Annotated in this window: 43 protein-coding genes and 1 pseudogene; 25 read left to right on the plus strand and 19 right to left on the minus strand. The window is 69.8% G+C overall.

Annotated features, from left to right (window positions below; genetic code table 11):
* Positions 1-281 (plus strand): annotated as a pseudogene (locus tag ABT130_RS28505) (chitinase); the annotation flags it as partial.
* 116 nt (positions 282-397) lie between these two features.
* Positions 398-1,726 (plus strand): RICIN domain-containing protein, encoded by a 1,329-nt coding sequence (locus ABT130_RS28510; protein ID WP_350960309.1) that lies wholly within the window; start codon positions 398-400, stop codon positions 1,724-1,726.
* Between the two features lie 73 nt (positions 1,727-1,799).
* On the opposite strand, the gene ABT130_RS28515 is transcribed toward ABT130_RS28510, so the two are convergent.
* The 3 genes from ABT130_RS28515 to ABT130_RS28525 all read right to left on the minus strand — a co-directional run bounded on the left by ABT130_RS28515 (position 1,800) and on the right by ABT130_RS28525 (position 4,978).
* Positions 1,800-3,242, minus strand: coding sequence for a WGR domain-containing protein (locus ABT130_RS28515; RefSeq protein ID WP_350960312.1), 1,443 nt, complete (start codon positions 3,240-3,242; stop codon positions 1,800-1,802).
* 175 nt (positions 3,243-3,417) lie between these two features.
* The gene (locus tag ABT130_RS28520; protein ID WP_350960314.1) at positions 3,418-4,044 is read right to left on the minus strand and encodes a DUF998 domain-containing protein; all 627 of its coding nucleotides are present in this window, start codon (positions 4,042-4,044) and stop codon (positions 3,418-3,420) included.
* Positions 4,045-4,303: 259 nt separating this feature from the next.
* Complete coding sequence (locus tag ABT130_RS28525) at positions 4,304-4,978, minus strand: hypothetical protein (protein WP_350960317.1); 675 nt, start codon at positions 4,976-4,978, stop codon at positions 4,304-4,306.
* Positions 4,979-5,113: 135 nt separating this feature from the next.
* Between ABT130_RS28525 and ABT130_RS28530 the strand changes: the two genes are divergently transcribed.
* Together ABT130_RS28530 and ABT130_RS28535 are read left to right on the plus strand one after the other, a co-directional pair.
* Complete coding sequence (locus ABT130_RS28530; protein ID WP_350960319.1) at positions 5,114-6,277, plus strand: sensor histidine kinase; 1,164 nt, start codon at positions 5,114-5,116, stop codon at positions 6,275-6,277.
* Between the two features lie 25 nt (positions 6,278-6,302).
* Positions 6,303-6,944 carry a response regulator gene (locus ABT130_RS28535; RefSeq protein WP_350960322.1) on the plus strand — a complete coding sequence of 214 codons (642 nt, stop codon included), beginning with the start codon at positions 6,303-6,305 and terminating at the stop codon, positions 6,942-6,944.
* 2 nt (positions 6,945-6,946) lie between these two features.
* On the opposite strand, the gene ABT130_RS28540 is transcribed toward ABT130_RS28535, so the two are convergent.
* The 7 genes from ABT130_RS28540 to ABT130_RS28570 all read right to left on the minus strand — a co-directional run bounded on the left by ABT130_RS28540 (position 6,947) and on the right by ABT130_RS28570 (position 12,896).
* The gene (locus ABT130_RS28540; protein ID WP_350960324.1) at positions 6,947-7,390 is read right to left on the minus strand and encodes a peptidase associated/transthyretin-like domain-containing protein; all 444 of its coding nucleotides are present in this window, start codon (positions 7,388-7,390) and stop codon (positions 6,947-6,949) included.
* Entirely contained in the window at positions 7,390-8,070 is a 681-nt protein-coding gene (gene pcaH, locus ABT130_RS28545) for a protocatechuate 3,4-dioxygenase subunit beta (RefSeq protein ID WP_350960327.1), read from the minus strand. The genes ABT130_RS28540 and pcaH overlap by 1 nt, the downstream gene beginning before the upstream one ends.
* Entirely contained in the window at positions 8,067-9,242 is a 1,176-nt protein-coding gene (locus ABT130_RS28550; RefSeq protein ID WP_350960329.1) for a 4-hydroxybenzoate 3-monooxygenase, read from the minus strand. The genes pcaH and ABT130_RS28550 overlap by 4 nt, the downstream gene beginning before the upstream one ends.
* A 62-nt stretch (positions 9,243-9,304) precedes the next feature.
* Positions 9,305-10,051 carry an IclR family transcriptional regulator gene (locus ABT130_RS28555; protein ID WP_350960332.1) on the minus strand — a complete coding sequence of 249 codons (747 nt, stop codon included), beginning with the start codon at positions 10,049-10,051 and terminating at the stop codon, positions 9,305-9,307.
* Positions 10,052-10,075: 24 nt separating this feature from the next.
* Positions 10,076-10,519, minus strand: coding sequence for an SRPBCC family protein (locus tag ABT130_RS28560; RefSeq protein WP_350921241.1), 444 nt, complete (start codon positions 10,517-10,519; stop codon positions 10,076-10,078).
* A gap of 23 nt (positions 10,520-10,542) precedes the next feature.
* Entirely contained in the window at positions 10,543-11,448 is a 906-nt protein-coding gene (locus tag ABT130_RS28565) for a phosphotransferase enzyme family protein (RefSeq protein WP_350921239.1), read from the minus strand.
* The gene (locus ABT130_RS28570; protein ID WP_350921237.1) at positions 11,448-12,896 is read right to left on the minus strand and encodes a helix-turn-helix domain-containing protein; all 1,449 of its coding nucleotides are present in this window, start codon (positions 12,894-12,896) and stop codon (positions 11,448-11,450) included. The genes ABT130_RS28565 and ABT130_RS28570 overlap by 1 nt, the downstream gene beginning before the upstream one ends.
* A 232-nt stretch (positions 12,897-13,128) precedes the next feature.
* Between ABT130_RS28570 and ABT130_RS28575 the strand changes: the two genes are divergently transcribed.
* Entirely contained in the window at positions 13,129-13,413 is a 285-nt protein-coding gene (locus ABT130_RS28575) for a hypothetical protein (protein ID WP_350921234.1), read from the plus strand.
* 279 nt (positions 13,414-13,692) lie between these two features.
* The gene (locus ABT130_RS28580) at positions 13,693-14,421 is read left to right on the plus strand and encodes a glycosyltransferase family 2 protein (protein ID WP_350921232.1); all 729 of its coding nucleotides are present in this window, start codon (positions 13,693-13,695) and stop codon (positions 14,419-14,421) included.
* A 214-nt stretch (positions 14,422-14,635) separates the two neighbouring features.
* Here the strand turns inward: ABT130_RS28580 and ABT130_RS28585 are convergent, their stop codons facing one another.
* Positions 14,636-15,220: an HD domain-containing protein gene (locus ABT130_RS28585; RefSeq protein WP_350921227.1), complete on the minus strand. Its 585-nt coding sequence runs from the start codon at positions 15,218-15,220 to the stop codon at positions 14,636-14,638.
* Positions 15,221-15,567: 347 nt separating this feature from the next.
* Complete coding sequence (locus tag ABT130_RS28590; protein ID WP_350960335.1) at positions 15,568-19,131, minus strand: protein kinase domain-containing protein; 3,564 nt, start codon at positions 19,129-19,131, stop codon at positions 15,568-15,570.
* Between the two features lie 167 nt (positions 19,132-19,298).
* On the opposite strand from ABT130_RS28590, the gene ABT130_RS28595 reads away from it, so the two are divergent.
* Positions 19,299-20,189, plus strand: a complete 891-nt coding sequence (locus ABT130_RS28595) for a nucleoside hydrolase (protein ID WP_350960337.1) — start codon at positions 19,299-19,301, stop codon at positions 20,187-20,189.
* 37 nt (positions 20,190-20,226) lie between these two features.
* Here ABT130_RS28595 and ABT130_RS28600 read toward each other — a convergent pair whose 3' ends face one another.
* Complete coding sequence (locus ABT130_RS28600; protein ID WP_350960340.1) at positions 20,227-20,592, minus strand: STAS domain-containing protein; 366 nt, start codon at positions 20,590-20,592, stop codon at positions 20,227-20,229.
* A gap of 99 nt (positions 20,593-20,691) precedes the next feature.
* Entirely contained in the window at positions 20,692-21,066 is a 375-nt protein-coding gene (locus tag ABT130_RS28605) for an STAS domain-containing protein (protein WP_350960343.1), read from the minus strand.
* A 143-nt stretch (positions 21,067-21,209) separates the two neighbouring features.
* Here ABT130_RS28605 and ABT130_RS28610 point away from each other — a divergent pair, with 143 nt between their 5' ends.
* Entirely contained in the window at positions 21,210-21,413 is a 204-nt protein-coding gene (locus ABT130_RS28610) for a hypothetical protein (protein WP_350960345.1), read from the plus strand.
* Positions 21,414-21,737: 324 nt separating this feature from the next.
* On the opposite strand, the gene ABT130_RS28615 is transcribed toward ABT130_RS28610, so the two are convergent.
* Complete coding sequence (locus ABT130_RS28615) at positions 21,738-23,078, minus strand: APC family permease (protein ID WP_350960348.1); 1,341 nt, start codon at positions 23,076-23,078, stop codon at positions 21,738-21,740.
* 196 nt (positions 23,079-23,274) lie between these two features.
* Between ABT130_RS28615 and ABT130_RS28620 the strand changes: the two genes are divergently transcribed.
* Positions 23,275-23,607, plus strand: a complete 333-nt coding sequence (locus tag ABT130_RS28620; protein ID WP_350921210.1) for a DUF8711 family protein — start codon at positions 23,275-23,277, stop codon at positions 23,605-23,607.
* 233 nt (positions 23,608-23,840) lie between these two features.
* Here the strand turns inward: ABT130_RS28620 and ABT130_RS28625 are convergent, their stop codons facing one another.
* Positions 23,841-24,965, minus strand: coding sequence for a glycosyltransferase family 4 protein (locus ABT130_RS28625; RefSeq protein WP_350960351.1), 1,125 nt, complete (start codon positions 24,963-24,965; stop codon positions 23,841-23,843).
* Positions 24,966-25,000: 35 nt separating this feature from the next.
* Here ABT130_RS28625 and ABT130_RS28630 point away from each other — a divergent pair, with 35 nt between their 5' ends.
* From ABT130_RS28630 to ABT130_RS28640, 3 genes are read left to right on the plus strand one after another with little or no spacing between them, the layout of a single operon-like run.
* Positions 25,001-25,858 carry a PIG-L deacetylase family protein gene (locus ABT130_RS28630; protein ID WP_350921206.1) on the plus strand — a complete coding sequence of 286 codons (858 nt, stop codon included), beginning with the start codon at positions 25,001-25,003 and terminating at the stop codon, positions 25,856-25,858.
* 34 nt (positions 25,859-25,892) lie between these two features.
* Complete coding sequence (locus ABT130_RS28635; protein WP_350960354.1) at positions 25,893-26,954, plus strand: lysylphosphatidylglycerol synthase transmembrane domain-containing protein; 1,062 nt, start codon at positions 25,893-25,895, stop codon at positions 26,952-26,954.
* Positions 26,955-27,007: 53 nt separating this feature from the next.
* Positions 27,008-30,379 carry an ATP-binding protein gene (locus tag ABT130_RS28640; protein ID WP_350960357.1) on the plus strand — a complete coding sequence of 1,124 codons (3,372 nt, stop codon included), beginning with the start codon at positions 27,008-27,010 and terminating at the stop codon, positions 30,377-30,379.
* 6 nt (positions 30,380-30,385) lie between these two features.
* Here the strand turns inward: ABT130_RS28640 and ABT130_RS28645 are convergent, their stop codons facing one another.
* Positions 30,386-30,931 (minus strand): hypothetical protein, encoded by a 546-nt coding sequence (locus tag ABT130_RS28645; protein WP_350960358.1) that lies wholly within the window; start codon positions 30,929-30,931, stop codon positions 30,386-30,388.
* A gap of 222 nt (positions 30,932-31,153) precedes the next feature.
* Between ABT130_RS28645 and ABT130_RS28650 the strand changes: the two genes are divergently transcribed.
* From ABT130_RS28650 to ABT130_RS28660, 3 genes are all read left to right on the plus strand, one after another.
* On the plus strand, positions 31,154-31,633 hold the full coding sequence (locus tag ABT130_RS28650) for a DedA family protein (RefSeq protein ID WP_350960361.1): 480 nt from the start codon (positions 31,154-31,156) through the stop codon (positions 31,631-31,633).
* Between the two features lie 139 nt (positions 31,634-31,772).
* Positions 31,773-32,693 (plus strand): D-alanyl-D-alanine carboxypeptidase family protein, encoded by a 921-nt coding sequence (locus tag ABT130_RS28655; RefSeq protein ID WP_350960364.1) that lies wholly within the window; start codon positions 31,773-31,775, stop codon positions 32,691-32,693.
* A 613-nt stretch (positions 32,694-33,306) separates the two neighbouring features.
* A complete protein-coding gene (locus tag ABT130_RS28660) occupies positions 33,307-34,170 on the plus strand; it encodes a hypothetical protein (protein WP_350960366.1) in 864 nt (287 codons plus the stop codon).
* 52 nt (positions 34,171-34,222) lie between these two features.
* Here ABT130_RS28660 and ABT130_RS28665 read toward each other — a convergent pair whose 3' ends face one another.
* Together ABT130_RS28665 and ABT130_RS28670 are read right to left on the minus strand one after the other, a co-directional pair.
* Positions 34,223-35,131 (minus strand): TrmH family RNA methyltransferase, encoded by a 909-nt coding sequence (locus tag ABT130_RS28665; RefSeq protein ID WP_350960368.1) that lies wholly within the window; start codon positions 35,129-35,131, stop codon positions 34,223-34,225.
* On the minus strand, positions 35,124-35,933 hold the full coding sequence (locus tag ABT130_RS28670; protein WP_350960370.1) for a DUF4184 family protein: 810 nt from the start codon (positions 35,931-35,933) through the stop codon (positions 35,124-35,126). Before ABT130_RS28670 ends, ABT130_RS28665 begins: the two co-directional genes overlap by 8 nt.
* 188 nt (positions 35,934-36,121) lie before the next feature.
* Here ABT130_RS28670 and ABT130_RS28675 point away from each other — a divergent pair, with 188 nt between their 5' ends.
* The 10 genes from ABT130_RS28675 to ABT130_RS28720 all read left to right on the plus strand — a co-directional run bounded on the left by ABT130_RS28675 (position 36,122) and on the right by ABT130_RS28720 (position 49,525).
* Positions 36,122-36,748 (plus strand): cation diffusion facilitator family transporter, encoded by a 627-nt coding sequence (locus ABT130_RS28675; protein ID WP_350960372.1) that lies wholly within the window; start codon positions 36,122-36,124, stop codon positions 36,746-36,748.
* 210 nt (positions 36,749-36,958) lie between these two features.
* Positions 36,959-38,740 (plus strand): substrate-binding and VWA domain-containing protein, encoded by a 1,782-nt coding sequence (locus tag ABT130_RS28680; RefSeq protein WP_350960375.1) that lies wholly within the window; start codon positions 36,959-36,961, stop codon positions 38,738-38,740.
* 190 nt (positions 38,741-38,930) lie between these two features.
* On the plus strand, positions 38,931-40,676 hold the full coding sequence (locus ABT130_RS28685) for a sigma factor (protein ID WP_350960377.1): 1,746 nt from the start codon (positions 38,931-38,933) through the stop codon (positions 40,674-40,676).
* 153 nt (positions 40,677-40,829) lie between these two features.
* Complete coding sequence (locus ABT130_RS28690) at positions 40,830-41,201, plus strand: hypothetical protein (protein ID WP_350921177.1); 372 nt, start codon at positions 40,830-40,832, stop codon at positions 41,199-41,201.
* Positions 41,198-42,325 carry a GNAT family N-acetyltransferase gene (locus ABT130_RS28695; RefSeq protein ID WP_350960379.1) on the plus strand — a complete coding sequence of 376 codons (1,128 nt, stop codon included), beginning with the start codon at positions 41,198-41,200 and terminating at the stop codon, positions 42,323-42,325. Before ABT130_RS28690 ends, ABT130_RS28695 begins: the two co-directional genes overlap by 4 nt.
* 153 nt (positions 42,326-42,478) lie before the next feature.
* Complete coding sequence (locus ABT130_RS28700; protein WP_350960380.1) at positions 42,479-43,309, plus strand: glycosyltransferase family 2 protein; 831 nt, start codon at positions 42,479-42,481, stop codon at positions 43,307-43,309.
* A 2-nt stretch (positions 43,310-43,311) separates the two neighbouring features.
* Entirely contained in the window at positions 43,312-44,253 is a 942-nt protein-coding gene (locus ABT130_RS28705; protein WP_350960383.1) for a glycosyltransferase family 2 protein, read from the plus strand.
* Positions 44,250-45,053, plus strand: coding sequence for a polysaccharide deacetylase family protein (locus ABT130_RS28710; protein WP_350921168.1), 804 nt, complete (start codon positions 44,250-44,252; stop codon positions 45,051-45,053). The genes ABT130_RS28705 and ABT130_RS28710 overlap by 4 nt, the downstream gene beginning before the upstream one ends.
* A gap of 264 nt (positions 45,054-45,317) precedes the next feature.
* A complete protein-coding gene (locus tag ABT130_RS28715) occupies positions 45,318-48,212 on the plus strand; it encodes a hypothetical protein (RefSeq protein ID WP_350960385.1) in 2,895 nt (964 codons plus the stop codon).
* A gap of 95 nt (positions 48,213-48,307) precedes the next feature.
* Positions 48,308-49,525, plus strand: coding sequence for a DUF418 domain-containing protein (locus tag ABT130_RS28720; protein ID WP_350960388.1), 1,218 nt, complete (start codon positions 48,308-48,310; stop codon positions 49,523-49,525).
* The last annotated feature ends 96 nt before the right edge of the window (positions 49,526-49,621 follow it).

Raw genomic sequence — 49,621 nt, forward strand, 5'->3', positions numbered from 1 at the left:
GCCTGAAGAACGCGCTGAAGGCGGCCAACGGCTGGACCGACGCGCAGGCGTACGCCCGGATGGGCATCTCCGGCATGAACGGCCTGTCCGACCAGAACGAGCTGACCACGGTGGCGGCCTGGACCCAGATCCGAGACTGGGCCAAGTCCAAGGGCCTGACCCGTCTCGCCTACTGGGCGGTCAACCGCGACCGCCCCTGCCCCGGCGGCAACGCGAGCTCCGAGTGCAGCGGCATCGCCCAGCCCAACTGGGAGTTCACCCGCGTCACGGCCGGCTTCTGAGCCCCGACCGGTCCGCCCCGACCGGGAAGCGGTGACTTTCCGGTCACCGTCCGGTACGGGGCCACCGGACCATGCCATCTCCCCTCCAGCGGACATCGGCTCGAAAGGAAGCACCGATGATCTCCACCAGCCCGCCCCCCTGCCCGCGCCGCACGCGAACCCCGCTCGCGCGAATCGGCGGCCTCCTCGCGGCGATGCTCCTCACCTCCGCCGCCCTCGTCCCCTCCGCCGCGGGCGCCCAGACCGCCACCGTCCAGACCACCGCCCAGACCACCGCCGCCCAGGTCGCCGCGGCTCCCGGCCCCCTCGTCTGGTCCGACGAGTTCAACGCCGCCGCGGGCACCGGCCCCGACGCCGCCAAGTGGCGCCGCGAGGTCGGTGGCGGCGGCTTCGGGAACAACGAGCGGCAGTACTACACGGCCGGCAACGAGAACATCGCCCACGACGGCGCCGGCAACCTGGTCATCACCGCGCGCAAGGGCAACCCCGCCGGGTACGGCTGCTGGTACGGCTCCTGCGAGTACACCTCCGGGAAGCTGACCACCGCCGCGACCTTCACCCGCGCCTACGGCCGCTTCGAGGCGCGGATGAAGCTTCCCCGCGGCAAGGGCATGTGGCCGGCGTTCTGGATGCTGGGTGACAACATCGGATCGGTCGGCTGGCCCGCGAGCGGCGAGATCGACATCATGGAGAACGTCGGCAGCGTGCCGGGGCAGGTGCTCGGCAGCCTGCACGGCCCCGGCTACTCGGGGGGCAGCCCGCTGAGCGGCAGCTACACCCTCCCCGGCGGTCAGGCCTTCGCCGACGCCTTCCACACCTTCACCATCGACTGGGAGCCCGGCTCGGTGACCTGGTACGTCGACGGCATCCAGTACTCCAGGAAGACCTCCGCCGACACCCGGGGCAACCCCTGGGTCTACAACCACCCGTTCTTCATGATCCTCAACCTGGCCGTCGGCGGCAACTGGCCCGGCTCGCCCGACGCCTCCACGACCTTCCCCCAGCAGCTGACCATCGACTACGTCCGCGTCTACGCCCAGGGCGGCGGCAACGGCGGCCGTACCGGGCAGATCACCGGCATCGGCGGCAAGTGCGTCGACGTCGCCGGGGCGAACAGCGCCAACGGCACCGCCGTCCAGCTCTACGACTGCAACGGCACCGCCGCCCAGCAGTGGACCCTCGGCACCGACGGCACCATCCGCGCCCTCGGCAAGTGCATGGACGTCACCGCCGCCGGCACCGCCAACGGAACGCAGATCCAGCTCTACGACTGCAACGGCACCGCGGCCCAGCAGTGGACCTACAGCGGGACCCGCGACATCGTGAACCCCGCCTCCAACAAGTGCCTGGACGCCACCGGCCAGTCCAGCGCCAACGGCACCCGCCTGCAGATCTGGGAGTGCAGCGGCAACGCCAACCAGAAGTGGACCGCCCCGGCGGCCTGACCACCCCCGTCATGGGCCGAGCGGTCTCGGCCCATGACGGGCTCCCGGCCGGGGAGCCGGCTTCGCCGCACGGTCAGAGCAGGCGCCTGATGTCGCCGTAGGCCCGGTAGAAACCGCCCCGCTCGGAGAAGCGGACGCCCTCGACGAGATAGCGTGCCCCGGCCTCGCGCACGCCCTTGGGGAACTGCACGTTCCGCCGCGTGTCGTAGCCCTCGCTGACCACCCGGACCCGGAGCCGCTCGCCCTCGCGGAAGCACTCCACCACCACGCCCTCGCCGGTGTGCGAGACCGTGTCGAGCACCACGGTCTCCAGCGCGGTGGTGGGCTCCACCACCGCCAGCCCGGCGGACGCCTTGACGTCGACAGACTCGGGGACGCTGCCCCCCTGGGCCGCCCTGATCGCCTCCTCGGCCACGTCGATGCAGGCCAGGGTGCCGTCGGTGGTCACGATGTAGAGGCGGTCGTCGAGATACTGCATGGAGAAGGCGGAGCCGCAACCGGTGGCCAGCTTCCACAGTCGCTCGCCGCCCTGGTCGAAGCAGTAGATCGAGGAGTGATTGTCACCGGCGAAGACGTAGCGGCCTTCGGGGGCGGTGGCGCAGGAGAAGACCGTGGCGTCGCAGCGGTAGACCGCCTGGCTGACGCCGTCCGACTTGCGCAGCCGGTGCACGGCGCCGCGCGAGGTGCCTGCGTAGACCGAACCGGCCTCCTGCCAGCCGAACAGCACCGCGCCGTTGATGGGCGTCTCCCACACCGGTGCCCCGTCCGCGGCGTCATAGCGGGCCACCCCGGTGGAGTGTCCGTGGTAGACGGCCTCGTCGTCGCAGCGGACCATCCAGGCCGAGTCGCCCCTGCCCTTGCGCGCCCACTGGAACTCGTCCTCGTGGTCGATCGTGGTGATCCGCCCAGCGCGGTCGGAGACGCCCAGCACGCCGTCGTGGATGTCCAGCCAGTAGATGTCGACATCCTCGGCGATCTCGTACGCGACCCTCGGGACCTTGCCGCCGAGGTCGTAGACCTTGCCGTCGTCGGCGCCCGCGTAGATCCAGAAGTCGTCGCCGACGATGCACTTGACCCCGTCGGGGAGCCGGAAACGGCCGGTGACGGTGCCGCCGTGGGTGACGGTGTAGACGTCACCGCGCTGGTTGCCGACCCAGCAGCGCTCGGAGTCGACGAAGATGCCGAACGCCGCCGCACCGCTGGCGAAGCGCCAGAGCACCGGTGCCTGGGTGGCGGTGGAACGGGCGCTCTCCACGCTGCGCCTGGTGACCGCGCGGCGCTGGCGCACCCCCTGCACAGCGGGGGCGTAACCCCTGCGGATCTTCTCGTTGATCTTCTTCGCGGCGGCCGCCTCGGCCTTCGCCACGCTGGCGAAGGCCGACGCCTTGGACTGGCCGGACTCGCCGATGCGGCCGTACCTGATCGTCACCTGGGTCCCGTCGAGCACCACCTCGTAGAACTTGTGCGAGCTCCCACCGTCCTCGGACAGCTCCAGGTACGTGCTCCGCGCGGTCATGCTCCACCCTCTCCGTTGATCGACGCTTCCGGAGCGTAGGGCAGCCGTACGACAAATAATGAAAAGTCAGGAAAAGTAGCGGCGAGGGTTGCCGATCGGCAGCCGGACCCGTCCGTGTTTCGCGCGCTCCGGCCTCCCCCGGACCGGGAGTAGGTCACCCCGGAGCGCGAGGGTGTCAGCCGCGAGCGGCCGCTGGGAGCGGGCGGCGGGTACGGCCGCACCCGGTTCCGGCCATCAGGCCCAGCATGGCCAGCACCGCCACCTCGAAACCCACCACCAGCCGCTGCGTCACCCCGGCGGGGATGTCCTCGCCCGCCAGGTCCACGCCGACCATCCGCACCACGTACGGGAGGACCACCAGGACCAGCACGCCCAGGGAGGCCAGGCTGAGCAGCCGGATCGTGCGAGCGTACGGGCCGGCCGCGTGCCGCCTGGCCAGGAGCAGTCCGGCGACCGGCATCGTCAGGAAGGCCACGAACGCCGCGTACCTGTGGATGCCACCGGACATCGACAGCGGCACGCCCGGCTCGTCGGTGGGGAAGGCGCCGATCAGCAACATGCACAGGCCCCAGACTCCGACCAGCAGGGCCGCCGCGCGGTCCTCGTCCCGCCGGGCCAGCATGGCCCCGATGATCGTCGCGGCGGCGGCGAAGAGCGTGAGCGACAGGGGAAGCAACCAGCCGTCCGCCTCGAACGCGTACTCGCTGATCACCGTGTGCACCGGGTCGAGACCGGTGACCACGTGCAGCCCGAGCATCGTGGCCGCCCCGGCGCCGATCGCCGCGTAACCGCCAAAGATCATCGCAGATCCCGTGAACGCCTGACTTCCCATGCCTCAACGATGGCGGCGATCAAGATTCCGGAATATCGGAGAGAGCCCCCTGACGTCCCTGAACGGTCCCGTAAGGATCTCGGGGACAGATGCTGCCGTCCTCCCGGGGACGGTTCCCGCGCCACCTCCCTGACCTGCGCGAAGACCCGCGATGGTAGGGCAGCCCTCATCAGGGTCGCCCTCGGGGTGAGGCCTGCTTCCCGCGGGCACGCCGCCCGTCGAGAAGCGGTCACGCACCGACCGGCGCGCGGGCCGGGTTCCACTCCTCGTCGCTCATCCGGATCATCGCCACGCCCACGGCGCCGAAGACGACCAGCAGGAGAAGCGGGCCCGAGTAGCCGAGCAGCGGGTTCCACAGCCGCGCGCCGACCAGCCAGACCACCAGCCCGACGAACACGCCGGCCGGGAACCACCACCCGGCCCGCCCCGCGCGGGCGTACGCCACGGCCACCAGGACCAGGCCAAGGAAGGAGCCGACCATGCCCGGGATCTGCCAGGCGACGATCAGCGCGGGCTGGGCGGCGTCCTGCAGGATCTTCGTCGCCGTCTCCACGGGGAGCTGCTGGTAGAGCACGATGTCGAAGAAGTCGGAGATCATCAGCGAGGAGAAGTTGATCAGGCCGAGCACGGTGACCGCCCCGGCCAGGTGGGCGAGGACGACCCCTCTGCGCCGGACGAGGTGAACCATGCCGATCACGCCGGGCACCCAGAGCACCCAGGCGTAGTGCAGGAGCGTCGCACTGACCCCGGCGGCCCCGGGGTTGTCGGCATAGCCGAGGGTGTCCTCGACTCCGAACTCCAGGGGATCGACGATCATGCCCAGCAGCAGGCAGAGGGGGGCGAGGATCAGGCTGACGCCCGCGGCCCCGCGACGGAACGCGTCAGGATTGGTAAGAGTGAACATGGCTCGAAAACTACGTACCGTGCCCCTCACCGTCATCAAGGCCTGCCTTGACCCGCAATCCCCCCGAAGATGGATGTCAACCTCCCTTCCCGCCCCTTAGCCTCACGTCATGCCGCACCCCCTCCTCCCCGCGTCATGAGCCGCCGTTTCCCGCCCACCGCCGTCGACTGGCTGATCGCGGCGGTCACGGCCGTGTTCGGGCTCGCCGAGGAACTCAGCGGGCGCACGTCGGCCTTCGACCACGAGCAGTCCCCGTTGTGGCTGGTCGCGGTGATGGCCGCGGCGGCCCTGGTGCTCGTACGGCGCCGTGCCCCGTTCACGGTCCTGACCGTCTACTCGCTGGCGAGCGCGGTGAGCTTCGCGTACTTCGGCGACCTCGCCGCCGCCTGGCAGTTCTACACCCAGCTCATCCTGCTGTTCACCCTGGTCAGCGAGACTTCCCCGCGAGACCCCAGGACCGTGTTCGGGCTCGTGGTCACCGGACTCTTCATCGGGTCGATGATGCTGGCCGTCGACCACCCCTTCGGCCCGGGGGACATGGCGGTGGCCGCGGTGATGGCCTCGATCGCCGGCGGCACGGGCTTCGCCGTGTGGCGGCACCGGCAGGTCGCGGTCCAGGCGCGAGAACGCGGCGAGTTGCTCGCCCGCAAGGCCGTGGCCGAGGAGCGCACCCGGATCGCCCGCGAGCTGCACGACGTGGTCGCCCACAGCGTCAGCGTCATGGTCATGCAGGCCGGCGCGGCCAGGCTGATGCTCCGCCCCGACCAGGTGGTCGAGCGCGAGACGCTGACCGTGGTGGAGGAGGCCGGCCGCGAGGCGGTCGAGGAGCTGCGCCGCATGCTCGGCCTGCTGCGCACCGACTCCGGCGAGGACGGGCTGGCCCCGCAGCCCAGCCTGGCCCGGCTGGAGGACCTGGTGGAGCAGGTACGCGCCGCCGGGCTGGAGGTGGAGCTGACCGTGCAGGGCGAGGCCCGGCCGCTCCCGGCCGGGCTGGAGCTGTCGGCCTACCGGATCATCCAGGAGGCGCTGACCAACACGCTCAAGCACGCGGGCCCGGCACGCGTCACGGTCACCGTCTCCCACCTGCCGCGTACGCTCAGCCTGGAGATCGTCGACGACGGCCCCAGAAACGGCCACACCGGCCCCCAGGGCGCCGGGCACGGCCTGATCGGCATGCGGGAGCGGGTCGCGCTCTTCCACGGGCGGCTCGCCACCGGGCCGCTGCAAGACGGCGGTTACGGCGTCAGTGCCTCGTTCCCGCTGGCGGTGCGGGCCACCGGGGAGGAACCCGCCGGTTGAGCGGGAGACCGTGAAGGAGAGCCGAATGACCATCACCGTCGTACTGGCCGACGACCAGGCCATGATCCGCCGCGGGCTCCGGCTCATCATCGGCACCCAGCCGGACATCCGGGTGATCGGCGAGGCCGTGGACGGGCGCGAGGCTGTGGAGACGGCCAGGCGTCTCGGGCCCGACCTGGTGCTGCTCGACATCGCGATGCCCCGCATGTCCGGCATCGCCGCGGCCCGCGAGCTCCTGGCCGACCAGGACCCGCCCAAGGTCCTCATCCTGACAACGTACGACACCGACGAGAACCTCGACGAGGCCCTGCGCACGGGGGTGAGCGGCTTCCTGCTCAAGACCTCGCCGCCCGAGCAGCTGTTCACCGCGATCCGCACGGCGGCGCGCGGCCTGGGCACCCTGGACCCCGCCGTCACCGCCCGGGTCATGGCGGGCTACGTGGGCACCTCCCCCCTCCCGCCGACCGTCACCCAGCGGGAGCGGGAGGTCCTCACCCTGATCGGCCGCGGCCTGAACAACTCGGAGATCGCCGCCACCCTCTTCGTCGCCGAGTCCACGGTCGGCACCCACATCAACCGTCTGCTGGCCAAACTCGCCCTGCGCGACCGCGCCGAGGCGGTCAGGTACGCCTACGAGCACGGTCTGGTCCGCCCCGGCGAACGCTGAGCTCAGTAGGCGAAGAACACCGTCTCGCCGTCACCCTGGAGGCGGACGTCGAACCGGTGGGACCGCTCCCCCTCCGGCGTCGCGACGAGCGTGCTCCGGCGCGACGGGTCCACCTCTGCGGGGAACCGCGCCTCCGCGCTGAGATAGACCCGGGTCCAGACCGGCTTGAGCAGGCCGCGCGCGAAGATCAGCAGGGGGATGTAGCCGTCGGGCCTGGCCGTGCGGAAGCGGTAGGAGCCGTCGGCCCCGGTCTCGCAACGACCGAACAGCCCCGGCTGACAGATCTCCAGCAGCGCGTCGGCCACCGGCTCACCCGCACCGTCCAGCACCCGGCCACGCAGCTCGATCGCGTCCGGATGACCCTCCGGCACGACGAGGGGCCCCTCGGCGTACGGCAGCGCGTACCCGAAGAACGGGCCCACGGTCTGCGACGGGGTCTGCGACATCACTCCTCCTCAAACGGGGTCGCGCCCAGCACGACGTCCCAGCGGTAGCCGAGCGCCCACTCGGGCTCGGTGACACCCAGGTCGAAGGCGGAGATGAGCCGTTCGCGGTCCTTGGGCTCCGGGACCGACTGGAAGATCGGGTCGTAGGCGAACAGCGGATCGCCGGGGAAGTACATCTGGGTGATCAGACGCTGGGTGAAGGCGGTGCCGAACACCGAGAAGTGGATGTGCGCCGGGCGCCAGGCGTTGGGGTGGTTACGCCAGGGGTAGGACCCCGGCTTGATCGTGACGAACCGGTAGCGGCCCTCGGCGTCGGTCAGGCAGCGGCCGAACCCGGTGAAGTTGGGATCGAGCGGGGCCGGGTGCTGATCCACCGGATGGGCGTACCTGCCGGTGGCGTTCGCCTGCCAGACCTCCAGCAGCGTGTTCGGCACCGCCCGGCCCCGGCTGTCGAGGACCCGGCCCGTGACGATGATGCGCTCGCCGATCGGCTCGCCCGCGTGCTGCCTGGTCAGGTCGTGGTCCAGCGGCCCGACCGGCCGGTGGCCGTAGACCGGGTCGAGCAGCTCCGCCGCCTCGGGATCGAGGGCGGGTCGCACCGGCGGGTACGAGGGGGCGCGGAGCAGGGTGCTGAGATAGCCGGGGGTGAGGTGGTGCGGGTGCGGATCTGTGCGGGTCACGGGCGGGCTCCGAAATCGAAGGGCAGGCCGACGTAGTTCTCCGCGAGCGTGGTCGCGGCGGCCTCTGAGGAGGTGACGTAGTCGAGATGTGAGGTCTGCAGGCGCCGCCCGTAGGGGTCGTCGGCGTCGAAGGTGTGCAGCAGCGTGGTCATCCACCAGGAGAAGTGCTGGGCGCGCCAGACCCGCTTCAGGCAGCTGTCGGAGTAGGCGTCCAGCAGGTCGCTGGAACCCGTCGCGTAGAACTCGGCCAGGGCCGCGGTCAGCAGCCGGACGTCCGCGACCGCCAGGTTGAGCCCCTTGGCTCCGGTGGGCGGCACGATGTGGGCGGCGTCCCCGGCGAGGTAGAGGTTGCCGTGGCGCATGGGCTCGGCGACGAACGAGCGCATCGCCGACATGTCCCTGGAGATGATCGGCCCCTCGGCCAGCGTGAACCCGGGGACCGTCTCCAGGCGTGCCCGCAGCTCGGCCCAGATCCGCTCGTCCGGCCAGTCGTCGAGCGAGGCGTCCGGGGGAACCTGGAGGTAGAAGCGGCTGATCTCCTCAGAACGCATGCTGTGCAGCGCGAAGCCCCGCTCGGTATGGGAGTAGATCAGCTCCTTGGCCGACGGAGGGACCCGCGCGAGGATGCCGAGCCAGGCGAAGGGATAGTCCCGTTGGAAGACCGTCAGGACGCCCTCGGGGATCGACCGCCGCGAGACGCCGTGGAAGCCGTCGCACCCGGCGATGACGTCGCAGTCGAGGCGTTCCCCCTGGAAGGTGAGGTAGGGGTTCCTCTCCAACGAGTGCAGGGCGACGTCCGGGACGTCGAAGAGAATCTTCCCTCCGTCGGCCAGTCTGCGGGCGACCAGGTCCTTGACGACCTCCTGCTGGCCGTAGACGGTGATGGCCCGGCCGGGAACGAGCTCCTCGAAGGGGATGCGGTGCCCGGCCCCGCCGTACCGCAGCTCGATGCCGTGGTGCGGCAGCCCCTCGGCGCGCATCCGGTCGCCGACGCCCGCCTCGTTGAGCACGTCCACCGTGCCCTGCTCCAGCACCCCGGCCCGCACCCGCTGCTCGATGTAGTGCCTGCTCCGTGCCTCAAGGACCACCGAGTCGATGCCCCGCAGGTGGAGCAGATGGGAGAGGAGCAGCCCGGCGGGGCCCGCTCCGATGATCCCGACCTGAGTTCGCATGCGTCGAGCATTCCGCACCGTCCACCCCCGCACGCGTCACTCTTCCGTTCAGCGGAAATCTTTCAGCGCTGGAGGGCGGCGAGATCTCGGGAGAGTGCCCCGGCCGCGGTCCGCACGGCGGATGCCAGCCGGCGCGGGTCGGCGTTGTGCCGCCAGGCCACCAGTGACAGCGCCGCCACCACCCGGCCGCCCGCCCCCCGTACCGGCACCGCGACCGAGCAGGTGCCCACCGACATCTCCTCCTGCGTGCAGGCGATCCCGGTCCGGCGGACCTCCTCCAGCTCGGTACGGAGCCGCGTGGGGTCCACCACCGTGTTGGGCGCGTGCGGGGTGAGCTCCCCGGCGAGCACCCGCTCCACCGTCTCCGGGTCCGCGAAGGCCAGCAGGACCTTGCCGACCCCGGTCGCGTGCAGCGGCAGCCCTCCGGCCACCCGCGAGACGATCGGCACGGAGGTGGGCCCGCGCAGTCGCTCCACGTACAGCGCCCGGTCGCCGCGGAGCACCGCGAGCTGCACGTTCTCGCGGGTCGCGGCGTAGAGGTCCTCCATGTACGGCAGGGCGAGCTCACGCAGCTCCCGCGGTTCCGTCGCCTGGGCACCGATCTGCCACAGGAGCATCCCGACCCGGTAGGAGCCGTCGGGGAGCCGCTCCACGAAGCCGCCCGCCACCAGCTCCCCGACCAGCCGGTGGCCGGTGGCGGGAGGCAGCTCGGCCCGGCGGCAGATCTCGGTGAGCGTCAGCCTCACGTCTCCCGGCAGGAACGCGCCGAGGATCGCCATCACCTTCCCGGTGACCGTGGGCGCTCTCACGCGTCCCGCTTCGGCCGCCGAGGCCTAGGAGGCGGAACCCAGGCGGGCGGCCAGGATCCCGGCGCGGGCGAGCTGCACCTCGCGAGCCTTCTTCGCGGCGTAGCCCAGCATCGGCCTGACCCAGGCGTGCACCACGAGGATGTCTTCAACCTCGGTTCCCCCGTCCTTCTCGCTGAGAGTGAACCGGTACTCCAGACGCACCCCGCCGGGACTGTCGACCTCGCCCTCGACGGTCCGCGGCGTGTTCCGCAACGTCACCTTGATCATGTTGTCGTACTTGACGACGCCGAGGAACTTGAAGCGTTCCACCGAGGTGTAGCGGGTCTCGGCCTCCCCCTGCTCGATGTCCTTGACCGCGACCACCATGGGCGAGAGCCCAATGTAGCTCTGCGGCTGGCTCAGGTGGGCACGGAGCGCCTCCGGAGTGTTACGGACGTGAAAAGTATTACGAAGCGTGACCTTTGGCATGCTCTGTCCCCGCTTGAAGATCTTTATTGAGAGACACTAGCGGGTTCCGCCATGTACCAGCGAGCATGTTGTTCACCTCGGGTGAGGGAATCGAGCCTGCGAGGCAACTCGCGCCGGGAGAAGGGGTCCGCGGCGGCGTTGCGGATGTGGATGCCCACCGCGTAGATGTCCCTGACCTCCATGAGCGTGGAGTATCCCGGCCAGGAACGCAGATCGCTGCCGTACGCGTCGGCGAACGCGTCCACGTCGGCGGCGGTCAGTCCGAAGCGCCGCTGGCCGTGGTAGGTGTGGACCAGGTCCCACTCACGGGGGCCGACCGCGACGCCGTCCCAGTCGCAGAGCACCACATGGCCGTCCGTGCAACGCAGCAGGTTGTCGATCCAGGCGTCACCGTGCAGCAGCACGGGCTCGTCGTCCACGCCGAGGTCCAGCCAGCGCTCCGTCAGCTCCGCGATGCGGTCGCGCAGCCAGGCCCGCTGGCAGGGGGTGAGCTCTTCGGAGCGGTCCACGGCGCGGCGCACCTCGCACAGCGGGTCGACGAACCGCCGCAGAGCCATCGGCGGCACCGGCAGCAGGTGCAGGCTGCGCAGGATCTCACCCAGCTCCGTGGTGGTGGGGCGGCCGCTGGCCGGCACGTAGTGCCAGAACGTGACGACCCTGCCCTCGTGCACCACGGGCTGCTCGGAGATCTCATCGGCCGGGCGCACCGCGGGGAACCCCTGCTCGGCGAGCCAGCGGGCCACCGCGAGGACCAGCGGCAGCCGGGTCAGCGCGTTGGGCGCGGTGGCGATCCTGACCACGATCTCGCTACGCAGCTTGAAGACGGCGTTGCTGCGCACCCGCAGCAACTCCGCGTCCCGGTGATCGATGCCGAGATCCTCGCAGACCTCCCGCAGGACGGTGAAGGCCTCCTCGGCGAGCGACCCCATCAGCTGACCGGAGCCGCGCCGGTGACCAGGTCGTTCAGGCGGCGCACCGCCGCCGCCCTGTGCCTGGTCTGCGGCACCTCCGACAGCAGCGCCCTCGCGCGGTTGAGCACGATGGAGGTGCGGTGCTCCTGCGGGACCTGAAGCAGTGCCTTCTCCGCCAGATGGCAGGCGTCGTCGATCTTGCCGTCGCGGACCAGGTGCGCCGCCTGGTCGAGCAGGATCAGCACCGGGTCGATGGCGTACGGTTCCGAAGGGCTGGTGGGCCCCGGCTTCCAGTCGACATCCTCCCCCAGCTCGATCAGGGTGCCGATCCGGTAGAACTGCAGCCGCCGCTCGGAGAAGCGGAAGGCCAGGTGGTCGTGGCCCTCGGGAGGCATCCTGGCGAAGATCCGCTCCGCCTCGGCCAGCGCGACCCTGGCCGCCTTGTGCTCGCCCATCCGGGCCAGTGCCCGCGCCTCGGCCGCCGCGCCGAGCGCCGCCGGGGAACTGGGCGCGCTCCCCGCGAGCATCCTGGCCTCGCGCGCCAGCCGCACGGTCTCGGCCAGGTCTCCGTAGTAGTACGGCAGCATCGCCTGCTGTGCCCGGACGAGGGCGCGCAACCGCACGTCACCCATGTCGTCGGAGGCGTTGCGCGCGGTGCCGTACCAGGCGTGGGCCTGGCGGGTGTCGCCGAGCTTCATCAGCGCGTCGGCCGACAGCAGCGCCAGCATGACCGTGGCGTTGAGCAGGCGGCGCTGGGCCATCGCGGGCTGACGGGTCAGGGAGAGCGTCCTGACGTCCGACAGCTCCAGCATGAGCCGGTAGAGCATCGGCACCGGCGCGCTGCTGATGTACTCGCGCCGGTAACGCAGCACCTGCTCGTCGAGCCGGTCGAGCTGCTCCTCGGAGACGGTGGAGATGGCGAGCGTACGGTCCAGGTCCTGACGGGTCCGCTCCACCTCGGCCAGTAGCCGGCCCGTCATCACGGACCGCGAGCCGAGCAGAGCGTGGTGGAACAGCGCCCGTCGCTCGATGTCGTCTTCGGACCGTTCCCGCTCCTCGGCCTGGTAGGGCGAGCGTCCCTCGCCGCCGGAGACGACCACGACCTTGGCGCCTCCGCCGTCCTCGCAGTAATCTCCGGCCAGGCCCAACCTGACGGCGTTCGCGCGGTACAGTCGGGCCAGCAGATCGATGGTCTGCGGGCGCGGTCTGGCCCGGTTGTTCTCCCAGGCGTTGAGCAGGTCGATGCTGGCCCGCGCCTCGCCCAGGTCCTGGCGCTCACAGAGCTCCTCCAGCTCCTGAACGGACTGCCTGGCCGACCATCCCCTGGCCAGGCGGTGTGCCTTGAGCAGGCTCACCCCGCAGCAGCCGTGGATGGCCTGCGCGGTCTGCCAGTGGGTCCACTGCCTGGACGCCGCCTGCTCGCGCCAGCGTCGCGCACATGCGGGCGAGTGCTCACCTCGGGCCACGGCGTCCCTCTCCCGGTCGCTGTTTACACAACATTAACAAGGGCGCACCACAGCGTAAACGCGTCCGTGCGCCGGATTCCCTTTATTCGCGGTTTCTCCACGGAACATCCATGACTTTCCGGTCTATTCCACTGATCCCGAGGGGGTTTGCGGAAGGACCGATTGCCTCAAGTGCCACGAAACCGCACTCTGCAAAGAGGCAAGTCACGAGTGTCCGCCAGGAGTGATCCGGATGATGGCAGAACGCGGCGAGGCCGTCGACCACCTGCGTCGGCTGGCAGCCCAGTTGGAGGCGCACGCCTTCCAGGTACGCCTGAGGTCGGCAGCGGGGCTTTATCCAAGGCTCCATGTGATCAACCCGATGGCCCCCGCCAGGAGCGAGGACGTACTGGCCGCCCATGAGGACGACGGCGAATGGTGGTTCTGGTTGTCCTGGGCCGGTCGCATCGGCCACGCGGAGGACGTCGCCACGGCCGCGGAGCGTGTGGCCAGTGTTCTTCATGTGATACGGAGATAGGTGATTCTTGGGGCTGACATGGGTAACACCCGGTGATCCAGCCCAGAATGGAGCGGCATCGTGAAAAGGATCCTGGTCGTGCAACGCCCCCGTCCCCCCCGCAGGCCGGTACCGCTCGACCTGCGCAGTCCCTCTGGTCGTACGCTCCCTTTCTGATCGTCGGCAAAGAGACCTTCCCCGTTCCCTCAGGGGGAGGTCGGGGCGACCGGCCTTCCGCCCCGGACGGGCTTGCAAGGGGCTTTCAAGCGTTCTGCAGGCGGTTCGGTAGACCTTATGCGCATGAACAGCGCCCCTTTCGCCTTCAGTGTCAGTGTGGTCGTTCCCGCTATGAACGAGGCTGAGAACCTCCCCCACGTCTTCGCGACCCTGCCGTCCTGGATCGACGAGGTGATCCTGGTCGACGGCAACTCCATCGACGACACGGTGGCCGTGGCCAAGGCCCTCCGGCCCGGACTGCGTGTCGTCAGGCAGACCGGCAAAGGCAAGGGCAACGCTCTCACCGAGGGTTTCGCCGCCGCGACCGGTGACATCATCGTCATGATCGACGCCGACGGATCGACCGACGGCAAGGAGATCCACGCCTTCGTGACCGCGCTGGTCGAGGGCGCCGACTTCGCCAAGGGCTCGCGCTGCGCCCCCGGCGGAGGATCCGACGACATCAGCCCGATCCGCTCGCTCGGCAACACGGTGCTGACCAAGATGACCAACCGGCTGTACGGCACCCGCTACACCGACCTGTGCTACGGCTACAACGCCTTCTGGGCCCGCCACCTGGACGTGCTCGACCTCGACTGCGACGGCTTCGAGATCGAGACGCTGATGAACATCCGCGCCGCCCAGGCCGGACTCGTCATCCGCGAGGTCCCCAGCCACGAGCGCAGCCGGATCCACGGCGCCAGCAACCTGCACGCCGTCCGCGACGGCCTTCGGGTGCTCCGCACCATCCTCCGCGAGCGCGAGGGCCGCGTCGGCAGCGCCCGGCTCCACCGGGAACAGGTCGCCGCCTGACCTCCTCGGACGATCCCCCGGTACGGAGAAATCGACATCACCGAACACCGTCGCCTCGAAGCCGACACCTCCGGCTCCAGACATTTCCTTCTCGCCGCCCCCGGCCCGGATGGCGCGGAGAAGTTCCCTCGGCCCGAGGGCCGGAGCACCGGCCCGCACTCCAAGACTGTGGACATGCCTGGCGCACTCCCCGCCGGAGGTCGGCCGGCGAGCGTCAGATGTCCCGCTCCCCGTTGAGCACGCGTGTCACCCACTCCAGCGACCCCGTGCTGAGTGCTTCGTCCGCGAGGCGTTTGGCGGACGGCGTCTTCAGCGCGGCGAGAGAGCTGTCGATCCACGGCTGCACGTTCTGATGCCCCTGCTCGCGGTACTCGATCGCCTGGATCAGGCACTCCAGCTTGTCCGCGTCGCGGGCGCAGACGGCTTCGAGGCTGGTCTTCTCCTCGTACTCACCGACCGCGCCGCTCACCATCTCCGCCACGGGCCCGGGGAGACCGCGCACCTGGTCGGCGGTGACATCCTCGTTCTGTGCCGCCTTCAGGTAGGGCTTGGCGAGGTAGGGAATGTCGGTGACCCGCGTCTCCTGCGTGTCGTGGAACAGGCTCATGAAGGCCGCGCGCTCGGGGTTGCCGCCTTCCAACGCGGTGATCACGCTTGCGATGATCGCCGTCCGGAAGGAGTGGTCGGCGATGCTTTCCGGGTCCCGTACTCCCGCGACCAGCCAGCCCGTGCGCCTGTAGCGCTTGAGCAGCCCGATCTCGTACAGCAGGCCGGCCAGCCTCGACGGTTCCTCGGCCATGGAAGCCCCCTCTCCCCCTCGGTGGATCACACTCGGAGCGTAGATGATCGCCTCCGACTCCTGCCGGGACCGCGGCGACACGGTGGCCTCGTCCAGCGTACGGACAACCGCGTCCCCGAGGGCATCGGCCGCTCAGGGGTCCGGCGCCGAGGGACGCGGCACGATCGGCGTTCACAGCGTGTGCGCCACCACATCCGCGTAGGGATCGGTGGAGTCCAGCTTGCCGATCAGATGCTCGGGAAGCACGGTCCCACGCCAGGTGTCCAGACTCGGTTCGACCATCAACCGCCCGACCATACGGCGGCGGTGAAACGCTCCAGAACGCTTCGACCACTGCGACATTCGAGCTAGCAGACCTTTTCATACGACACCTCTGGAAGATATTGCGCCCATTCCTCGGAAGTGAGGGATCGCCCGGCGATGGCGCACAGAGAGGAGAACGGGTCGGCGGGCGTTGCCACCTCCCAGAGCCGGACGGTCTTGTCCACGCCTGTGGTGGCGAGAACGGTGCCGTCGGGACTGAAGACCACAGCGTTCACGATGTCGGTGTGGCCGGTGAGGGGTTGGCCGATCTGTCGGCGAGTGGCCACGTCCCACAGGCGGACGGTCCCGTCGTCACCTGCCGTGGCGAGAACGGTCCCGTCGGGACTGAAAGCCACCGCGCGTACGACGTCGGTGTGACCGGTGAGAGGCTGACCGACCTGCTTACGGGTGGCCACGTCCCACAGCCGGACGGCGTTGTCGTCACCCGCGGTGGCGAGGGTCGTACCACGAGGGCTCAAGGCCAGTGCGAGCGCTGCGAAATTACGGCCGGCAAGCGGTTGGCCGATCTGGCGGTGAGTGACTCCGCTCCAGAGGCGGATGGTGTTGTCGTTACCGACGGTTGCCAGAGTTGTGCCATCGGAGCTGAAAACCGTCGCGTTCACGGTTCGGGTGTGACCGGTGAGGGGTTGACCGACCTGCTTACGGGTGGCCACGTCCCACAGCCGAACGGCGTTGTCGTCACCCGCGGCGGCGAGGGTCGCACCGTTGGGGCTGAAGGCCACCGCGCTCACGAAGCCGGGACCGATGGAGAGTTCGCCGACCTGGCGGTGAGTGTCCCCGTCCCAGATTCGGACGCTCTTGTCGTCGCTTGCGGTGACCAGAGTCGCGCCGTCGGGGCTGAACGCCATCGCGCTCACGAATTCGGTGTGGCCGGTGAGGGGTCGGCCGATCTGGCGGTGAGTCTCCCTGCCCCAGAGCCGGACAGCACTCTTGTCGTCCCTTGAGATGGCCAGAGTCGTGCCGTCGGGGCTGAAAGCCACTGCACGTGCGAAGTCGGGGCCGGTAAAAGACCGGCCGATCTGGCGGTGGGTGGCCACATCCCAGAGCCAGACGGTCTCGCCCCTACCCGTGGTGGCGAGGGTCGCACCGTTGGGGCTGAAGGCCACCGCGGCGTTCGCGGAATCGGTGTGGCCGCTGAGGGGCTGGCCGAGCTGCTCGCCGGTGGCCACGTCCCACAGGCGGGCGGTGTCATCGTCGCTCACCGTGGCGAGGATGCTTCCGCCGGGGCCGAAGGCCACCGCGTGCACAGTCCTGGTGTGGCCGGTGAGAGGCTGACCGACCTGCCTGCCAGTGGCCGCGTCCCAGAGCCGAGCGGTCCTGTCGTCGCTCGCGGTGGCGAGAACGGTCCCGTCGGGACTGAAAGCCACCGCGTTCACGAAATCGGTGTGACCGGTGAGGGGGCGGCCGACCTGCCGGCGAGTGGCCACGTCCCACAGCCGGACGGTCTTGTCCAGGCCGCCGGTGGCGAGAACGGTCCCATCAGGACTGAAAGCCACCGCGTTCACGGAATTGTTGTGACCGGTGAGAGACCGGCCGACCTGCCTGCCAGTGGCCACGTCCCACAGCCGGACGGTCTTGTCCAGGCCACCGGTGGCAAGAACGGCCCCATCAGGACTGAAAGCCACCACGTTCACGCCTTCGGTGTGACCGGTGAGAGACCCGACCTGCCTGCCAGTGGCCACATCCCACAACCGGACGGTCTTATCCAGGCCACCGGTGGCGAGAACGGTCCCATCAGGACTGAAAGCCACCGCACGTACGATGTCGGTGTGGCCGGTGAGAGGCTGACCGACCTGCCGACGAGTGGCCACGTCCCACAGCCGAGCGGTCCCGTCGTCACTCGCGGTGGCGAGAACGGTCCCATCGGGACTGAAAGCCACCGCGTTCACGGAATTGGTGTGGCCGACCAGTTCTTCTCGTGCCGGGTCGGCGAGAATGTCGAGCATGATGTGGCGGGCTTCGGGAGTGGGAGCAAAATGCCGTGATGTGACAGCAAGCAATTGGGCTATCTTGGGATCGGCTGTTCTGAGTTCTGCGCTCTGCAGCGCAAGTTGGCGAGACAGAGCCACCCTGGCCTGCTTCTCCGCCTTGGTCCGCTCCCCCTCGGCTATCGACCGCTGAACGTCGGCGTTGTTGGCCGCGTTGACAGCGGCACCAGCTCCCGCCAATGCCCCGATCAGCAGAATCACCAGGCTGATCACAGCCAGACGGCGTTGCCTGACGCCACGGGTCACGGCGCGGGTACTGGCCTCAAGGAAAGTGCGTTCCAGCCGGGTCAGCGTCAGCTGGCGACGACCGGCGGCCGCCCATCGCTGGACGGTCTCCAGGCGATTGCCGCGAAGCAGGTCCCCGTCTTTGCGTTCGTGCTCTTCCCAGTGTCGGGCCGCGGTGGTCAGCCCGTCCAGGATCGCCAGTCCGTCCCGATCGGCATCCACCCATCGGCGCAGCCGCGGCCAGGCGCGTAACACCGCCGGACGCAACAGGCTGATCTCCTCTTCGCGAGTGGAGATCAGGTAGGAGAACGTCTCCAGGATGCGTTGGACCGCGGCTCGCTCTGGCTCTGGCCGCTCCTCCAGCAGGTCGGCCGTCGATGCCGGGCGGGCGGTCTCCACGTTGTCCTCGCCGATGACCACCAGCCGCAGGAAGACATCTGGCACCAGCTCCCGCTCGGCGCTGCTCAACGCCTTGTACGCCTGTTCGGCCAACATGCCAAGTGCCGGATCCGCCCCCTCGGGTGCTCGGATCCCACGCGCCCGCGCACTGCCCGCGCTGAGCAGCCCAGCGGCACCGGCTCCGCTGCCGCTCACCAACGCCAGCAGCAACTCCCGCGCCGACGGCCGTGCGTCGGGATCTTTCGCCAGTGCCGAGGCCACCAAGGCCCTCATCGAAGCCGGCAACGCACTCAGATCCGGCTCCAGCGACAGCACCCGATGCATCGTCGCGCCCAGGCTTTCGGCCCGGAAGATGTCCTGACCGGTGACGGCGAACAGCATGATGGCACCCCAGGCGAAAACATCCGCCGCGGCCTCGGCACGCCTTCCGGTGAACACCTCCGGGGCTATGTACGGCGGCGTGCCCGCGACCACTCCGGCCGAGCTCAGCGACATCTCCTCGGTCCGCGCTATGCCGAAGTCGATGACCCGCGGCCCGTCAGCCGCCAGTAGCACGTTGTCCGGCTTCAGGTCCCGGTGAACGACCCCGGCATCGTGCACAGCGGTGAGTGCTGTGGCGATCGCGGTGGCCAGCCGGTGCAGATCGTCTCCTGTGAACCGGCGTCCGCTCCGCACCACCTGGCGCAGGCTCGCCCCCTCGATGTACTCGCTGACGATGTATGGCTTGTCCCCATTCGCATCGGCATCGAGCACGCGAGCCGTACAGAAAGACGCCACCCGCTGAGCCGCGGTGACTTCGCGCTGGAAGCGGTCCCGCAACCCGGGATCGTTGGAGGCGTGCAGCACCTTGAGCGCGACCCGTGCGCCCTGTTCGTCATAGGCTTCATAGACGACACCCTGCCCCCCTTCGCCGAGCCGTCCGGCCAGCCAGTACTGCCCGATTCGCTGTGGATCTCTCGCTGTTAACGCGCCCATCCGATCACTCCGTCGCTGTGAGTCGCCGACCGGTTGGACGCGCCAGGAATTCCGAATGTTCTGAAGCGCGAACGCGATAAATGGCTGGCTTCGTTCTGCACTGACTTCGTATGGTCAACGAACATTTAATGCTCTTCACCATGGCGCGAGGAAGGTCACGAGACGCGATGCTGGATCTACTGCTCGATCTGGAGACCCAGGATCCCGACGATGTGCTGACCCTGTGCCTGGTCGCGACCCATCCGGCGGTACGACTGCGCGCCGTCACCGTCACCCCCGGGTCAGCGGCCCAGGTAGGGCTGGTCCGGCACGTGCTCAGACTGGTCGGCCGAGACGACGTCCCGGTGGGCGCCAGTGATCCCGGCACCGGCAAGGACCATGTGTCCGCCTTCCATCACCGCTGGCTCGGCGCTCCCGTGCCGGCTCCGCCGGACGCCCCGCCCGGCGCCCTGATCGCCCGGACCCTGGAGCGCCACCCCCAGGCCACGCTTCTCACCGGCGGGCCGCTGCACAACCTCCGGCGGTTCCTCGACGAGCAGGCGGGGGTGAGGCTGAGCCGGTGGGTGGCCCAGGGCGGGTTCGCCGGTGACAACATCGTGCCGCCCGAGCACCGGCTGCCGAAGTTCGACGGCCGTACCGCGTGCCCGACGTTCAACTTCAACGGCGCCCCCGGGGCGGCCCGGCTCGCGCTGTCGTCCGGTGACCGGATCGCCCGGCGCGAACTGGTGTCCAAGAACGTCACCCACGGAGTTCGCTACGACCGGGAGTTCCACGAGCGGCTACGGCCGTACCGGGACCGCGCGGCCGGACTCGCCCTGGTGTTCTCGGGCATGGAGCACTACCTGCGCAAGAAGCCGGGGGGAAAGCTGCTGCACGACCCCACTGCGGCCTGCGTGGCCATCGACCACGCCATCGCCGGCTGGGCGGAGGTCGAGATGGTCCGGGAGGAGGGCGGCGCGTGGGGCGCGCGGCTGGCCGTCGGCAGCCAGACGTTCATCACGACCGCGATCGATCACGAGCGGCTCTTCGAGACCTTTGTCGGCGAGGGCACCGTTTGATCTCGCACGGTGGTCGCGCGTCGTGCGGAACCTCGCCTCAGGCCGCTTCCAGCGCCTCGGCCACGGAAGGGAACATCTCGAACACCTGGGTCAGGCCGGCCAGGTTGAGCCGCCGGGCGAGGTTGCCCTGAACTCCGGTGAGGATGACCCGCACTCCCTCGCTCAGGCCGTGGTGGCGAACCTGGAGCAACTCGCCGATCCCCGAGGAGTCACAGAAGGTCAGGGCCGACAGGTCGAGGATGAGAAGCTGCGAGGGCAGGGCACTCCACGCCCTTCCCATCTCCTCCCGCAGCACCGGCGTGTGGTAGTGATCGAGCTCCCCACTCGCCCGCACGACGAGCGCGGTGCCGTGCAACCCCGAGGTGGCGGTGAAAGCAGGCTCCGCCTCATTTCTCACGAACATGACCAACCTTCTGACCTACCTTGTCCCAAGCAACACAACTGTCTCATACGGTGTGAACCACCCCGATGGGCCACGGAGCACGCCGGCCTCACCGGTCGTTCACGTCGTTCCGGGGAACACCTTCATCGCCTCCTCAACCGTACGGCGGGTGTCGAACAGCTCTGCCACTCCGAGGCGGCTCAGCCGGTTCCTCATCGCGGCGGAGAGGCCGACGAGGACGAGCGAGCCCGTCAGACGGCGGACGCGGGTGAGGGCGTACATCAGCACGCCGTACCCGGTGGAGTCACAGAAGGTGACCTCGGTGAGGTCGATCACCAGGCGCGGGTGATCGGTCGCCCGCAGGGCGACGTCGGCCTGCTCCCTCAACAGGGGTGAGGACCCGTAGTCCAGCGCCCCCGCCGCGTACAGGGTTGTGAAGTGACGGTGCCTGTCGGTTCGGATCTGGAATCCCGCACCGCCTTCGCCCCTCGACATCGGTATCCCCTCCTGACTATGTGCCAGGTGCCCCCGAACAGGCGGTTCCAATCCTGACGGGCACGGCCCACCGGTGGTGATACAGGGAACTCGGACCCGGCGACCTGTGGATCAGCGGCGTCGACGCCGACCACCCGGGGCAGGTGCTCATCCGGCACTTCGACGGCACCGCCTGGTCACCCGAGTACGGTCCGCTGTTTCGCGCCTACACCGCCACCCAGCAGTACGACGAGACCGACGACGTCGGCGACACCGGTCTGGTCCGGGTGCCGGGCACCGGCACGCTGTGGGCGGTGGGCTCGGTCGGCATCGGCGACGACGAGAGGGCCTTCGTGCTCCGCCGCTGAGCCTCCCCGCACGGCCACAAGGTCTCCGGCTTGGAACAGACGGGGTCCCTGCCGGAAACATACCCTCCGTACTCTGCGGACATAGCGCCCCCAACCCCTCAAACGCCACTGCTGATTCCCTCAACGACACAGCCGGGCCCCCGGGGACGACACCTCCACCTCCGAGCGGTCCGCGCTCGGCGAAAAAATCCGCGAAAAAAGTCAGTCAGCTGGCGTAGTCTCTCTCAAACTCCAACAAGGAGGGAGTACGACATGAAAAAGGTCTTAATCCTCCAAAAGCCTCGGCCGCCCCGGAAACCCGCCCCCCTCGACCTCCGCACCCCCTCAGGACGAGCTCTGCCCTTCTGACAGGAAGAGCCGGTTGACGAACCAGAGGATCATCCCGATCGCGAGCAGGACTCCCGCTCGGATGTAGACGTCCGCCCCCCTGCCGGTGACCGGCAGCGCCAGGACGAGACAGACCAGCGCCCCCAGGGCGGGCATCCAGCTCGGCGCCCGGAAGTGCTCGTGGTCCACGCGCTCCCTGCGCAGGACCAGCACCGCCACATTGACGATCATGAAGACGCAGAGCAGTAGAAGCACCGTGGTGTCGGCCAGGTTGCCCACGTCGCCGGTGGCGACCAGCACCGCCGCGACCCCCACGGTGAAGACGATGGCCACCCACGGGGTGGATCTCGTCGAGTGGACCGACGCGAAGATTCGCGGCACGATCCCCTCCCGCGCCATGCCGTAGACCAGGCGCGAGGCCATGAGCATGTTGATCAACGCGGTGTTGCCCACCGCGAGCAGCGCGATCAGCGCGAACAACTTGGGCGGGAACGCCAGCCCGGCGACCTTGACCACTTCGAGCAACGGGCCGGACGAGGTGGTCAACGTCCTGGTGTCGACCAGCATGGTCGCCGTGAACGCGACCCCCAGGTAGATGATCGCCGCGGCGGCCAGGCCGCCGAAGAGCGCCCTGGGAAAGTCCCGCTGCGGGTTCTTGGCCTCCTCTGCGAGGTTGACCGAGTCCTCGAAACCGAGCAGCGCGTAGAAGGCGAGTGCCGTGCCTCCCAGAACGCCGAGGAAGGCGCCGTTGACCGGGTGGAACTCCAGGGCCCGGGACGGCTCGCCGTCACCGGACAGCAGGGCGTAGATCCCGATCGCGATGATGACCAGCAGGCCGAACGCCTCGATGATCGTCAGCACCACGTTGACCTTGATGGACTCGGAGATGCCGGCGAAGTTCACCAGGGTGACCAGGCCGAGGAAGATGAACGCGCCGACGACGACCGGCAGCGTGACGAACTCCGCGAGGTAGTTGCCGCCAAAGGCCCGTGCGGCGGCACTCGCCGAGGTGATCCCGCTCATCATCACCGCGAATGCCACGATAAAAGTGACAAAGGGGATATTGAACGCTTTATTCACATAAAGCGCAGCACCCGCAGCCTGCGGATATTTACCGACGAGTTCGGCGTAGGCGGTCGCCGTCAGCGCCGCCAGCAGGAAGGCGACGAGGAAGGGCAGCCACAGGGCTCCCCCGACATAGCCCGCGACCTTCCCGACCAGCGCGTATATCCCCGCGCCAAGGATGTCGCCCACCACGAACAGAAGCAGGACCCTGCGCCCGATGACCCGCTTGAGCGAGCGCTGACCGGAACCGGATTCGACGATCACCTCAGCCATACCCCGCTCTTACCCACCGCGAGGGCGAAATCACACCAGGTCACTTGAGTCACTTCTGTAAGCGCCATGAAAGTGGCGCGCAAGTCTCTATGCTTACCGTCTCACCTGTCACGAAATGCAATGAAAGGCAGAAATGTTCCGCGCCCTTTCCTCCCGCCGTATCGCTGTCGCCGCCGCGGGAGCCGCTCTCATATCGATGACCGCCGCTTGCGGCGGCTCGTCCGGCAACGACGCGATCTGCACCGAGGCCGCCTGGACGAAGATCTTCACGGACTACACCACCTCCGCCACGGCGGGCGCCGGTGACGTCAACAAGTTGAACGACGCCACCGCCAAGCTCGCCGCCGACCTCAAGGCGCTGGCCGGCACGGCCGACGGCGATGTGGCCACCGCGCTCACCGACCTGGCCACGTCGTTCGAGTCGATCAAGATCGACCCGAACGACCCAACGGCCGCCGCTACGGCCGTCACGTCATTCGGGTCGAAGATGCAGGAGGCGACCACCAAGCTCGCCGCCGCCTGTTCGTAACCGGACCCGTGCCTCCTGGCGACAGGAGGCACTCCCGGTACGGCCGCCGCTCCGCCTGCGGGGGGCAGTGCGGCGCGGCGGCCGTACCGAACATCTCCCGAGGCCCCTGCCACCGCACGGCAGGGGCCTCGCCCGTTTCATCCCGCCCCGGCCCCCACCCGCGCGGGCCCGGGGCGGGGAAGCGCCGGCCCGAGGCGGCGGGGTGCTCCCCCGCCCGCACCGGGCCGGACCCGTCAGGCCCCGCGGGCGCGGGCCTGCTCGTAGCAGCGTTCGAAGCCTTCGAGCACCGCGGGCCAGGAACTGCGGACGGGCTCGGTCTCCCGGTTGTTCGCCGCGATCGCCTGGCGCAGCTCACGGTCGCGCACCAGCCTGGCCACCGACGCGACCAGGTCGTCGAAGCTCCGCCCGAGCAACCCCTCCTTGCCCTGCCGGACGAAGTCGGCCACCCCGCTCTGCGCGCGCGCCACCACCGGCACCCCCGCCGACCTGGCCTCCAGCGCCGCCAGCCCGAAGGACTCGCGGGGCGCGGGAGCGACGAACACGTCCGTCGCGGCGAGCAGCTCGCGGATCTGGTCGCGGCTGTAGCGGCCGGGAAGCGAGACCCAGCCGGTCATCCCGTTGGCCCTCAGATAGCGCTCCATCCGCGATCGGGCCGGGCCGTCCCCGACGATCGTGGCCCGCATCGGCGTCTCCCGAGGCACCAGGGCACGGGCCTCCCGCAGGAGCCGCAGCAGCCGGACCGGCTGCTTGCGGGGCGCCAGCCGCCCCACCGCGACGACATGCACCGGGTCGGACCGTACGGAATCCATGGAAACGGACTCCACGGCAGGGGGTACGGCGCGCCAGCCGGAGACGTCCAGGCCGTTGGAGACCACGTGCACCGGCACGCCGGGACCGGCCACCGCGCGGATCGGCAGGGCGGCCGCCTCGCTCACCGCGGTGCCCACCAGTCCCCAGCGGTGCCATCCGAACAGCAGCCGCAGCCCTCGGTAGAGCGCCCTGGTGACCGGGTCCCACATGCTGTGCACCGTGACGACCAGGGGCACCCCCGCCCGCGTCGCCGCCCGCACGCCCATCCAGGCGAACGGCGAGACCGCGCCGGTGTGCACGTGCACCACCTCGGGGCGCCGCGCTTTCACCAGACGGAGCAGGTGTCCCACCCCGAACGGGTGGACCGGCAGGTCGAAGGGGAGTCCCGCGACGATCCTGTGCACTCCGGGAAGGGGTTCCCCCGGGGTGGCGGTCGCCACCTCGACATGGTGACCGGCCTCCCGCTGCATCCGGATCAGATCGGCGACCTGCACCTCGATCCCACCCAGGCGCGGCAGGTAACAGTCACTGATGTGGAGGATCCTCACGATGCCAGCGTAGACCCGCGTGAGATCATGCCTGCGTGCCCCCGAGGGCACATCCAGCCCTCGCGAACGGAGTCAGCCTGATCAGCAACGTCAAGACAGCGGTGTTCTTTCATGCCCATCCCGACGACGAGGCCCTGCTGACCGCGGGCACCATGGCGATGCTCGCCGCCGAGGGACACCGGGTGGTGCTCGTCGTGGCGACCTCGGGTGAGCGAGGCCAGGCCGACCTCGAACCCGGTGAGGCACTGGGCGCCGCCCGGATGGCCGAGTTGTACGCGTCGGCGGCCGCGCTCGGCTGTGCCCGGGTGGTGAACCTCGGCTACGGGGACTCCGGGCTGGCTCCCGACGGCGGGATCGCCGACGACAGGCCGGACAACGCCTTCATCGACGCCGACACGGAGGAGGCCGCCCGGCGGCTGGCCGCCATCCTCACCGAGGAGAAGGCCGACCTGCTGACGACCTACGATCCGGCGGGGGGCTACGGGCACCCCGACCACGTCCAGGTGCACCGGGTCGGCGGCCGGGCCGCCGAGATCGCGAAAACCCCGATCGTGCTGGAGGCCACGGTCAACCGTGACCCCCTGCTGCGGGGGCTGCGGCTCGTCCGGAGGTTCTACCCGCAGCTCGACATCCGTGCCTTCGAGCGGGCCTACTCCCCCGGCGAGGTGATCACCCACCGGGTCGGCGTGCGGCGCTTCGCCCGCCAGAAGCGGGCGAGCATGGCCGCCCACGCCTCCCAGGCCACCGGCGCCGACACCCGCACGCTCGGAGTCATGCTCAAGATCCCCCAACCCCTCTACCGGCTGGTCTTCGGCACCGAGTGGTACGTCAGGCGGGACGTCCCCCTGGGCTCCCGCCTGAGGCATCCGTTCGAAATTCCTCCCCGAGGATGAGTCCGGAAGCGGCACACTGGGGCGGGGGTGTTACGTGAAGAGCAGATTGCTCCAGGTTGGGTTGTCGGTCGCGTCGCTGGCGCTGGCCGCCACACTTGTGATCTTCCTGCCCCAGATAGTGGCGGCCCTGACGGGCAAGCACGTCTCCTGGTCACAGATCGGCGCCCAGTTCGCCGGGCTGGGTCCCGGAGAGGTCGCGCTGATGACCGGCGTCTGGCTGCTCAGCCTGCTGGCCTACACGTTCGTACTGACCGCCTCCCTGCCCGGCCTGACCCACCTGCAGGCCCTGACGTTGAACGCGGGCGGCAGCGCGGTGAGCAACCTGCTCCCCTTCGGCGGCGCGGCCGGAGTGGCGATGACGTTCGCGATGACCAAGGGCTGGGGCTTTCCCGTCCGGGCCGTCATGGTCTCCACGCTGACCAGCGGCATCTGGAACACCCTGTTCCGGTTCCTGCTGCCCGCGGTGGGAATCGTGGCCCTGCTGTTCAGCGGGCAGCCGCTCAGCCCCGCGGTGACCAGTGCCGGCTGGGCGGGCGCGACGTCCATCCTGGCGCTGGTCGCCGTGGTGACCGTCGCGCTCTACTGGGACCGTGCCGCGGGCGTCCTGGGCCGGGTCCTCGACGCCCTCGCCCGCCTGCTCCCCCCTCGGATCCGCCCCGGCCGCCATACCGCCTCCGAGGCGCTGGCCAAGCTGCGGGCCGACACCTCCGAGATCGTGCGGAACCGCTGGGCCGGGCTGACCCTGGCCATGATCTTCTTCCTCGGTTTCCAGTGGCTGATCCTGGTCGTCTGCCTGCACGCGACCGGCGCCTACCCGGGTCTGGCCCAGTCGATCGCCGCCTTCGCCCTGTCCCGGGTGCTGACCACGGCTTTGGTGACCCCCAGCGGTACGGGGATAATGGAGGCGGGAACCATCGGCGCGCTGGTCTTCTTCGGTGCGCCGCTGGACTCCGCCACCGCCGCCGCACTGCTTTTCGGGTTCTGGACCTACACTGTCGAAATCCCCTTCGGTGGACTGGCGCTCGGCGCGTGGTCGTTCCTGCGCCGGCGTGAGAACGCCGCACCGGCCCCTGAAAAGGAGTCGATCGGCCGCTAGATTGGGAAATACCTTGTGTGCGATTGGAAGGCCCACATAGCGTGGCGGCTGACATGGTGGCGTTCCGAGTTCTCGGCCCGGTCGAGGCGCATTCCGGTGAGGACCAGCTCGACCTGGGCGGGCTCCGTCAACGTGCGGTCCTGGCGCGCCTGCTCGTCGCGCGCGGGCAGGTCGTTCCCGTCGACTCCCTGCTGTACGACCTGTGGGACGACGACGCGGCCAAGGGCGCGCAGTCGGGCCTTCAGGTCTACATCTCCCGGCTGCGCAGGGTGCTGGAGCCCGGCCGGCCACGCGGAGGTCCCAACCGGCTGCTGGTGACCGTGGCCTCGGGCTACGCGCTGCGCGCCGCCCCCGAGCAGGTCGACGCGCTCCGCTTCGAGACGCTGGTCCGCACCGCCGGAGAGCACCTGGAGGGCGACGACCCCGCCTCCGCGCGGCCCCGCCTGGAGAAGGCCCTGGGTCTGTGGCGCGGCACCCCGTACTCCGACTTCGCCGACCAGCCGTGGGCCGAGGCCGAGGTCAACCGGCTCGCCGAGCTGCGTCTGGTGGCCCGTGAGCGGTACGCCGACAGCGGCCTGCGGATGGGCATGCCCGCGGAGGCGGTGCCCGACCTGGAGGCGCTGACCACCGAGCACCCGCTCCGTGAGGAGGGCTGGCGGCTGCTGGCCCTGGGCCTGTACCGCTGCGGGCGGCAGGGCGAAGCGCTGGCGGCGCTGCGCAGGGCGCGCACGATCCTCTCCGAGGAGCTCGGAATCGACCCCGGCCCGGCGCTGCGCAAGCTGGAGTCCGACATCCTGTCCCAGGACCCGGGCCTGCAGCTCGCCGCCCCGCCGCCGGCCAGGCAGCGCCAGCAGGTGACCGCCGACACCTGGCCGCCCCGGCCCACGGTGGCCCAGGTGGAGCTTCCCCCGCTGGAGCCCGAGCCGTTCGTCGGCCGCGACGCGGAGCTGAGCAGGCTGACCACCGCCGCGGCCAGGACCGGCCGTTTCACGGTCGCGATCATCAGCGGTGACGCGGGCGCGGGCAAGACCACCCTGGTCCGCCAGCTCAACAGGCGGCTGTCCGACGACGGGTGGGGCATCTCCTCCGGGGCCTGCCCCGACAGCAGTGCCACCCCCCCTGGCTGGGCCTGGGTCGAGATCCTGCGCACCCTGGTGAGCGCTGCCGGTCCGGGCGAGTACGCCGCGCTGCTGGCCCCGCTGCTGGACGACGCGGCCCCCGAGCCCGACGACGACCAGGCCTCCGGCGGATTCCGGCTGCACCGGGCGGTGGGCGGCTACCTCGCCGCCGTCGCCAAGGAGACGCCGATCCTGCTGACCCTGGAGGACCTGCACTGGGCCGACGACCAGACGCTGGCGCTGCTCCGCGCGCTGCCGAGCCTGCTGGCCACCAGCCGGGTGCTGCTGGTGGTGACCTGCCGCGACAGCGAGCTGAGTGACCAGCAGGCCGACGTGCTGGCCGCGCTGGCCAGGCTCGGTCCCGTCCGGGTCGGTCTCACCGGACTCGACACCAAGGCGGTGGCCGAGCTGGTCCGGGCGACCTGCGTGCGCGAGGTCGACGAGGACGCGGTCAACAGCATCGTCGAGCGCACCGGCGGCAACCCCTTCTTCGTCCGCGAGACGGTGCGCCTGCTCGACGCCGAAGCGGTGAGCGACCGCGCGACGGCCGCCGAAGTGATCTCCGGAGTGCCGTCGGGCGTCCGTGACGTGCTGCGGAGGCGGATCTCCCGGCTGCCCGCGGCCGCCCAGCAGATCCTGCTGCAGGCCGCGGTGATCGGCCGCGATGTCGACGTGGACGTGCTGGTCGACGTCTCCGGCGACGAGGACGCCGTGGTCGACGCGGTGGAGGCGGCGCTGCTCGCCGGGCTGGTCACCGAACCGGGCCCCAGCATGCTCCGATTCGACCACGACCTGGTCCGCGACACGCTCTACTCCGACGCCTCCCGCCTGCGCCGCTCCCGGATGCACGCCGCGGTGGCCGCGGTGATCGAGCGCAGGAATCCCAGTGACGTGGCCGCGCTGGCCCACCACTACGACTCGGCGGGCACCAGCGAGACCGCCATCAAGGCGGTGCACTACGCCCAGCTCGCCGCCGAGCAGGCCGAGCGCCGCTTCGCCCACCGCGAGGCCGCCACCCTGTGGGAGCAGGCCATCGCCGCCTTCGACAGGTCGGGCATCACCCACACCCCCGACAGCACCAGGGAGCGCCTGCTGCTGACCCTGCGGCTGATCAAGGCATTGGCGCTCTGCGGCGACATGGCCGCGGCCCGCAGGCGGCGGCGTGAGGCGATGGACGCCGCACTGCCGCTGGGCAACCTGGAGCTCACCGCCCGGGTGGCCGCCTCGCTGGCGGTGCCGCACAAGGGCATGGCCCGCGACTTCACCCGTACCGCCTGGGAGATCGTCGACGTCGCCGAGCAGGCGCTGGTCGAGTTGCCCGCCGGTGAGCAGTCGCTGCGGGCGAGCCTGCTGGCCACGCTCGCCCTGGAGCTGGAGGGGTCGGCCACTCCCCGGGGCGAGCAGGCCTCGCTGGAGGCCGAGGAACTGGCCAGGCGGTCCGGCGATCCCGCCCTGCTCGCGACCGCGCTGAGCGGGCGGCTGCGCCAGTCGTACGGCATCACGCCGGTGGGCGAGCGCGAGGTCATCGGCAGGGAACTGCTGGAGGTCGGCAGGGCGACCGGGCAGATCTCGGTGCAGGCACTGGCCCACCTCGTGCTGATGGAGTGCGCGGCCGCCTCGGGCGCGTTCGCCGAGGCCGACGCGCACGTGGCCGCCACCGAGAAGCTGGCCAGGCAGTACGGCCTGCCCGCGCCGGCCGCCGTGGTCGCCTGGTACGCCGGGCAGCGCCTGATGATCGCCGGTGACTTCGCCGGGGCGGAGCGCGCCTACCGCGACGCCGCCCGGCTGACCGCCAGGGCCGGCATGCTGGAGGGCCGCCAGGACCTGCCGCTGATCACCACGTTCTGCCTGAACCTGGTCAACGGGCAGGCCGCCGAGATGGTCGAGCCGCTGGCCGAGGCGCACCAGCGCGGGGCCAAATGGACACTCGACGCCTACGCGGTGGCCCTCGCCTCCGCGGGCCACCATCGCGACGCGAGGGCCGTCATCGCGGTGAAGACGCCGGTGCGCCCAGACTTCCTCTACGAGCTGGCGATGATCTGGCGGGCCCTGGCGGGCATGCTGCTGGACGACCGGGAGCGGATGATCGAGGCGTACGACACGCTGAAGCCGTTCGCCGACCGGATCGCGGGCGCCGGCACCGGCGTGGTGGCACTCTGGCCGGTCGCCCTGACCCTGGGCGACCTGGCGCTGCGGCTGGGCTTCACCGATGCGGTGCGGCCGCACTACGAGAACGCCCTCGCGGTGGCCGAGCGGGTCGGCGTGAGCCGGTGGGTGGAGGCGGCGCGGCGCTCCCTCGGCGGCTGACACGACTCAGCAGGTGACCCTGAACTTCTCGCTGCGCAGCGGGGCGTCCCCGGAGACCGAGAGCACGGCGCGGTACCAGCCGGGGTTGTTGACGATCCTGGGCTGCCACTCGACGGTCTGGGCCTCGCCGGTGAAACCGGAGCCGGTGCCCAGATAGGCGTACCAGCGGTGGGTCTTCGAGCTCCAGCGCTCCAGGCGCCAGCCGTAGGAGACGGCGGCCCGGGGGTCGTCGTTGCCGACCACGCCCTGGACCCGGTAGGGCCTGTCGCAGGGACCGAACGCGTCGAGCTCGCTGACGGTGACCTCACCGGCCACCGGGGCCTGCTCCGTGGTGGCCGGCACCGACTGCGAGGAGAGCACCACGGTCCGCGCCGGTGCCCGCGTCGCCGTACCGGCCGTGCTCTCCGTACCGGCCGGGGTCCGGGCACCGGTGCCGTACGCGGTCTCCACCCCCAGGTAGGCTCCGGTAAAGGCAAGGGTGGCGACGAGCAGCTTGGCGACACTCGCGGTTCCACTCGCCACCACCGGCGCCACACTGCTACGCGAACCCATCACAGACACCTTCCTTTGTTACTCCCAGGTGTATGCCAGGGTGGTTGCTCTGGAGTTGACGTCCGCTTGCAGTCTGTGTGCCTGAGGGGGCTCCGCCATAACGGATGAGGTAAGCCTGCCCTAATATCAAGTCAAGCAGGCGGAGCAACCGTGGCGGTGACGTTCAGAGTGCGATCTGTTGTGGCGGGTATCCCTGACCCGACTTCCGCGTCCTTCCTGGGCATGCCCCTGTGGCTCTGGGTGATCGTCGGCGGCGTGGCCCTGTTCGGCGCGTTCCAGGTCTACTACTGGGTCGGCCACGTCCTGGGCTCCAGGCTCTACACCTCCCGGCTGGGTACCAAGATCGGCCAGGAGAACATCCTGCGGGTCGAGAAGGTCGTCAGGAAGTGGGGCGCACTCGCCGTCTACGCCTGCTTCTGGGTGCCCGGGCTGCGCCACACGCTGCCCTGGGTGGCCGGGGTGCTGCGGATCTCCTATCCCTGGTACGTCGTGGCCAGCGCGCTCGGCTGCCTGACCTGGGTGCCGGTGACGTCCTTCGGCCTGTACTCGGTGATCTGGGGCTGGCTGGAGCTGGTCGTGCGGTCGCCGCTCCTGGCGGTCCTGGTGGCGGTGGCGGCGGTCGCGGTGATCGCCTGGTTCGTCCGCCGGCGCCGGCGCCGAGTCGCCCGCAGCGAGGCGGACAGCCAGGTCGCCGCTCCCTGACCCTCCCCCGGGCCGTTTGGCGTGCGGCACCCGAGAGCCGCCTCTCCCGGTCTCGCCCACCCGACGCCGATGTCAACTTTTCCATAGCCAAACAGCCAACTTCCGCATATCGACGGTGGCCTCTGCCAGCATGGCTCGCATGCATCACGGGGGAATCCGCCTCATCACCCGCGCGGCGCTGGTCGCCACGGCCACCCTGGTCACCGCGTCTCCGACGCCGGCCCTGGCCACCGGCCCCCCGGTATCCGCCCTGACCACCGGAGGCGTCGCGCCCGCCTGGCAGGGGCGTGCCTCCGTGCCCTCGGTGCCGGGACGGGCCGCGTACCTGTACGACACGGGCACCGGAGCGGTCCACCTGAGCAAGCAGGCCGGCAAGCGGATGCCGGTGGCCAGCCTGACCAAGGTCATGACGGCGTACGTCGTGCTCAGGGAGGCGAGGCTGGACGACACCGTCACGATCCAGGCGGCGGATATGCGGCACGCGGCCTCGAACGGCGCGACCCACGCCTCCCTGCGCGCCGGGGAGCGGTTGACCGTCAGGGACCTGCTTTACGCGGTCATGCTCCCCTCGGCCGCGGACGCCTCCCACGCCCTGGCCCGGGTCTACGGGCCGGGCAACGCGAGGTTCGTGGCGAAGATGAACGCCACCGCCCGCTCCATGGGCCTGGTCGACACCGCCTACGCCAGTGCCGACGGCCTGCCGAGGCCCGCCCCCGGCCATTCCACGGCCCTGGACCAGGCGAAGCTGGCCGACATCGCGCTGCGCGACCCGGTGCTGCGGACCATCGCCTCCAGCAGGCGCCACGTGGTGGCCAAGTCCAAGGTCCATCGGGCGCACTCCTGGACCAACTCCAACAAGCTGCTCGGCAAGACGCCCGGGGTCCTGGGCCTCAAGACCGGCTACACCAGCGCCGCCGGATACTGCCTGTCGTTCGCCGCCGACCGCGACGGCCACCGCCTCATCGGCGTCATCCTCGGCGAGTCCAGCGCCGACCGGCGCTTCCAGACCGCGACACGGCTCCTGGACTGGGCGAGCGAGCAGACGCCGCCCGAGCTGTGATCAGGCGGTACGAACCGCACCTGCCTGGCCGCCCCCTGGAGCATCATCGACCTGACGAAACGCATGCGTATCGGCAACATCCGGCAATGACCTTTCTCGGGGATGACGAGACCGCGGCCATCGGACCATCCAGAATCGTCCGGCTGCTGGGAGAAGGGGCATGGGCCGGGTCTACCTCGCCACCTCGGCCGGCGGGAGGTCCGTGGCGGTGAAGCCAGAAGAGGATCGCCGACAAGAATGCGACAAAACCACATCAAATTACATATTGCCACAATTACCCCCTAAGTAAGTCGCCGGGTTAGCGGACGGCCTTCTCGGGCACCGCCTCTCCGGGCGCGACCGCGCGGAGAGCGGCCTCCGCCGTCCCCAAGATCTTCCGAATGGACCAATGGCCGCGCGTCCGACATTTCTTCCCGCACACACGCCTGGGGCAATACCCTGATAAGAGCTGAAGCGCATGACATTGGTGCCCTGGAGACGCGCCCGGAGGGAAGACGTGCCGAAGTCAAGGCTGCGCGATCGGGAGTATTCCTCGTGGGGGGGCACACGGTGGGGAGGCGCATCCAGGCGTTCCCGTGCCGAAACTCGAAGACGACAGCGACCAAAGTCAATAGTGGGCTTTGCGACATGGCCCTTTGAATTCGTCTGGATTCGAAAGAGGTGGTCTGCCATCGCATCGAGTCGTCCATCGCGACGGAGACAACTGGCGCGATGGATCATATTTTTCTACGTCACCAACGTGCTCTGGAACACGTGGGAGGTCTACCAGGGCAACCCGCAGGGCTTCATGCCGTATCTCCGCGGCGAACAGGACCTCCTGCCACTCCTCTATCTCCCGCCGCCCCTACTCAAGGCGAACCTGTCCTCGTGGGTGGACCTGTCGTTTCTGGCCGTGCTGCTTCTGATCCTGTTCTGGGCGATCGGCCCGCACGGCCCGCTGAAGGTGATGATTTATCTTCTCGTCGTGTTCGCCATAGCGCTGATGGCACCGATCAGCCGCGGATCCACCCGCGCCGCGATCGTCTCGGCGTGGACCTGGTGGATTCAGACGGCATGGCCGTGGCTCGTCAAGGCCGCCCTGAGCCCCTGGACGACAGCGGTTCTCGGCCTGCTGCTGGCGGCCGGTTGCCTCATGGCCTTCCTTTTCACCGGTTACCAGATTCTCCGGATGGCCAGAGAACTGATCACCGACGAGATGGACCTGCTGGACGCGACGCGATTCCTTGCCTTTGTTCTCGGGGGCGCGATCGCTCTCGGCGTTATCTCGGAGATAGCCGCGTGGTCCGTTCAGCTCATGCGAAACAGCCACGCCTTCCCCGGCTGGTCGCCCTTCCTGTGGACCGTCTTCATCGCGACCCTGGCCGCCACCACCGCCGTCACCCTGGACATGACGTCGGAGATCCGGCTTCCCACCCCCGAGAAAACCGAGCCCGCGGCTTCTCTCCGTGAACCCGGCGAGGAAGACCCCTGGCCATGACCAGGGGCCGCCGAGCCCGCACGGTGAGGCCCGCGGTGCGGGGCGGCTTCCACTACCTTCGCGCCTCTCCCGCGGAGGCACCGCGCATCAACCCGTGACACGCGATCGCGGCGGCGGCCACCACGTTGAGCGAGTCCACGCCCGCGGCCATCGCGGTGGAGCTCATCGGGATGCACACCCGCTCGTCCGCCTCCCGCAACCAGCGCGAGGACAGCCCGTCCCCCTCCGACCCGAGCAGCAACGCCACCCGGTCACTCATCTCGGCGGTGTCCATGGGTGTGGCGCCCTGATCCGGGGTCAACGCCAGCGTCCGGTATCCCGCCGCTCGGATCTCCTCCAGTCCTTCGTACCAGTTGTCCATGCGGGCGTAGGGGATCGCGAAAACCGCGCCCATCGACACCTTGACCGCTCTCCGGTAGAGAGGGTCGGCGCAACGCGGCGAGAGGACGATCGCGTCGACCCCGAGGGCGGCGGCACACCGGAAGATCGCGCCGACGTTCCCATGATCGACCAGGTCCTCCAGGACCAGGATGCGCCGGGGCCGGGCGCCGGGCAGCCGTCCGGGATCACGACCGGCGCCCCGCTCCGGGGCCCCTCTCTCCGGGGAGGAGGCGCGGCCGGACAGGACCTCTCCGGTAGCCGGCAGGGGAAGACGTTCCATCGCGGCGAGGGCGCCCCGGTGGACCTGGAAGCCGGTGACACCCTCCATGACCGCGTCGTCCACGATGTGGACCCGGCCTTCGAGGGGGTCGAGGAGGTCGGCGAGAGGCTCGGCCCAGCGGGGGGTGAGCAGCACGGAGCGCACGGGGTAGCCCGCCGCGACGGCGCGTCGGATGACCTTCTCCCCCTCGGCTATGAAGAGGCCGTGCTCGGCCTCCAGGCTCTTGCGCAGCTCGACGTCACGCAGATCGGCGTAGTCGGCCAACTGGTCGGCCAGGTGGGGGTCGATGGCTTCAGGCACCCTCGAATACTGCCATGACCCGCCTGAGCTGCCATATCAGCGCGTGGACGAGGAGCATGGCGGAGCAGCCGACGACCACTCCCGCGCCCAGCCTCGTCACGAGTTCGGCCATGCCACGTGGCGGGAAGGCGATGGGCCAGGCGATCGCGCCCAGCAGGATGGACAGGGCGGTGGCCAGGAACACGGCCATCCGCCCGCGGGCGGGGATGATCAGCCGCTCGGGGACCGGCCGGGGCTCCATCCTGGACAGGCCGCGCCAGGCCCACCAGAGCACGACCGCCAGGCCGACCACCGTGGAGGTGTACTGCAGCAGGCGGAACAGCGGAAGCACGTCCGCCACCCGGGTGTCCAGCCAGCTCCAGCCCCACATGGCGGAGCTGTAGGAGTGGGTGAAGGAGTCCCAGAGCTTGTGGGTGAGGGCGCCCACCGCGCCTCCGGCGATCACGGCGGGCAGCCGCCGCACCCCGTACATGCCGGGGGTCAGGGCCGCGGCGCGCCCGGCGAGGCCGGGGGGCAGGAGCGCGGTCAGCGGGTCGCGAAGCACCAGATGGAAGACCGCCAGCAGCACGACGACGGCGAACGGGTCGATCGTGAGGACGCCCTCGTAGGAGTGCCAGATCATGTAGTCGGGCAGGAACGGGAAGAAGATCGGCAGATCGGGCACCATGGCCCCCAGGGCGAGCGCCCAGGGATCGAGCAGGCGGCGCATCCGCTCCGAGGAGATCAGCGGCAGCACCGCGGCCACATGACTGGGCGTGAACGGCACGGGTTTCCCTCCGACGATCCACTGGGGCAGGTCCATCCTGTGACACGAACACAGCGCGCGGGCACGCCGCCGTACGGTCGAGGCTCGGTCCAGGGAGGCGAGAGACCGTCTCCCTGGGGAGCGGCGGAGACGGCACTGTGGGGAGCTTTGCCGCTTCCCGGCATTCCAACACTCTGTGACGACTAGATTACCGAACGCCGTTGATCGGGGATTCGGGGGTTGTCGTGATCGACCAGACTGTGCTGGCGCCCAGCGTCGAGTGGCTGCGCGACGCCCGCAGGGCCCGCCTGCTCTCCATGGCCACCCTCCTCTGGCTGGGCGCGGAGAGCGTGCTCGGCATCGCCGCGGGGCTGGGAGCGCACTCCGTCGCCCTCATCGGCTGGGGCACGTCGGCTCTGGTGGAGGCGGCGGCCAGCCTGATCGTGGTCTGGCGGTTCACCGGTTCGAGGACCGGTTCCGCACACGCCGAGGAGCGGGCACGCAAGGCGGTGGCGGTCAGCTTCTGGCTGCTGGCCCCCTACCTGGTGCTGCATGTGGCGCACGACCTGGACGCGGGCCACCGGCCCCTGCCGAGCCTGCTCGGGATCGCTGTGACGGCGACCAGCGCGATCGGCATGCCGTTTCTGGGGGTGGCCAAGCGGCGGCTGGCCATCCGGTTGCGCTCGGCGGCGACCGCCGGCGAGGGGACGCAGAACCTGATGTGCGCGCTGCTCGCCACGGGGGTGCTGGCCGGACTGACACTGAACACCGCCGGGTGGTGGTGGGTGGATCCCGCCATGGCGGTACTGCTGGCGGCGGTGGCGGTGCGGGAGGGACTCAGGGCATGGCACGGGCACTCCTGCCCGCACTGACCACGCGCCTCCCCCGCCGGCGGACGAGCACTCCCGACACCGGCGACCACCGGCGCGCAGAGTGTCACTGTAAACACATATGGTGATAACAGCACCAAAAGGGGTGTTTTGCCACAGTAACCGTTCCAAGTACAGTTCCGTGAATATTGCGGACAACCTCCCGATAGGGTGACCCGCTAGCTTCCTGACATCGACATCGAAGAGGGAACCGTGGGACGTCACCGTACGGATGAACTCGAGGACGGCTACAGCTCCTACAGGGAGGCGCAGCCCAGGCGGAGGCGTGGGGGACGCGGCAAGGTGCTGGTCCCGCTGGCCGGTTCCGTCGCCCTCGCGGTGCTGCTCGGTGTGGCCGCGTTCGTGGTCATCAACCGCGACCGCGGGTGCGCGGGTGACGCGCTGCCGCTGCGGATCACCGCCTCGCCGGACATCCAGCCCGCCCTGTCCCAGATCGCCGAGCGCTTCAACAAGGCGGCCCACGAGGTCGAGGGCAGGTGCACCACCGTCGCGGTGACCAAGGGCGCCTCGGCGACCGTGGCCTCCTCCCTGGGCGGGGTCGGCGGCAAGGCCGCCCCGATGGACCTGTGGATTCCGGACTCGGGGCTGTGGGTGGCGAACCTGCGGGCGAGGAACCAGGATGTGCCGGAGGCGGGCGCGTCCATCGCGCACTCCCCCATCGTCATGGTGGCCTCGGGTTCGGTGATACCGAACCTGAAGAAGAGCTTCGGCGAGGCCAGCTGGGGTGGCATGATCAGCGCCGCCAACGTGGCCAACGTCGACGGTCCCGGCCGCAAGGTGCGCGTGCTGGTGCTGGACCCCTCGCTCAACGCCGCCGGGCTCGGCGCGCTCCTGGCCGCCGCCGGAGTGGCCACGGCCTCGGGCACGGGCGAGGAGCAGCTGGTCGGCGCGCTCAAGAACCTGTCGGGATCGACCTCGACGGTCCGCGACCAGGACGCGCTGCTGTCCAGCCTCGGCGTCAAGGGCAGCAAGGCCCCGCTGGGCATCGCCTCGGAGCAGGGTGTCTGGGCGTTCAACAAGGTCAAGAAGCCCGAGGTTCCCGCCGTGCCGCTCTATCCGGCCGAGGGGACCATCAACCTCGACTACCCGGTGGTGATCACCGCCAAGGACGCCGCCGTGCGCAAGGCCGCCGAGGCGTTCCAGAGGGAACTCGCCAGCGAGCCCTCCAGGAAGACCCTGCAGGACCAGGGCTTCCGCACCCCGGACGGCAAGGGCGGAAAGGCGATCTCCGGCTCCGCGGGCTTCCAGGCCAAGGCGCCGCAGGCGATCGAGCCGCCCGACGGCAAGACCGTCGCGAGGATGTCGCAGACCTGGTCCCGGATCAAGCTGGGCACCAGGCTGGTCACCCTGCTGGACGTCTCGGGGACCATGGCCCTGCCGGTGCCGGGCACCGGCATGACCCGGATGCAGGCGATCAGCAGGATCGCCGTCGAGGGCATGAAGCTTTTTCCCGCCAAGAGCGAGCTGGGACTGTGGGAGTTCTCCACGCACCTCGACGGCCAGGGGGTCGACTACCGCGAGACGGTCCCGGTCGGCCCGCTCACCGAGGACATGAACGGCGTGCTGCGCAGGGACGTGATCAACCAGAAGCTGATCGGCGCCCAGGCCAAGGCGACCGGCGACACCGGGCTCAACGACACCCTCGCCGCCGCCTACCAGCAGATGACCGACGAGTACCAGAGCGACAAGATCAACACGGTGCTGATCCTCACCGACGGGGCGGGCAACGACGACCCGGACGGGGGGATCAGCAACCAGCAGATCCTGAAGCGGCTGAGGGAGCAGTTCAACCCGGAGAAGCCGGTCAGCGTCCTGATCATCGCGTTCGGCCCCGACGCCCCCAAGGGCAAGCGCCAGATGGACGCCCTGGCCAAGGCGACCGGCGGTGACGCGTACATCGCCAAGGACGTCCTGGAGGTCAGGAAGTTCTTCCTGGAAGGCATGAAGCGCCGGCTCTGCGCGCCCAACTGCTGACCCTCCATCGCGTACGGCTGGTGTCACATTGGCACCAGCCGTACCAATTTCCCCAGGTCATACCAGGTCGGCATGATATTGACCCATCTGGTCAACCGGTTGCGGGGAGGTGACGTCCTACGCGTGTGGGGCCTGGAACGGGCGAGTGGTGAAGCCCGTGAACGAGCCCGTCCCGCGGGGAGGAATGTCCGTGCCCGGATGGCCGACCGTCGGCCGAACCGACGATCAACAACTCGTTGAGACGCTGCGGCGCGCCGACACGACGGCGCCCGCGAGCCTCTACGACTCCTATGCCGAGCGTCTCCACGACTATGCCCACTCGCTGCTGGGCGACCGCGAGCACGCCGCAGGCGCCGTACACGACGCCCTGGTTACGGCCCAGGGCCACGTGGACCGCCTGCGCGACCCCGGCCGTCTGCGCGCGTGGCTGTACGCCCTGGTACGGGTCCGATGCGCGGGCGCGGAGCAGCGCGGCGGCCCGCGGGGCACGGCACCGCCTCCCGACGTCCACGACGACCCGGGCGAGCGGGAGCTGGCCACCCTGGTCCACGAGGCGATGGCGGAGCTGGGCGGGCAGGAACGCGAGGTGCTGGAGCTTTCGCTCCGTCACGACCTCGGCGGCGGTGAGGTCGGCGCGGTGCTCGGACTGACCTCCAGGCAGGTGGCGGCGAGGCTCTGCCGGGCCCGCGACCACCTGGAGAACGCGGCGGCCGCCGTGGTGCTCGCCAAGGTCGGCCGGGCGCACTGCCCCGACCTGTCGGCGATGGTCGACTCGTGGGAGGGCCCCCTCACCACGATCCTGCGCAGGCGGTTGTCGGCCCACATCGGCCGCTGCGAGGTATGCGTGGAGCGCAGGGACCGGCATGTCTCGGCCGGGCGGCTGCTGGACCTGGTGCCGTTGGCCTACCCGCCGCTCTCGCTGCGCCGCCGGGTGATCGAGACCTGCCTGAACCCGGAACTGAGCGAGGAGCGCGCCTCCATCGTCGCCCGGGGCGACCACTTCGACAGGACCGGTTTCCCAGCGGAGGGGCAGCGGCCACCGGGCCGCCGGCGGGCGGGGAGGAACCGGCGGGCGCGCGATGAGGGGAGCCATGGGACCGGGCAGGCGGCGTCTCCCGCGGGGAGCGCCGCGGGCGCCCGGTCCCGGCGCGCGGCAACGCCGCCGGATGGTGAGGGGCGGCGTACGGAGGTGCTGCCGGCGCAGCGGCGGAGGCAGCGGAGGCGCAGGGGGCCCGTGCTGCTGCTGGCGGCGGTGTGCGTGCTGGCGGCCACCGGGGCGGTGGTCGTGGTGGGCGGGCAGGACCTGGCCGGCGGGGCGTTGGGGAACGCCCAGGCCGCGCCGGGCACGGAGCCCGCGCTGATCACGCTGGAGCCCGGCCCGGAGCCGACGCCCGACCTGCCGCCGGAGGAGTCGGAGACAGCGGACCCGGAGACGGAGAGCGCGCCGACCCCCACTCCGCGAAGGACCCAGGAGACCGGGATGCCCGCCCCCACCCCCACCGCGGCGCGTCCGGCGCCGACCCGCAGGTCCTCGGCGGGACCGTCCCGCGCCACCCGCGCCACCACCCCGCCTCCCGCGGCCGGGCGGCTGACCGTCTCGTGCCCGTCGGACATCGGAGAGGGCGCCGGGCAGATTCAGCTCGCGGCCCGCAACGCCACGCTCTCCTGGTCGGCGACCACCTCCGGCGGGCTCGACGTGCATCCCGCCCGGGGGCGGCTGAAGGCGGGGGCGAGGGCCGTGATCTGGGTCACAGCCAGGGATCCCTCGGAGAGCGGCGCGGGACGGGTCGCGTTCAGGTCCGCCGGGGGCAACACCGGATGCGCGATTTCCTGGGAGAACCCGGAGGCGGACGCCTCCGCGCCTCCCCCGGACCCGGCACCCGACCCGACCCCGACCCCCTCCACCGGGGCGAGCTCCGAGGGGGAGATCGGCTGATTCCCGCATCTCGTTTTACCTAACACCGAGACTTCTCCCAGGAATCCGGTAAACCATGGACTGGTGCCGAGCGTCGGCATTGACGTCCATGCTGAGTGATTGATCACATGAAGGCGCGATCAGTCACGTCATTACCAACCGGGAGTTTCGGAGATGTCGATCAACCGCAGAGTGCTCAAATGGGCGCTCACCTTCGCATGTGTCGCGGGGGCCGTGATCGCCTTGGTGGACATCGACACCCCGTTACGCCTGGTTCTCACCCCCCTGTTCCTGTTGGCGGTCCCAGGCATCGCAGTGGTAGGACTGTTGCGTGATCGTGACCCTCTTGCGGCACTATCAGTGGGGGCAGCGGCAAGCCTGGTTGTGAACGTGCTCTTGGCCGCTGCCATGCTCACTTTTGACGCGTGGTCGCCTCGTGCCGGAGTTGCGACGATCGCGGTGCTCGGCGGTTTCATATACGTACTACGCGTGTTGTATCGGGGGAGCGGGAGCTTGCAGACCGAACAGGGGGTCAGGTCAAGGTGAACATCGTCATCGTTCGCCCGGGAGACCTCGGGGAGTCCGAGATCTCACGATGGCGGGAGTTACAGGTAGCGGACCCGTCGCTGGACAACCCCTTCCTCTCCGTGGAGTTCGCGCTCGCCATGGGGCGCCTGCGCGACTACGTCCGCGTCGCGGTCATCCAGGACGACGGCAAGATCGTGGGATTCTTCCCCTACGAACGGCACAGCTTCGGGATCGGCAAGCCGCTCGGCGGCTTCCTGACCACCTGCCACGGACTGATCTCGGTTCCCGGGCTCGACCTGGATGTCCGCACCCTGCTGCGCGCCTGCAAGCTCTCGGTCTTCGACTTCGACCACCTGGTCCCCGGCCAGCCGACGTTCGCGGCGTACGAGTCCGACGTGCGACCGGCGCCGGTGATGGACCTCAGCGTGGGTTTCGAGGCCTACATCGAGCAGGTGAAGGCCAACTCGCCGAAGAACCTCAAGACCGTCCGCTACAAGGAGCGCAAGCTCGGCCGCGAGCAGGGCGAGATCCGCTTCGAGTGGGACTCGTCCGACCTCGGCACGCTCCGCACGCTCACCAACTGGAAGTCCGACCAGTACCGCAGGACGGGCCGCGTCGACCGCTTCGCCCAGCCGTGGATCGTCCAGTTGCTCGACGAGATGCACGCCGAGAAGTCCGAGAGTTTCGCGGGTGTCCTGACCATGGTCTACGCCGGAGACAGGCCCGTCGCCGGGCACTTCGGCCTCCGTACCGCGACGACCCTGGTGGGCTGGTTTCCCGCCTACGACACCGAGTTCGCGCGCTACTCCCCCGGCATCATGCACCACCTGCACATGGCCGAGCACGCCGCCGGCTCAGGGCTGCGGCAGGTCGACATGGGCAAGGGCGGGCGCGAGTACAAGAGCTGGCTGAAGAGCGGTGACCTCTTCGTCGCGGAAGGCCGCGTCTCGCGTCCCTCCCCCGCGGCCGCCGTCCACTGGATCGGCCGTACCCCGGTCAACAAAGCACGAACGATCGTTACAGATCGCCCACATTTGTACAGGCTTGCTGACCGTGTGCTGAAGGGGTTCGGCCGTATGCGCTCCCCCGCGCAGAACCAATCAAGCACTCCGGTCGTCAAGGAACCATGGGGAGTGGGTTAGACCGCTCCCGTCATCGCACCCCATTCGCCAGGACCCTCGCATGCATCCCTCATCGCATTCGCCATTTCCCCCGATCGTTCCGATCGTCTATGGCCCCGGGTCCGTCCGCCAGTCGCCCCTGACGACAGACCGCCCGGAAGGACATCCGTCATCATGAGTCCCGAAGTCGCCAAGCACTACAACAACAAGCCCCCCTTGAGGGCGGTGCCGCCCATCGAGCGGTTCACCCCCATCACCCCCAACATGGCGATCTCCCCGACTGTCAGCGTCGTCGTACCGGCCATGAACGAGGCGGAGAACCTTCCGCACGTCTTCGCGACGCTGCCGCAGTGGATCGACGAGATCGTCCTGGTGGACGGCAACTCGGTGGACGACACCGTCGCCGTGGCCAGGAAGCTGCGCCCCAACATCCGCGTGGTCCGCCAGACCGGCAAGGGCAAGGGGAACGCGCTCTCGGCCGGATTCGCCGCCTGCACCGGCGACATCATCGTGATGATCGACGCCGACGGGTCCACGGACGGCCGTGAGATCATCCAGTTCGTGGGCGCGCTGGTCACCGGGGCCGACTTCGTCAAGGGCTCGCGCTACGCGTCCGGCGGCGGCAGCGACGACCTGACGTTCATCCGCAAGTTCGGCAACAAGACGCTGACCGCGCTGGTCAACAGGATGTACGGCACCAGCTACAGCGACCTGTGCTACGGCTACAACGCCTTCTGGGCCCGCCACCTGGACGTGCTCAACCTCGACTGCGACGGCTTCGAGATCGAGACCCTGATGAACGTCCGCGCCGCCAAGGCCGGGCTCAAGGTTCACGAGGTACCCAGCCACGAGCGCTGCCGCATCCACGGCGAGAGCAACCTGCATGCCGTCCGCGACGGCATCCGGGTGTTGAAGACCATCATCCGCGAGTGGCGGAGCAACCCGGCTCCCGTGGTGCACGAGCCGGCCACCACCTCCCGCGCGGCGGACCAGGGCGCCGCGTAGCCATGAGAAGCAGTGTCGTCATCTGCGTCTACACCGAGGAACGCTGGGAGGACATCCGAGCAGCCGTCGAGTCGGTCGAGAACCAGAGCCGCCGGCCGCACGAGATCATCCTGGTCGTCGACTACAACCCGGACCTCCATCTGAGGCTGAAGAAGGAGTACCCCGGCGTCGTCGTGGTGGAGAACGCTCAGGAGAAGGGGCTGTCCGGTGGCAAGAACACCGGCGCGGCGACCGCCTCCGGCGACATCGTGGCATACCTGGACGACGACGCCGTCGCGGAGCCGGGTTGGCTGGAAGCGCTGGAGGAGGGCTTCCAGGACCCGACCATCGTGGGGGTGGGCGGGCTGACCAGGCCGCTGTGGGGCACCGGGCACCGGCCCGGCTGGTATCCCTACGAGTTCGACTGGACCGTGGGCTGCAGCTATCGCGGCATGCCCACGCAGCGGGCGCGGATCCGCAACGTCATGGGCGGCAACGCGGCCTTCCGCAGGGAGGCCGTGCAGGAGGTCGGTGGGTTCCACACCGGCATCGGCCGCAGTGTGCAGGGGCGCAAGCCACGCCCGCTGGGCTGTGAGGAGACCGAGTTCTGCATCCGGCTCTCGCAACGGATGCCCGGTTCGGGGATGCTGTTCGAACCCGCCGCGGTGATCGGCCACAAGGTGCCGGCCGCGCGCGCCACCTTCGCCTACTTCCGCTCGCGGTGTTACGCGGAGGGCCTGTCCAAGGCGCTGGTCACCCAGAGTGTGGGGGCGGGCGACGGGCTGTCGAGTGAGCGGGCGCACGCGATGAAGGCGCTGCCGCTGGGCGCGTTGCGCGGGATCGGCGAGGCGCTGCGGGGTGATCTGTCCGGTCTCGGCAGGGCCGGCGCGATCGTCGTCGGCCTCGCCTGGACCACCTGGGGTTACGTCATCGGTTCCCTTCGACTGAAGCGGGTGCGTTCATGATCCGCGTACCGATCCTGATGTACCACTCGGTTTCCGACCGGCCCAACGCCGAGACGAAGCCACTGGCGGTACGGCCCTCTGCCTTCGCCGAGCAACTGGCCTACCTGAAGGAGAACCGGTTCACGCCGCTGACGGTGGCCGACCTGGTCGCCTCGCTGCACAAGAACAACGGCCGCTCCATCCCGGAGCGGCCGGTGGTGGTGACCTTCGACGACGGGTACGCCGACTTCCACAGCGAGGCGCTGCCCCTGCTCGAGCAGTACGACTTCCCCGCGACCGTCTTCCTGACCAGCGGGTGGGTCAGCGACGCGGGCAAGGACGCGGCGGGCAGGCCGCTGGACACGATGCTGTCGTGGAGCCAGGCGCGCGAGGCCGCCTCGTGCGGCATCGAGATCGGCGGGCACAGCCACAGCCATCCTCAGCTCGACCAGCTTCCGGACGACGAGCTCCGTCAGGAACTGCGGCGCAACAAGTCCCTGCTCGAAGACAAGATCGGCTCCCTGGTCTCGACGATGGCCTACCCGTACGGCTACTCCAGCGTGCGGGTGCGGCGCGAGGTCAGGCGGGCCGGTTACTGGGCCGCCTGCGCGGTGAACAACGCCATCGCCGCCGACCGGCACGACGTGCTCGCGCTACCGCGCCTGACCGTCGCCGAGGGCACGTCGATGAGAATGTTCAGCCGGGCCGTCGAGGGAAACCAGGTTCCGCTGATCTACATGAGAGAACGGATGCTGACGAAGGGTTACGCCGTCGTCAGACGTACGAGATACGGCCTGCGCCGGGTGCGCGGCCAGGTGTGAGCGGCCGGCCCGCACCCGGGAGAGGCGTGGCCCGCGGGCCGGTGCCCGCCCGGGTGCGCCCACCCCTCTCCGCCCTCGTCCTCGCTTCCCCGAGGGAGCGAAGGCGGCGGGACAGGTGCCACCGGGCGGGAATTCGGTCGCGGTATTGCTCTTCAACGGTCTACGCAAAGCAGTCGAACATGGCGTAACTTCGTGTTCGCTCGTCGCACCTCGGTCCGCGTAGCCGCCATGATGTTAGACGTGAGGCAACGGGCAGGTAATGACGTGACGACGACACCGGCGGCGGAAACTGCCGAGGTCGGGGAGACCGATCCCACCCAGCCCGCGCCCTCGGACGGAGCGCGGGCCGGGTCCGGCGGCGAGCCCGTCGGCACGGCGCCCTCCGAGGCTCCGGAGGAGGCGCCCGACCGTGAGGTTCCCGATCACGCCGCACCGGGTGACAGCCGTGACGGCGAGGTTCCGAAGGGCGGGGTTTCCGGCGGCGAGGCCACCAAAGGTCCTCGTGACGGCGGCGACGGTGCATCGGACGACGCCGATGACGCCGATGACGCTGACGACACGCCGGCTACGCCGCCGGAGGTGATCTCCGACCAGGCTCCCGGCGGGGCTCCGGATACCTCAGACGGCGACGACTCGGAGGTCACCGCCGTCATCCGGTTGCCCGCACGCCCGATCTCACCGCCCACGGCGGACGCTCCCGAGGCCGAGGACGCCTCCGGCAGCGAGATCGACACCACGACGGAGATGCGTCTGCCCTCGGCACCGCTCCGCCCGACGCCGAAACCCACGGAACCGAAACCCGAGGAGCCGGAGCCCGCGAAACCGGAACTCGCGGGACCGGTGACCGCGGAAGGCGGAACACCGGAGCGGAGGCCGCGGGAAAGGGCCGTCACGACGTCCAGCCCGCTTCCAGGGACCCCTGAGACCGCTTCGGAGGCCACGGCTCCAGCGGACCGTCGGGAGCCACAGGGCGCGCCGCAGAGCCCGGGGAAGGCGGCTCCGGCCGCCGCCAGGCCGTCGCGAATGACGAGCGTGATGCGGTCGGCCGCGGTGTGGCTGCCACCGTTGCTCACGGTCGAAGGCCTGATCATGTACGTGCTGGCCCTGCGCGTGACGCCGGGCCCGCTGCGGGGCGTCGACGTGACCAAGATCGACGCCTTGGGCCTGATCTCGGCCATGCCACTGACCGCGTTCGCCGCGATCCTGCTGATGCTCGTCGCGTTCTTCGTCACGATCGCGCAGAACACCGACCGCAAGTTCCTGCTGCTCTTCCAGATCGCGGCGATCACCTTCGCCCTGCACGGGGCGTCGGCCCTGATCTCGGACGAGGCTAGGTTCCCCACGGCCTACGTGCACGCCGGCTTCGTGGAGTACATCAACCGCACCGGCGAGTCGTCCGCGATCCTCGACGCCCGCCTCGCCTGGCCGGGGTTCTTCGCACTGGTGGCGTTCGTCACCAAGGCCGCCGGGGTCACCGACCTGGCGACGATCATGCGGTGGACGCCGCTGCTGTCGAACCTGCTGTACCTGCTGCCGTTCGTGCTGATCCTGCGCCAGGTGGTCGCCACCACCCGGGCCCGCTGGTTCGCCGCCCTGCTGTTCGTCATCGTCCAGTGGATCGGCCAGGACTACTTCTCCTCCCAGGGCTTCACATACGCGATCTACCTGGCCTTCGTGGCGATCGTGCTGCGCTGGTTCGGCAAGGTCGAGCCCCGCGACAAACCGATGCCCGCCAAGGGGCGCGTCCGGCGGCTGCTGGCCCGCCTGGACGGGCTGACCCCTGGCGAGCTGCCCCACTCGACCGGCGCCTACGACCGGGTGATCATGCTGATCGTGCTGATCGGCCTGTTCGGCACCGCGACCGCCTCGCACCAGATCACGCCGTTCATGATGCTCGGCGCGCTGACCGGCCTGCTACTGCTCCGGCGCACCTCGCTCAGCTGGGCGCTGCCGTTCTTCCTCGGCCTGATCGTGCTGTCGTGGATCAGCTACCAGACGGTCACCTTCTGGAGCGGGCACATCGACCAGCTCTTCGGCGGGCTGGGCCGGATCCTGCAGAACCTGCAGAGCAACACCGGCGACCGGATCGACGGCAGCGACCCCAGGCACGCCCTCGTCCTGATGGCCCGCCTCGGCATCTGCGGCGTCATCCTGACGCTGGCCGCCATCGGCCTGCTGCGCCGTGTGCGGCGCGGTGTCGGCGACCGCGCGGCGCTGCTTCTGCTCTGCATCCCGGTGCTGGCGCTCGGGCTGCAGAACTACGGTGGTGAGATCGGCCTGCGGATCTACCTGTTCGCACTGCCCGGCGCCTGCATCCTGGCCGCCTACGCCTTCTTCCCGAACCTTCCCGCCGGCACGGAGGACGCGCCGGAGGAGACGGTGCCGATCCGCAGGCGCAACATCCGGTTCAACCCGGAGCTGACGCGCCGGATCTCGCTGCTGCTGGCCGCCGGATGCGCCATGGCCCTGGCGATGGTCTTCCTGGTCGCCCGGTACGGCAACGAGCAGTTCGAGCGGGTCTCGGAGAGCGAGGTCGCGGCGATGCACTACATCTACGACCATGACGAACCCAGTGCCCGCGTCCTCTTCCTCACCCCGGTACTCGGCCCGGAGGTCACGCCCATCATGCCGTGGGGCGAACGGGACTTCGACAAGATCTCCTACGAGCAGGTGCTGGTGCACAAGGATCCGGCCCAGCTCTCCTCGGTGCTCGACAAACTCCGCGCGTCCCCGCCCAACACCTACCTGGTGGCGACCCGCGCGCAGGCCGGATACCTGCAGCTCAACCACGGCTTCCCGAGCGACTGGACCCCCAGGTTCCGCGCCGCGCTGGATGCCCACAAGGACCTCAAGCGGGTGTTCAACGGCGAGGACGCCGCCGTCTACACGCTCAAGTCCTTCCCCGAGGGCACCGAGATCCCCGAGCGCGGGGTACCGCTCGGTGGCAGCGACCCGACCTCGCCGTGGACACCGGTCGGCCTGGCCGCGCTGGGTGTGACCTGGATCGCGTTGTTCGTCTACGAGGTGTTCCGCCTGGGCGGCCGCGAGGGTGGGCGGCGGGCCAGGAGACGCATCCTGTTCGTCGCGGTGCCCGCGTTCGTGCTGGCCCTCGCGGTGATCGCGGAGCGCTTCATCGTCATCGGCTACCAACTTCAATAAAGGACAAAGTCGCTTGGCCGACGGCTTTCCCGCGCCATACTGAGCACCGTTTGCCGGGAGACGCCTGTCTCAGAGCCTGGTCGAAGGACGGTTGGATGTTCACAGGGGAACCCCGTGGCCGGACGGGGACCTCCACCCAGGGCACGGGACGGCGGATCGCGGCGGTCGACGCGCTGCGCGGTTTCGCGCTGCTGGGCATCGTGGTGGTCAACATCACCTACCTCGCCTCCGGATACCGGATGGCCGGGCTGGCGGCGCCGTCGTTCTCCGCGCCGCTCGACTGGGAGGTGCGCTGGGTCGTCTCGTTGTTCTTCGAGAACAAGTTCTATCTGCTCTTCGCCTTCCTGTTCGGCTACAGCTTCACCCTCCAGCTCGACTCGGCCCACGCCTCCGCGACGGCGTTCGTCCCCAGGTTCCTGCGCCGCCTGGGCGGGCTGTTCCTGCTCGGCCTCGCCCACGGCATCCTGCTGTTCCCCGGTGACATCCTGGCCACCTACGCGGTGGTGGGGCTGGTCCTGCTGGCGGTGCGGCGGATCACCCCGCGCACCGCGATGATCTCCGCGATCGCGCTGACCGTGGCGCTGGCGGTGGGGATGCTGCTGCTGGCCTTACTGGCGACGCTGGGCACCGACGCATCGAGGGCGGTCTCCGAGAACGCCGCCCAGGCCGCCATGTCCGATCGCGCCCTGCACGGCTCCGCATCCATGATCATCAACGAGCATCTGCACAAACTGGCCAGGATCTTCGTGCTGCGGGTCTTCTTCCAGGGGCCCACCGTGCTCGCCGCCTGCCTGGTCGGGCTGGCACTGGGCAAGATGCGCCTGCTGGGTGACCTGTCCGGGCACACCGTGACGCTGCGGCGGCTGCAGTGGGCGGGGTTCACCGTCGGCCTCGCCGGGGCCGTGGTCTACACGCACGCGACCTGGTCGGACGGCGGGCACGCGTACCACATGGTCGGCCAGTCGGTGAACCTGGTCACCGCGCCGCTGCTGGCCGCGGCCTACGCCGCCACCCTGCTGCGTCTGCTCCCCTCGGCACCTCGCCTGGCCGGGACGCTCGCGCCTCCCGGCAGGCTGGCACTGACGAACTATCTGGGGCAGTCGCTGATCAGCTCACTGATCTTCACCGGCTACGGGATGAGCCTGGTCGACCAGCTCAGCCCGTTCACCGTGGTGTCGATCGGCATCGCCATCTTCACGGTCCAGGCCGTGTGGAGCCGGTGGTGGCTGAGCCGCCATCAGTACGGGCCCGTGGAATGGCTACTGCGCTGGTTCACCAACTGGCGCAGACCCTCCCGTCCTGAGCGCGCCTAGATCCTGTCCTGCGGATCTTGCCGTGGCGAGGATCGGTCAGGTGGTGTCTCGCAAGGCGGAGGAGGGAGCCGCAGCGTGCTGCGGTGACCGACGACA

The sequence above is a fragment of the Streptosporangium sp. NPDC001681 genome (assembly GCF_040298085.1).
Lineage (GTDB): Bacteria > Actinomycetota > Actinomycetes > Streptosporangiales > Streptosporangiaceae > Streptosporangium.

What these genes read in the sequence shown, in the direction of transcription:
- ABT130_RS28650 (WP_350960361.1), top strand. Translation starts at nt 31,154, where the DNA reads ATGCCCCTGTGGCTCTGGGTGATCGTCGGCGGCGTGGCCCTGTTCGGC.
- ABT130_RS28640 (WP_350960357.1), top strand. Translation starts at nt 27,008, where the DNA reads ATGGTGGCGTTCCGAGTTCTCGGCCCGGTCGAGGCGCATTCCGGTGAG.
- ABT130_RS28585 (WP_350921227.1), bottom strand. Translation starts at nt 15,220, where the DNA reads ATGGCCGAGGAACCGTCGAGGCTGGCCGGCCTGCTGTACGAGATCGGG.
- ABT130_RS28530 (WP_350960319.1), top strand. Translation starts at nt 5,114, where the DNA reads ATGAGCCGCCGTTTCCCGCCCACCGCCGTCGACTGGCTGATCGCGGCG.
- ABT130_RS28600 (WP_350960340.1), bottom strand. Translation starts at nt 20,592, where the DNA reads ATGTTCGTGAGAAATGAGGCGGAGCCTGCTTTCACCGCCACCTCGGGG.
- ABT130_RS28550 (WP_350960329.1), bottom strand. Translation starts at nt 9,242, where the DNA reads ATGCGAACTCAGGTCGGGATCATCGGAGCGGGCCCCGCCGGGCTGCTC.
- ABT130_RS28520 (WP_350960314.1), bottom strand. Translation starts at nt 4,044, where the DNA reads ATGATCTTTGGCGGTTACGCGGCGATCGGCGCCGGGGCGGCCACGATG.
- ABT130_RS28510 (WP_350960309.1), top strand. Translation starts at nt 398, where the DNA reads ATGATCTCCACCAGCCCGCCCCCCTGCCCGCGCCGCACGCGAACCCCG.
- ABT130_RS28595 (WP_350960337.1), top strand. Translation starts at nt 19,299, where the DNA reads ATGCTGGATCTACTGCTCGATCTGGAGACCCAGGATCCCGACGATGTG.
- ABT130_RS28720 (WP_350960388.1), top strand. Translation starts at nt 48,308, where the DNA reads ATGTTCACAGGGGAACCCCGTGGCCGGACGGGGACCTCCACCCAGGGC.
- ABT130_RS28535 (WP_350960322.1), top strand. Translation starts at nt 6,303, where the DNA reads ATGACCATCACCGTCGTACTGGCCGACGACCAGGCCATGATCCGCCGC.
- ABT130_RS28620 (WP_350921210.1), top strand. Translation starts at nt 23,275, where the DNA reads ATGACCGCCGCTTGCGGCGGCTCGTCCGGCAACGACGCGATCTGCACC.
- ABT130_RS28580 (WP_350921232.1), top strand. Translation starts at nt 13,693, where the DNA reads ATGAACAGCGCCCCTTTCGCCTTCAGTGTCAGTGTGGTCGTTCCCGCT.
- ABT130_RS28690 (WP_350921177.1), top strand. Translation starts at nt 40,830, where the DNA reads ATGTCGATCAACCGCAGAGTGCTCAAATGGGCGCTCACCTTCGCATGT.
- ABT130_RS28565 (WP_350921239.1), bottom strand. Translation starts at nt 11,448, where the DNA reads ATGGGGTCGCTCGCCGAGGAGGCCTTCACCGTCCTGCGGGAGGTCTGC.
- ABT130_RS28705 (WP_350960383.1), top strand. Translation starts at nt 43,312, where the DNA reads ATGAGAAGCAGTGTCGTCATCTGCGTCTACACCGAGGAACGCTGGGAG.
- ABT130_RS28540 (WP_350960324.1), bottom strand. Translation starts at nt 7,390, where the DNA reads ATGTCGCAGACCCCGTCGCAGACCGTGGGCCCGTTCTTCGGGTACGCG.
- ABT130_RS28670 (WP_350960370.1), bottom strand. Translation starts at nt 35,933, where the DNA reads ATGGACCTGCCCCAGTGGATCGTCGGAGGGAAACCCGTGCCGTTCACG.
- ABT130_RS28645 (WP_350960358.1), bottom strand. Translation starts at nt 30,931, where the DNA reads ATGGGTTCGCGTAGCAGTGTGGCGCCGGTGGTGGCGAGTGGAACCGCG.
- ABT130_RS28615 (WP_350960348.1), bottom strand. Translation starts at nt 23,078, where the DNA reads ATGGCTGAGGTGATCGTCGAATCCGGTTCCGGTCAGCGCTCGCTCAAG.
- ABT130_RS28575 (WP_350921234.1), top strand. Translation starts at nt 13,129, where the DNA reads ATGATGGCAGAACGCGGCGAGGCCGTCGACCACCTGCGTCGGCTGGCA.
- ABT130_RS28525 (WP_350960317.1), bottom strand. Translation starts at nt 4,978, where the DNA reads ATGTTCACTCTTACCAATCCTGACGCGTTCCGTCGCGGGGCCGCGGGC.
- ABT130_RS28710 (WP_350921168.1), top strand. Translation starts at nt 44,250, where the DNA reads ATGATCCGCGTACCGATCCTGATGTACCACTCGGTTTCCGACCGGCCC.
- ABT130_RS28515 (WP_350960312.1), bottom strand. Translation starts at nt 3,242, where the DNA reads ATGACCGCGCGGAGCACGTACCTGGAGCTGTCCGAGGACGGTGGGAGC.
- ABT130_RS28560 (WP_350921241.1), bottom strand. Translation starts at nt 10,519, where the DNA reads ATGCCAAAGGTCACGCTTCGTAATACTTTTCACGTCCGTAACACTCCG.
- ABT130_RS28605 (WP_350960343.1), bottom strand. Translation starts at nt 21,066, where the DNA reads ATGTCGAGGGGCGAAGGCGGTGCGGGATTCCAGATCCGAACCGACAGG.
- ABT130_RS28700 (WP_350960380.1), top strand. Translation starts at nt 42,479, where the DNA reads ATGAGTCCCGAAGTCGCCAAGCACTACAACAACAAGCCCCCCTTGAGG.
- ABT130_RS28590 (WP_350960335.1), bottom strand. Translation starts at nt 19,131, where the DNA reads ATGGGCGCGTTAACAGCGAGAGATCCACAGCGAATCGGGCAGTACTGG.
- ABT130_RS28655 (WP_350960364.1), top strand. Translation starts at nt 31,773, where the DNA reads ATGCATCACGGGGGAATCCGCCTCATCACCCGCGCGGCGCTGGTCGCC.